The 47,251-nt window shown below is 63.3% G+C and carries 32 protein-coding genes and 2 pseudogenes; 20 read left to right on the top strand and 14 right to left on the bottom strand.

The features are described from left to right. Positions 1–46: 46 nt before the first annotated feature. Positions 47–1,109 (top strand): annotated as a pseudogene (locus tag MHX66_RS09030) (LLM class flavin-dependent oxidoreductase). Positions 1,110–1,257: 148 nt separating this feature from the next. Next, positions 1,258–2,754, top strand: a complete 1,497-nt coding sequence (locus MHX66_RS09035) for an amino acid permease (protein WP_297667879.1) — start codon at positions 1,258–1,260, stop codon at positions 2,752–2,754. A gap of 25 nt (positions 2,755–2,779) precedes the next feature. On the opposite strand, the gene MHX66_RS09040 is transcribed toward MHX66_RS09035, so the two are convergent. Together MHX66_RS09040 and dnaJ are read right to left on the bottom strand one after the other, a co-directional pair. Further along, complete coding sequence (locus MHX66_RS09040) at positions 2,780–3,202, bottom strand: heat shock protein transcriptional repressor HspR (protein WP_239202422.1); 423 nt, start codon at positions 3,200–3,202, stop codon at positions 2,780–2,782. Next, on the bottom strand, positions 3,202–4,437 hold the full coding sequence (gene dnaJ / locus MHX66_RS09045) for a molecular chaperone DnaJ (RefSeq protein WP_239202424.1): 1,236 nt from the start codon (positions 4,435–4,437) through the stop codon (positions 3,202–3,204). Before dnaJ ends, MHX66_RS09040 begins: the two co-directional genes overlap by 1 nt. Positions 4,438–4,657: 220 nt before the next feature. On the opposite strand from dnaJ, the gene MHX66_RS09050 reads away from it, so the two are divergent. Then, a complete protein-coding gene (locus tag MHX66_RS09050) occupies positions 4,658–5,839 on the top strand; it encodes a hypothetical protein (RefSeq protein WP_239202426.1) in 1,182 nt (393 codons plus the stop codon). Between the two features lie 24 nt (positions 5,840–5,863). On the opposite strand, the gene MHX66_RS09055 is transcribed toward MHX66_RS09050, so the two are convergent. From MHX66_RS09055 to dnaK, 3 genes are all read right to left on the bottom strand, one after another. Next, positions 5,864–7,129, bottom strand: coding sequence for an HNH endonuclease signature motif containing protein (locus MHX66_RS09055; RefSeq protein ID WP_239202428.1), 1,266 nt, complete (start codon positions 7,127–7,129; stop codon positions 5,864–5,866). A gap of 364 nt (positions 7,130–7,493) precedes the next feature. Next, entirely contained in the window at positions 7,494–8,111 is a 618-nt protein-coding gene (gene grpE / locus MHX66_RS09060) for a nucleotide exchange factor GrpE (RefSeq protein WP_239202430.1), read from the bottom strand. Further along, positions 8,111–9,976 (bottom strand): molecular chaperone DnaK, encoded by a 1,866-nt coding sequence (gene dnaK, locus MHX66_RS09065; protein ID WP_239202431.1) that lies wholly within the window; start codon positions 9,974–9,976, stop codon positions 8,111–8,113. Before dnaK ends, grpE begins: the two co-directional genes overlap by 1 nt. Positions 9,977–10,199: 223 nt before the next feature. Here dnaK and MHX66_RS09070 point away from each other — a divergent pair, with 223 nt between their 5' ends. The 4 genes from MHX66_RS09070 (at position 10,200) to MHX66_RS09085 (ending at position 17,077) form a co-directional block, all read left to right on the top strand. Next, a complete protein-coding gene (locus MHX66_RS09070; RefSeq protein WP_239202432.1) occupies positions 10,200–11,153 on the top strand; it encodes an alpha/beta hydrolase fold domain-containing protein in 954 nt (317 codons plus the stop codon). Between the two features lie 163 nt (positions 11,154–11,316). Then, on the top strand, positions 11,317–14,751 hold the full coding sequence (locus MHX66_RS09075) for a (Fe-S)-binding protein (protein WP_239202433.1): 3,435 nt from the start codon (positions 11,317–11,319) through the stop codon (positions 14,749–14,751). 193 nt (positions 14,752–14,944) lie between these two features. Continuing rightward, on the top strand, positions 14,945–15,739 hold the full coding sequence (locus tag MHX66_RS09080) for a hypothetical protein (protein WP_239202434.1): 795 nt from the start codon (positions 14,945–14,947) through the stop codon (positions 15,737–15,739). A 93-nt stretch (positions 15,740–15,832) separates the two neighbouring features. Then, positions 15,833–17,077, top strand: coding sequence for a pyridoxal phosphate-dependent aminotransferase (locus tag MHX66_RS09085; protein WP_297667852.1), 1,245 nt, complete (start codon positions 15,833–15,835; stop codon positions 17,075–17,077). A 34-nt stretch (positions 17,078–17,111) separates the two neighbouring features. Here the strand turns inward: MHX66_RS09085 and dcd are convergent, their stop codons facing one another. Both dcd and MHX66_RS09095 read right to left on the bottom strand, forming a co-directional pair. Beyond that, positions 17,112–17,678 carry a dCTP deaminase gene (dcd, locus tag MHX66_RS09090; protein WP_034984458.1) on the bottom strand — a complete coding sequence of 189 codons (567 nt, stop codon included), beginning with the start codon at positions 17,676–17,678 and terminating at the stop codon, positions 17,112–17,114. 50 nt (positions 17,679–17,728) lie between these two features. After that, positions 17,729–19,090, bottom strand: coding sequence for a UDP-glucose/GDP-mannose dehydrogenase family protein (locus MHX66_RS09095; protein ID WP_239202436.1), 1,362 nt, complete (start codon positions 19,088–19,090; stop codon positions 17,729–17,731). 506 nt (positions 19,091–19,596) lie between these two features. Here MHX66_RS09095 and MHX66_RS09100 point away from each other — a divergent pair. Both MHX66_RS09100 and MHX66_RS09105 read left to right on the top strand, forming a co-directional pair. Continuing rightward, entirely contained in the window at positions 19,597–19,995 is a 399-nt protein-coding gene (locus MHX66_RS09100) for a hypothetical protein (protein WP_239202438.1), read from the top strand. Between the two features lie 45 nt (positions 19,996–20,040). Then, on the top strand, positions 20,041–20,355 hold the full coding sequence (locus MHX66_RS09105) for a hypothetical protein (RefSeq protein WP_239202440.1): 315 nt from the start codon (positions 20,041–20,043) through the stop codon (positions 20,353–20,355). 297 nt (positions 20,356–20,652) lie between these two features. Here MHX66_RS09105 and MHX66_RS09110 read toward each other — a convergent pair whose 3' ends face one another. Together MHX66_RS09110 and MHX66_RS09115 are read right to left on the bottom strand one after the other, a co-directional pair. After that, positions 20,653–22,374, bottom strand: coding sequence for a VanW family protein (locus MHX66_RS09110; protein ID WP_239202442.1), 1,722 nt, complete (start codon positions 22,372–22,374; stop codon positions 20,653–20,655). A gap of 41 nt (positions 22,375–22,415) precedes the next feature. Continuing rightward, positions 22,416–23,621 (bottom strand): glycoside hydrolase family 3 N-terminal domain-containing protein, encoded by a 1,206-nt coding sequence (locus MHX66_RS09115; protein WP_239202444.1) that lies wholly within the window; start codon positions 23,619–23,621, stop codon positions 22,416–22,418. 69 nt (positions 23,622–23,690) lie between these two features. Here MHX66_RS09115 and MHX66_RS09120 point away from each other — a divergent pair, with 69 nt between their 5' ends. From MHX66_RS09120 to MHX66_RS09130, 3 genes and pseudogenes are all read left to right on the top strand, one after another. Beyond that, entirely contained in the window at positions 23,691–24,230 is a 540-nt protein-coding gene (locus MHX66_RS09120) for a universal stress protein (RefSeq protein ID WP_239202446.1), read from the top strand. A gap of 98 nt (positions 24,231–24,328) precedes the next feature. After that, the gene (locus MHX66_RS09125; RefSeq protein WP_005297166.1) at positions 24,329–24,535 is read left to right on the top strand and encodes a DUF2613 domain-containing protein; all 207 of its coding nucleotides are present in this window, start codon (positions 24,329–24,331) and stop codon (positions 24,533–24,535) included. Between the two features lie 56 nt (positions 24,536–24,591). Continuing rightward, a pseudogene (locus MHX66_RS09130) lies at positions 24,592–26,604 on the top strand (DUF3367 domain-containing protein); the annotation flags it as partial. A gap of 1,388 nt (positions 26,605–27,992) precedes the next feature. Here the strand turns inward: MHX66_RS09130 and MHX66_RS09135 are convergent. Beyond that, complete coding sequence (locus MHX66_RS09135; RefSeq protein WP_239202448.1) at positions 27,993–29,288, bottom strand: acyltransferase; 1,296 nt, start codon at positions 29,286–29,288, stop codon at positions 27,993–27,995. Between the two features lie 171 nt (positions 29,289–29,459). On the opposite strand from MHX66_RS09135, the gene MHX66_RS09140 reads away from it, so the two are divergent. Further along, a complete protein-coding gene (locus MHX66_RS09140) occupies positions 29,460–30,734 on the top strand; it encodes a DUF3068 domain-containing protein (RefSeq protein ID WP_239202450.1) in 1,275 nt (424 codons plus the stop codon). A gap of 40 nt (positions 30,735–30,774) precedes the next feature. Then, positions 30,775–32,577 (top strand): hypothetical protein, encoded by a 1,803-nt coding sequence (locus MHX66_RS09145; RefSeq protein WP_239202452.1) that lies wholly within the window; start codon positions 30,775–30,777, stop codon positions 32,575–32,577. Here the strand turns inward: MHX66_RS09145 and MHX66_RS09150 are convergent. Beyond that, entirely contained in the window at positions 32,574–33,734 is a 1,161-nt protein-coding gene (locus MHX66_RS09150; RefSeq protein WP_239202453.1) for a glycosyltransferase family 4 protein, read from the bottom strand. The two genes, MHX66_RS09145 and MHX66_RS09150, sit on opposite strands and share 4 nt — an antisense overlap. Positions 33,735–33,837: 103 nt before the next feature. On the opposite strand from MHX66_RS09150, the gene MHX66_RS09155 reads away from it, so the two are divergent. The 4 genes from MHX66_RS09155 to MHX66_RS09170 all read left to right on the top strand — a co-directional run bounded on the left by MHX66_RS09155 (position 33,838) and on the right by MHX66_RS09170 (position 39,943). Then, complete coding sequence (locus MHX66_RS09155; protein ID WP_239202454.1) at positions 33,838–34,686, top strand: bifunctional 2-polyprenyl-6-hydroxyphenol methylase/3-demethylubiquinol 3-O-methyltransferase UbiG; 849 nt, start codon at positions 33,838–33,840, stop codon at positions 34,684–34,686. A 235-nt stretch (positions 34,687–34,921) separates the two neighbouring features. Next, positions 34,922–36,151, top strand: a complete 1,230-nt coding sequence (locus MHX66_RS09160) for an acetyl-CoA C-acetyltransferase (RefSeq protein WP_239202455.1) — start codon at positions 34,922–34,924, stop codon at positions 36,149–36,151. Between the two features lie 107 nt (positions 36,152–36,258). Beyond that, complete coding sequence (locus MHX66_RS09165) at positions 36,259–38,586, top strand: 3-hydroxyacyl-CoA dehydrogenase NAD-binding domain-containing protein (RefSeq protein ID WP_239202456.1); 2,328 nt, start codon at positions 36,259–36,261, stop codon at positions 38,584–38,586. 307 nt (positions 38,587–38,893) lie between these two features. Next, entirely contained in the window at positions 38,894–39,943 is a 1,050-nt protein-coding gene (locus MHX66_RS09170; RefSeq protein ID WP_239202457.1) for an intradiol ring-cleavage dioxygenase, read from the top strand. On the opposite strand, the gene MHX66_RS09175 is transcribed toward MHX66_RS09170, so the two are convergent. From MHX66_RS09175 to MHX66_RS09185, 3 genes are all read right to left on the bottom strand, one after another. After that, on the bottom strand, positions 39,940–41,871 hold the full coding sequence (locus MHX66_RS09175) for a VWA domain-containing protein (protein ID WP_239202458.1): 1,932 nt from the start codon (positions 41,869–41,871) through the stop codon (positions 39,940–39,942). The two genes, MHX66_RS09170 and MHX66_RS09175, sit on opposite strands and share 4 nt — an antisense overlap. Positions 41,872–41,947: 76 nt before the next feature. After that, on the bottom strand, positions 41,948–42,679 hold the full coding sequence (gene budA, locus MHX66_RS09180) for an acetolactate decarboxylase (protein WP_239202459.1): 732 nt from the start codon (positions 42,677–42,679) through the stop codon (positions 41,948–41,950). Positions 42,680–42,789: 110 nt separating this feature from the next. Continuing rightward, a complete protein-coding gene (locus MHX66_RS09185) occupies positions 42,790–44,280 on the bottom strand; it encodes a YeeE/YedE thiosulfate transporter family protein (protein ID WP_239202460.1) in 1,491 nt (496 codons plus the stop codon). Between the two features lie 392 nt (positions 44,281–44,672). On the opposite strand from MHX66_RS09185, the gene ahpC reads away from it, so the two are divergent. Next, positions 44,673–45,236, top strand: a complete 564-nt coding sequence (gene ahpC, locus MHX66_RS09190; RefSeq protein ID WP_239202462.1) for an alkyl hydroperoxide reductase subunit C — start codon at positions 44,673–44,675, stop codon at positions 45,234–45,236. A 188-nt stretch (positions 45,237–45,424) separates the two neighbouring features. After that, a complete protein-coding gene (gene ahpF, locus MHX66_RS09195) occupies positions 45,425–47,005 on the top strand; it encodes an alkyl hydroperoxide reductase subunit F (RefSeq protein WP_239202464.1) in 1,581 nt (526 codons plus the stop codon). The last annotated feature ends 246 nt before the right edge of the window (positions 47,006–47,251 follow it).

Here is a 47,251-nt window from a genome sequence, read left to right on the forward strand (position 1 = left end):
CCCCCAACTAGTTGATACATCAACTATCTTGACGTACATTAGCACCATGAAAGCCTTCGGATTCCTCAGCTTCGGCCACTATTCCCTCAACCCCCAGCCCACGCATCCGCACATGCTCAGCGCGCGCGACATGCTGCACCAGTCGATCGAGCTCGCAGTAGAGGCCGACCGCCTGGGCGTGAACGGCGCCTACTTCCGCGTCCATCACTTCGCGCCCCAGCAGGCCGCCCCCCATGCCCCTGCTTTCCGCAATCGCCGCCCGCACTAAGAACATTGAGGTCGGCACCGGCGTGATCGACATGCGCTACGAAAACCCTCTTCACCTCGCCGAAGAGTCCGCTGCGCTGGACCTCATCGCCGACGGCCGCATCGCCCTCGGCGTTTCCCGCGGAGCCCCCGAGGCCGTCGAACGCGGCTGGGAAGCCTTCGGCCACACCGGCTCCACCGACCCCCGGGGCGCCGACATCGCCCGCGAGCACTTCCTGCGCTACCTTGCCGCCATCCGCGGGGTAGGCATGGCCACCGCCCCCTCGGCAGAGAAGCAATACCCGCACATGTACCAGCCCGGGGCCTCCATCCCCGTACTCCCGCACTCCCCCAACCTGGACCGCCGCGTCTGGTGGGGCGCGGGCACGCGCGAAACGGCCAAGTGGGCGGGGCAGGTGGGCGTCAACCTCATGAGCTCCACCCTCCTCACCGAGAGCAACGGCGACAGCTTCGGCGACCTGCAGGCACAGCAGCTCCAAGTCTTCAAGGAGTCCTTCGCCAGCAGCGGACACGGCTGGACCCCGCGCACCTCCGTATCCCGCAGCATCTTCCCCATCACCAGCGCCGAGGACCGGGCGATCGTCGGCACCCATGGCATGACTCGCGACCACTTCGGCGTGATCGATGGCTACCGCTCCACCTTCGGCCGAACCTATATTGGTGAACCCGACCAGCTCATCGAGGATCTTCTTAATGACGCCGCAGTGGCCGAGGCCGACACGTTAATGCTCACTATCCCGAATCAGCTGGGCGTAGAGGCCAATATTCACCTACTGAAGAACTTCGCCACCCACGTCGCGCCTGCACTGGGTTGGGAGCCGAGCACAGCCGAGAACAACTAGCGAGAGCTAACGCCACAAAACCGCAGCAGGTTGGCCTAACCAACGAGCACGTTGTACGGTACTAACCGTGAATATCTCTAATAATGGGGGTACCCCATCTACTCAGGGGGCTGCCAAGGTTTATCACCCGCAGGCCTCCACTGCTGAAGTGCTGGTCAAGGACGACCCACGCACCGTCCACATGGGCACGCTCGTCAGCCTGATCATCGGCTCCACCGTCGGCGCCGGAATTTTCGCGCTGCCGCAGAACATCGCGTCTGTCGCCTCGCCGGGTGCTGCACTGATCGGCTGGGGCATCACCGGCGTGGGCATGCTGTGCATCGCCTACGTCTTCCAGGCCCTGGCGCTACGCAAGCCGCACCTGGATTCCGGCGTGTACTCCTACGTGCGCGCCGGCCTGGGCGACTTTGTGGGCTTCGCCTCCGCGTGGGGCTACTGGCTGGGCACCATCATCGCCCAGGTGGGCTACGCAACGCTGTTCTTCAGCTCCCTGGGCTTCTTCTTCCCCATTTTCGGCAGAGATCATCCTCTGGTGCAGTCGATCTGTGTATCGGCGCTTACCTGGGGAATCTTCCTGGTGCTTTCCCGCGGCGTGCGCCAAGCGGCGATCATGAACGTCATCACCACAGTGGCGAAGATCCTGCCGATCCTGGCGTTCCTGGTGCTGGTGGCCTTCGTCGGCTTCAACACGGACGTCTTCACCTCCGACTTCTGGGGCCGCGCCGCCACCTTCGGCGAGAACCAGGATCAGGCGCTTTCCCTCGGCGACCAGGTCAAGGGCATGATGCTGTTCACCGTGTGGGCCTTCATCGGCGTGGAGGGCGCCTCCACCTACTCGAAGCGCGCACGCCGCCGCAAGGACGTCTCCCTGGCCACCTTCCTGGGGTTCGTCTCCGTGTTCTTCCTGCTCACCGCCGTGAGCTTCCTGTCCTTCGGCGTGGTCTCCCGCGAGGAGCTCGCCGCGATGGGCGATAACTCCATGGGCACCGTCCTGGAGCACGTCGTCGGCCCGTGGGGCGCTGGCCTGATCTCCGTCGGCCTGTGCATCTCCGTGCTGGGCGCCTACGTCTCCTGGCAGATGCTGTGTGCCGAGCCGATCACCCTGATGGCTCAGGACGGGCTGCTGCCGAAGGCAGTGGGACGCACCAACGACATGGGCGCCCCGTACGTCTCGCAGTTCCTCTCCGCCGTGGTTATCCAGGCGTTCATCATCGTCTTCTACCTGAACGAATCCACCTACACCACGATGGTGCAGCTGGCCACGTCCCTGTACCTGGTGCCTTACGTGTTCTCCAGCCTGTACCTGCTGTTCCTGGCCACCCGTGGCCACGGATTCAAGCACCCGGACGCCGGCTCAAAGTTCGACATTTCCGGCCCGGAGGTCAGCAAGAAGACCAACCGCGGGCACCTGCTCATCAGTGCCGTGGCTTTCGGCTACTCCCTCTGGCTGCTGTACGCCGCCGAGCTGCAGTTCGTCCTGCTCGGCACGCTGCTGATCGTGCCCGGCCTGGTGGTCTACGTCGCCACCCGCATCAAGGCCGGTGGGCGCGTATTCAACACCTTCGAGTGGATCATCAGCGCCCTCGTCGTCGCCTCCGCCATCGGTGCTTTGTACCTGATCGTCACCGGGCAGATCAGCCTCTAGTTACCGCCGCTGCAGCTAGCACAAGCTACCGCCGCTTCTGCCGGTCCCACAGGACCACAGAGGTAGAGCGCGGGACGTGCACAATCTCACCGCGGGAGCGCCCGCCCGCGCCTGCGCCCTCGCCCCGCTCCACGCGAGCCTGCATCTCCGCCAGGCGGCGGCGCAGTGCCGCGTTTTCTTCTTCCAGCTCGTCCAGCCGGTTCTGCTGGGCGATGATCGTCTTGATGCCTGCCAGGTTCACGCCCTCCTCGTGGGAGAGGCGCTGGATCTCCTGCAGCTGCTCAATGTCCTCGCGCGAGTAGCGACGGCCGCCGCCACTGGTACGTTGGGGCGTCACCAAACCCATCCGGTCGTACGTCCGCAGCGTCTGGGCGTGCATTCCGGTGATCCGCGCGGCGACGGAGATCACGAAAACCTCGCGCTCGCCGCCGTTCTTGCCGTTACTCATCAGTTACCCTCCCACCCTTCGCGGGGGTCGAATCCGGAGCGCTTCTCCTCCTCCGAGTACTTGCGCAGCGCGCTCATCGCACCCTCGTCCAGGTTCTTCGGTACGGCCACCTTCACGGTCACCAGCAGGTCGCCGCTAGCGCCATTGCGCTTGTTCACACCGTGACCACGCACGCGCAGCGTGGTGCCATCCTGCGTACCGGCGGGGATTCGCACCCGCACCTTGGAGGCCAGGGTCGGCACCGTCACCGCACCGCCAAGCACCAGCTCGGGGTAGCTCACCGGCACGGTCAGCTTCAGGTCGTCGCCGTCGCGGCTGAACACCTTGTCGGGCTTCACGTGCACCGTCACGAACAGGTCGCCAGCCGGCTTACCGCGCTGCCCCGCCGAACCCTGCCCGGCCAGGCGCACCTTCTGCCCGTCGACCACGCCCGCAGGCACGCGCACGGTAATCGTGCGGGACTGAGTAGTCCGCCCCGTGCCGGAACAATCCGGGCACTTGTCCTTAATCACCGAACCAGTGCCGGAACAATCCGCGCACGGGCGAGAGAACCCAAAGGTTCCCCTGTTCTCGCTGACCATGCCGCTGCCGCTGCAGGTGCCGCAGTTCTGCGGGGAGGTGCCCGCCTTAGCCCCGGAGCCGTGGCAGCTTTCGCACGGCTCGGGCTTGGTCAGGCGGATCGGCACGGTCACACCCTTGGTGGCTTCGCGGAATTCGAGGGTCAGCTCCGTCTCCACGTCCGCCCCGCGGCTGCGCTGGGTGCGGCGTCCAGCCCGTCCACCCCGGCCTCCGAAGCGGCCACGGGAGGCGCCAGCGGTCGGATCGTCGCCGAAGAGTCCGCTGAAGACGTCCCCGAATCCGCCACTGGTGGCGTCATTGCCAAAGAGATCAGAGACATTAAAGCCGCCACCGCTAAAGCCTGTGCCGCCGGCACCACCAAAGCCAGTACCACCTGCACCGCCAAAGCCCGAGCCGCCGAAGCTCGAGTAAGCCCCGCTAGCGAGCATCTGCTTCAGCTCGTCGTACTCCGCGCGCTTTTCCTTGTCCCCCACCACGCTGTACGCTTCGGAAGCCTTCTTGAACCGCTCCTCCGCCGCTGTGTCTCCCGGGTTCGCGTCCGGGTGATTCTCGCGGGCGATCTTGCGATAAGCTTTCTTGATCTCCTCTGCCGATGCGGTGGAGGACACGCCGAGGTCTTTGTAATAATCCTTATCGGCCCATTCACTGTGCGCCATGTGTCGCTCCTTCCTTATTGCGCTGTGTTTACTGCGCTTAGTTACTGCGCTATTCACGCGGGGTATCAATAATCAACCTTGAGTCTACCGCGCTGAACTTTCGTTATCTAATCTTCTTTAACGACGCCCCCACGTATTTATTCCCTCCCCGCTTCACTTCGGGTCTTGCAGCGTGCATTGCTGGAGACTTGCCAGCCCGAAACTAGCTAGGGTGGGGGTCATGGCACCTAAGAAGCGTAATTGGTTTGGCCGACTCTTCGGCTCGCACGACGCATCACACGACACCTCGCACAGCACCTCGCCTGCACCCAATTCGCCAGCAAGCCCCAGCGCACCGCTTGCAGAGCCCGGCCCGCAGGACCCACCGGTGCCGCTGCCCCGCCTGGATCTGCACCAATCCACGGCGCTGATTCGGCAGATCGTGCAAGCGCTCAACGAATTGGGCTACGGCGCCACCCCCACGCCCGAGGTCGTGTACTACAGCAAGCCCGAACACATTCAGAAGCCGCTGAGCTACCCGGGCCCCACGCCCGGCCCCTATGGCGGGCGGCTCCCCGCGCCGGACTATGGCGAGGGTTCGCAACTGGGGCTCGAGAACATCACTAAGCAGTGCGCCAATGCCGAGGATTTCGGTCGGGATATGCCTGTGCTGGTAGAGCATTTCGTCAATAGTCTTCTCGGGCCGGCTGCCAGCTCGGAGCAGGATTTGCTTTCACTTCCGGATGCGGAGTTCTACTCCCGTTTGCGGGCACGCCTAATGGCGATCGATCTTCTGCCGGAGCAGTCGCGGGCGGATGCGCTAGAGTTCAACCCGGATTCGCCAATTCGACCCTATTCGGATGACCTGTGCATCAACCTGGTTCTGGATACACCAAACTCCGTTATGTCGCTGAGCCCGGGTTCGCTGAACAATCGCGGCCCGGTTGAGGACTTGTTCCGGATTGGCTACCGCAACCTGTGGCAGGAGCTGATCGATTCCGGCCTGGAGGCGCAGCCCGTTCAGGCGAGCGAAGACCGCCCCAACGAGCGCTTCTGGGCTATCGAAAGCGGCTCTTACTACGCGGGGTCGGTGCCGCTGCTCATGAACGAGATCCTCGAACGCTGCCTGCCGCAGATCGACCCCAGCGAAGGACTTGTTTTTTCCACGCCGCATCGCCACATCACCCTGGTTCGAGAGATGGGCGAAGGCACCGACATGCTGGGCTCCATCAAGATGATGGCGGCCGTGACCGCCCAGGAGTTCTCGCGGCAGGCGGGCGCGCTGAGCCCACGCCTGATGTTTTCGCACATGGCTGAGATCACCACGTTCACCGACATCAAGGCGAAAGGTGACGGCAGGGCGGAAATCGACATCCAGCCCCCGGCGTACCTCATGGAGAGGATCAACCAGGGCAAGCACTAGAACGGCGGCGCTAGTGCGTCGTCGCTAGAACGGCGGCTCGTCTTCCAGGTTGCGCTTCTGCTTCCGCTGGTTGTGCTCCACCACCTTCCGCGCTCGCTTCACTGCTCGGTGCCGGAAGGTGATTCTTCCCAGCGGGCCGTTTGGCGTGGTGATCACCGTGTGGCCATCTCCGAAGCTTGTCCAGGTTTCCTCCCCGTCGGGGTTGATTGTCACGTCCCAGGCTCCCGTCGTTTTCGCGTTGTGGTGTTTGGCGCAGAGGCAGTGGAGGTTTGAGGTGTCCGTCGGTCCGCCGTCCGAGCCGCCGTCCTTGCTGCCATGCACGAAGCGTTTGACGTGGTCCAGCTGGCATTTGTGCGCTGGGGTGTCGCAGCCCGGGAAGCGGCAGGTCCCGTCCCGGCCTTCCACGCTCGCGCGAATGAGAGGCGTCGGGGTATAGCCGGCGGTGGCGGCCTTCCCCGGAGCCTGCAGGTGGGTTACCCGCTCCATCCACTCCTTCGTGGCCAGCGGGTTAAGCCAACTGCCGGCGGCCCAGATCTGCGCCTCCGGAGCGTCCACCTGGCGGTACAGGTTGAGGTTCACCTCTGCGGTCGCACTCCCCCGCACCAGGCTCAAAAGCGCCCGTATCCTGGAACAATTCTGCTCATTCCTCACGCTGTCGAGCGCCTGGATCAGCTCCAGCGCCTCCAGCTTCGGCAGGGTCAGGTAGAACTCGGTGTAGTCGGCCGACCGGTCGTCGATAGCTAGCCGCGTTGCGGCGCCGAGGACGGCCAGGTCTTCGGTACTGACGCCCTCTACATCCGAAACCGTGCCGTCTGCGCCACCTTCGCCGTCTGCACCGGCTGCGACTTCCGTGCCGTCGCCCGCGGGCGAGGTCAGTTCAGCAGGATCGATCGGGCAGGCCAAGGGCTCGTGATCCATGACGATCTTCTTCAGGCGTTGGCGGATCGTGCTCTGCCCCAGCATCGCCTGGTTAGGCCGAGTGGGCGAGAGTGCAGTGTAGACATCGGCTTCTACGGCGGAGATGTGGGCGTCACTAACAGCAACAAGGCCATGAGCGACGATCCGCCAGAGCTCGATAGAGTAAGCCCCAGTTTCCGCCAGCTCCACCAGCGACGGGAAGCGGCGGAAGGTGGTTCCTACATCGACGAGCTGGATCACTCGGAACTCCGGGAGGCCCAGGCGCGCGCCCAGGCGGGTGGTCACGTCGGTGATGCATTCGTCGTCGTGCGGTGTGCACGCCAAGGCGAGGCGCGCGTGGTTGCGGTTGATGTCGCAGATCGCTGCGCTCATCGGGTCGGTTGGGTCGGTAACTTTCCAGAACGGCCCTTGTGGTTGGTTATGCGGTGGGTCTTGCGGTGGTCTGTCGGGTGGTGCGGGCTGGTCAAACATCATTCCCCTTCAATGATGGAAGTCCCCAGTATGTCGTGGCTCTTGTGCCGTAGCTCGAATTCCGTAGCTCGTGTCCCGTGGTTTTCCGTACGCGATCAGCATAGAAAACACCCCGGACAACCCCTCCAAGAAAAACTCAATTAATCGAACACGTGTTCTAGTTTTTAGTTCCTACCTGCCCCTTCACAGATACCTCCCACAAATACACCCCACCACACGAAAAAGAGAGCCCCACAGCAAAAGCCATGGAGCTCTCTGGATCTAACTACTGCGGATCGCCAATGATGACCATCGCGTTGCGCAGCACCCGGTCGCCCAGGCGGTAGCCGCGGCGGAGGATGGTGGCCAGCACCTTGTCGTCGTCACTGCTCGTGTCCTGCACGGCCTCGTGGCAGTTCGGGTCGAACTCGTCGCCTTCCTCGCCGAACTTCTCCACCTTCATAGATGCCATCACAGACTGCAGCTTGTCCGACATGGACTTCAGCGGCCCGGTCAGGTCGCCGTGCTGTTCTGCCATCTCCAGGTCATCCAGGATCGGCAGCAGCTCGGCAGCCACCTCGGCCTTCGCGCCGGTGATCACGCTCGCGCGGTCACGCTCCACGCGACGGCGGTAGTTGGTGTACTCCGCCGTCACGCGCTGCAGGTCCTCGGTGCGTTCGGCCAGCTCGGCTTCGATGCTGTTGCTGTCTTCGGGATTGACGCCCTCAGCATCAGCCGCAGCAGCCTCAGCAACACCTTCAGCCTCAGCACCATCAGCCAGACCCTCGTCGACACCCTGCGCCTCCGCAGCTTCCGCGGCGGCAGCTTCAGCACTTTCGGCCGAGGTTGCCTCCGGGTCAGTGTTCTCCGGGGCGCCCGGATCCTGATTCAGATCTTCAGCCATTACTTCTTATCATCCTCTGCGGAAGTGTCCTCGTCGACAACCTCGGCGTCCACAACGTTCGGGTCATCGTTTGCGGCGGAGCCTGCGTCTGCACCAGCACCAGCACCTTCAGCACCGGCGGCTGCCTCGGCCTCGTAGATGGCCTTGCCCATCTCCTGAGACTCGGCGTTCAGCTTCTCCACTGCATCCTTGATGGCCTCGATGTCGTCACCCTTCAGGGCCTCGTCAACAGCCTTGGCTGCTTCCTCGACCTTGTTCTGGGTGTCCTCGTTGACCTTCTCCTTGTTGTCCTCGACGAACTTGCGGGTCTGGTATGCCATGGACTCTGCGGAGTTGCGGACTTCCTGCTCCTCGCGGCGCTTCTTGTCCTCCTCTGCGTGGGTCTCGGCGTCCTTGACCATACGGTCGATCTCCTCCTGGGACAGGCCGGAGCCTTCCTGGATCTTGATCGTGTTCTCCTTGCCGGTCGCCTTGTCCTTTGCGGAGACTGAGACGATGCCGTTGGCGTCAATATCGAAGGTGACCTCGATCTGCGGAACGCCGCGCGGTGCCGGAGCGATGCCCGCCAGCTCGAAGGAGCCGAGCAGCTTGTTGTGCGCAGCCATCTCGCGCTCGCCCTGGAAGACCTGGATCTGCACGCTGGGCTGGCTGTCCTCAGCGGTGGTGAAGGTCTCGGAACGCTTGGTCGGGATGGTGGTGTTGCGCTCGATCAGCTTGGTCATCACGCCACCCTTGGTCTCGATGCCCAGGGACAGCGGGGTGACGTCCAGCAGCAGCACGTCCTTAACCTCGCCGCGCAGCACACCGGCCTGCAGGGCAGCGCCCACGGCCACAACCTCGTCCGGGTTTACGCCCTTGTTGGGCTCCTTGCCGTTGGTCAGCTCGGTGACCAGCTCGGAGACAGCAACCATGCGGGTGGAGCCACCGACCAGCACGACGTGGTCGATCTCGTCCACGCTGATTTCCGCGTCCTTCAGCACTGCCTGGAACGGGGTCTTGGTGCGGTCCAGCAGATCCCGGGTGATCTTCTGGAACTCGGTGCGGGTCAGGGTCTCGTCCAGGAACAGCGGGTTCTTGTCCTCGTCCACCGTGATGTACGGCAGGTTGATAGAGGCCTGCTGGGAGCTGGACAGCTCGATCTTGGCCTTCTCCGCTGCCTCGCGCAGGCGCTGCAGGGCCATCTTGTCCTTGGTCAGGTCCACGCCGTGGCTTGCCTTGAACTTGTCGGCCAGCCAGTCGACGATGCGCTGATCCCAGTCGTCGCCGCCCAGCTCGTTGTCGCCGGCGGTTGCACGGACTTCAACCACGCCGTCGCCGATCTCCAGCAGGGAGACGTCGAAGGTACCGCCACCGAGGTCGAATACCAGGATGGTCTGTTCCTTGTCGCCCTTTTCCAGGCCGTAGGCCAGGGCAGCTGCGGTCGGCTCGTTGACGATGCGCAGGACGTTCAGGCCGGCGATCTGGCCGGCATCCTTGGTTGCCTGGCGCTGTGCGTCGTTGAAGTAGGCGGGGACGGTAATGACTGCGTCGGTTACGTCCTCACCCAGGTAGCTTTCCGCGTCCCTCTTCAGCTTCTGCAGGGTGCGGGCAGAGATTTCCGGAGCGGTGTACTCCTTATCGTCGATGGAAACCTTCCAGTCCGTGCCCATGTGGCGCTTAACGGAGCGGATGGTGCGATCCACGTTGGCTACCGCCTGGTTCTTAGCGGACTGGCCAACCAGCACCTCGCCGTTCTTGGCGAAAGCCACGATGGACGGGGTGGTACGGGATCCCTCGGAGTTGGCGATGACCTTTGCCTCGCCGCCTTCCAGTACAGACACCACAGAGTTGGTGGTGCCCAAGTCAATTCCTACTGCGCGTCCCATATCAGTTCCTCCTAATGTTTCTGGGGCGAATAAAATCTATCGAGCCTTAGTCGAGCGGACTCAACTTCGCCCGTCTCTGCCAACCAGTATCCGCTTTTTTCGCGTCTAGTCAAGCTGACTTGAGCTTGTCTCGCTCAACTTGCTCACACCCTTTACAACTCATCCCTGTTCAAAGTTGTTCCCACTCGGCTCAACTTTTTTAAAAAAAGCTAGAATCGTGCCCATGTCTTTCCTCAAACGCCTGGTTGGCCGTTCTTCCGGAACGGGTAATGACGCCACCTCCTCCACCCCTCCCGCCCCAGCCGAACCGCCGCATTCCCTGCGCCAACACTTTGCCGTCACCGAACGCACAGAGGGCGATTCCGGCGAGTTCACGGTCTACTCGGTGGCACCCATGGAGTTTGGGGGCACGGGCGCCACGGGAGATTACGATCCACACACCACAGCGATTAAGGAGCTCTCCCCCGCGCAGGCGGCAACAAAGTCCGTGCTGTACGTACTGCCCGGCGGGTTCGTGAACCCGATCAAGCAACGCAACTGGGACTTCGTCGCCCAGCTGGCGGACGCGGGCGTGCGGGTGGACATCCCCCTCTACGGACTACTGCCCAAACACAACCACGCGGAGGCACTGCCGCTAATCCGCCGCTGCTACGAGCAACTGGTGACGGAACATGGTGCCAAAAACATCACCATTATTGGGGATTCAGCGGGCGGCGGGCTGGCATTGTCCGCCCTCGCTACTACCCCCGAGCACACCCAACAACTAGAGCCACCGGCGCGCCTCATCTTGAATGCCCCGTGGCTGGACATGGACCTCGCCAACCCGCGCATCCCCGAGTTTGAGCCGAAAGATGCAATCCTCAACCCCGTGCAGCTGCGCCGCCAGGGCGCGCTGTGGGCGGGCGAGATCCCCACGGAGGATCCGCGGGTGAGCCCGCTGCACCTCACCGCCAACCAGCTCCGGGCAGCTTTCGGAGGTTCCGAAATCGCGCTCTACTGCGGCGACCGCGATATTTCACTGCCGGACATGGAGGAGTGGGCGTCAACAATAAAGGAACAAGGACTCACCGCTACCATCAACGTCGCGCGTGGCGAGCAACACATGTACCACCTCGGCAACACCCGCACGGGCAAGGCGGCGAGGCGCGAGCAGATCGGGATCGCCAGCCGCATTTAAGCAACACGAATGTTGCCTATTTCGGCAGGTCAACGCTAGGTCCACCCCAGGTTCGCGCCAGATCCGCCCGGAATTAGAAAAGTTCAAATAAAGCCCCACTCCCTGATAATCTGCCCCAGTAAGTAATTACTTCATACATAACTGGACTTGCGAGGAGCTTCACATGTACCTGCTGGCAGCAGGGCAGGCGACGTCATCCGATATCCCCTGGGGCATAACCGTCCCACTGGGCATAATTGGCGCACTGCTATCCCTCCCCGCCTGGGTGTTCTTCATCCGCGGCGCGGCGCAGATCTTTACCACGATCCGACTGGGCCAACCGGCACTGAAGAGGACAGATAACCCCGCCGGCCGACTGATGAACCTGATCAAGGAGATCATCGGTCACACCAAGATGGCCAAGAAGCCGGGCGTGGCAATCGCCCACTGGCTCGTCATGGTCGGCTTCCTGCTGGGAGCCATGGTGTGGTTCGAGGCCTACATTCAGATCTTCAACCCTGAAGGCGGCTGGCCCATCATCGGTGACTGGGCCGTGTACCACTTCGTGGACGAGCTGCTGGGCCTGGGCACCGTCATCGGTATTATCACGCTGATCATCATTCGCCAGAAGATCGGCGACAAGGACAAGAAGGCCCGCTTCTACGGCTCCAACTCCGGCGCGGCTTACTTCGTTGAGGCCGTCGTGCTGATCGAGGGCCTGGGCATGATGTTCGTGAAGGCATCCAAGATCGCCACTTTCGCCAGCTACGAGGGCGGCCATGCGGCCACCGACTTCTTCACCATGCAGCTGGCCAAGATCCTGCCGGAATCCCCGCTGCTGGTCTCCATCTTCGCGCTGATCAAGCTGCTGTCCGGCATGATCTGGCTGTTCATCGTCGGCATGAACATCAAGTGGGGCGTTGCCTGGCACCGCTTCATGGCGTTCTTCAACATCTTCCTGAAGCGCAACGCCGACGGCCGCAACGCACTGGGCGCAGCGAAGCCGCTGACCTCCGGTGGCCGCATGCTGACCATGGAAAACGCAGACCCGGAGGAAGACTCGATCGGCGTTGGCAAGATCGACGACTTCACCTGGAAGGGCTGGATGGACTTCACCTCGTGTACCGAGTGTGGCCGCTGCCAGGAGCAGTGCCCTGCTTGGAACACCGCGAAGCCGCTGAGCCCGAAGCTGCTGATCACCAACCTGCGCGACCACGCCATCGAGTCCGCACCGTACCTGAAGGCCGCCCGTAGGGACGAGGCTCACGCAGGTGGCATGTTCTCCGGCGAAGGCGCCACCGACACTGCCGTTCTGGACGATCCATCTGTTGACGCCCACGCGGACATGCCGTTGCTGCAGTTGGTTGCTGCGGGCGAGATGGGTGTTATCGACCCCGACGTGCTGTGGTCCTGCACCAACTGTGGTGCTTGTGTGGAACAGTGCCCGGTGGACATCGAGCACATCGACCACATTGTCGACATGCGCCGCTACCAGGTGCTGGTTGAGTCGGACTTCCCGACCGAGCTGGGTGGCCTGTTCAAGAACCTGGAGACCAAGGGCAACCCGTGGGGCCAAAACAACAACAAGCGCTCCGATTGGATCCAGAAGGCCAAGGAAGACGGCATCGAGGTGCCAGTCTTCGGCGAGGACATCGAGAACTTCGACGACACCGAGTACCTGTTCTGGGTCGGCTGTGCGGGCGTGTACGACGACAACGCTGTGAAGACCACCCGTGCTGTCGCTGACCTGCTGTACACCGCCGGCGTGAAGTTCGCCGTGCTGGGCGAGGGCGAGGGCTGCACTGGCGATTCCGCCCGCCGCGCCGGTAACGAGTTCCTCTTCCAGATGCTGGCAGAGCAGAATATCGAGATCCTGGACAACGCCTTCGAGGGTGTGCCGCCGAAGCAGCGCAAGATTGTTGTGACCTGTGCACACTGCTTCAACACCCTGCGCAACGAGTACCCAGATCTGGGCGGTAACTACCAGGTCGTCCACCACACTCAGCTGCTGAACAAGCTGATCCGCGAGGGTCGCCTGGAGCCAGTATCTGCACCGCAGAACGGCCGTCAGGTCACCTACCACGATCCGTGCTTCCTGGGTCGTCACAACAAGGTTTTCGAGGCCCCGCGTGAGCTGATCGGCGCTTCCGGCGCCAACCTGGTGGAGATGGAACGCAACCGCGATACCGGCTTCTGCTGTGGTGCTGGTGGTGCTCGCATGTGGATGGAAGAGCACCTGGGCGAGCGCATCAACCTGAACCGTACGGACGAGGCTCTGGCCACCGGCTCAGACGCCATCGCCATCGGCTGCCCGTTCTGTAAGACGATGATGACCGACGGTGTGAACAACCGTCAGTCCGAGATCGAGAACAAGGCAGACCGTACCCAGGTTCTGGATATCGCCCAGATGTTCCGCGAGTCCGTCCTGGTGGACGGCGAGCTGCCGGCACCGAAGTCTCCGGAGTTCCTGGTTGCGCCTGAGCGCGGCTGGGTAGACGAGGAGAAGCTGGCCCGCGAGGAAGCCGAGCGCAAGGCCGAGGAAGAAGCCAAGAAGAAGGCTGCCGAGGAAAAGAAGCGCAAGGCTGAAGAAGCCAAGAAGAAGAAGGAAGCTGCTGCCGCCGCTGGTGGCGCGGCTGCTGCTGGCGGCGCTGCCGCTGCGGGTGCTGCTGCGGCTGCCCCGAGTGCTCCGGCTGCCCCGAGTGCACCTAGTGCCCCGGCTGCGCCTGCTGCTCCGGGCGCTCCGAGTGCTCCGGCTGCACCTTCCGCTGGCGCCCCGGGTGCACCGGGCGCACCTGCCGCACCGGGTGCTCCTGCTGCACCAAAGTCTGAAGACACTCAGGAAGCACCGAAGGCTGGCGGCGCACCTGCAGCTCCTGGTGCTCCGGCCGCTCCGGGTGCCCCAGCAGCTCCGGGTGCTCCGGCCGCACCGGCAGCCCCTGCCGCTGAGTCCAACGAGGCTGCAGAGGCCCCGAAGGCTGAGCAGGACGCTCCGGCGGCACCGGCTGCACAGCCGGCTCAGGATGGTGGCCCGATCAAGCTGAACGCCACCGCTCCGGGCGCACCGGGCGCCCCGGGTGCTCCTGCAGCCCCGGCCGCAGCTCCGGCTGCCGCCGCTGGTGCAGGTGCCGCCGCAGCGGGCGCAGGCGCTGCTGCAGCCGCTGCCTCCGACGACTCGGACAAGGCAGAGGCACAGGAAGCCGCACCGGCCGAGGCTGAGGCCGAGTCCGCAGAAGCTGAGGCCCCGCAGGCTGCTCCAGCTGCTCCTGCTCCGTCTGCACCGGCAGAGCAGGCAGCTCCGGCGGCTCAGCCAGCACAGGACGGTGGCCCGATCAAGCTGACGGCTACCACTCCGGGAGCGCCGGGAACACCGGCTCCTGCTGCCCCTGCAGCTCCGGCAGAGGATCAGCAGGCTGAGACTCCGGCCGAGGCACCTGCTGAGGAAGAGGCTCCCGCCGAGGAGCCGCAGGCTGACACCGAGCAGGCCGAGGAGGCCCCGGCAGAAGAAGCTCCGGCTCAGCCAGCACAACCGGCACAGCCGGCCAACGATGGCGGTCCGATCAAGCTGACCAACATCGTCCCCGGCGCTCCGGGTGCTCCTGGCGCACCAGGCGCACAGTAAAAGTGACTAGCTCGCACGCTAAATAGCGGCGGCGGGTCCAGCCGAACGCTGGATCTGCCGCCGCTTTTGCATTCGCCCGCGAGTCAATCCCGGGGCTGGGAATGTACCCGTGGCGCGCAATATTCTAGAATGAAATCTCATAGAAAGAGCCCGCTCGCACAAGCCTCACGCCCACAGATAGAGGTAGGTTTCCATGACTGACGCTGATTCGAACGACAAGAACAACCCCCTCAACTCGGGGAAGTCTGTCAGCGACGCTGAAGAAACCTCCGTGATGAAGGCTGTCAGCGATTCTGACCTTAACGGCGCCGACACGAACGCTGGTGGCGCCGTTACAGGTGGCGCAGCTGCCAACCCAGAAGCCCCGACAACCCCGGATACCTCGGCCGATAATTCAGCCGACGTTGAGAAAGACGGCCAAGAGGAAGATGAAGAGCCTAAGTCCGGCCTCCGGAAGTTCTTTGGGATCATGCCTTTCTGGGCCTGGGTGCTCACCCTGGGTCTGATCGCCACCATCATCGTCGCCGTCGGCGCCTTCACCACCATGCGCTCCACGGAAACCGGCGCCCCCGGAAGCTCTAGCAACACTGAGCAGCTGAATCCCTCGTACCCCAAGCCCACCACCACCGGAAAGTACGATGACGACGAAACGCCGCCAACCCCGGATGCGGGTCCCGGCTACGGAGGCGGCAACCAGAACTACTACGCACCCCAAGAGCCCGTGCAGACGGAGGAAGAAGCCTCCACCGAATCCGAGTCCGAATCCGAGCCCTCTAGCAGCACGAAGCCCTCTCGCCCGCCACGCGATAACGAGCCCCGCCTTAGCCAGCCCAACCGAGGCACCCCTCGCCCCGGCGGCATCGGCGGAGATGCCGGCGGCAACCCCTCCCCCGGCACCGGCAACAACGGCAACGGCAATGGCCCTGGCAACGGTGCTGGCAATGGCGCCACGGAGCCCGAGGACAACCCCGCCCCGGGCAACAACTAGCCCACCCGACAGCCACACCTCGACCGGTCGAACCGCGAGGGGGCGTCGTTAAAAAACTATAAAAATAGCAGCCACAATGGCACAATGGGGAGAATGAGTACCCCCAAACGCCCAAGCGAACTGCGCACGCTGGATCAATCGACGAAGCTGCAAAACGTCCTCTACGAAATTCGCGGCCCGGTGAACACCGAGGCGGAGCGGATGGAGGCCGACGGGCACCGCATCCTGAAGCTCAACACGGGCAACCCCGCGGTGTTCGGCTTCGAGGCGCCGGATGTAATCATGCGGGACATGATCACCGCGCTGCCGACGGCGCAGGGCTACTCCACGTCGAAGGGCATCATCAGCGCCCGCCGCGCGATCGTCTCCCGCTACGAGGTCATCCCCGGCTTCCCCCAGTTCGACGTCGAGGATGTCTACCTGGGCAACGGTGTATCCGAGCTGATCACCATGACGATGCAGGCGCTGCTCAACGACGGTGACGAGGTGCTGATCCCCTCCCCGGACTACCCACTGTGGACCGCCTCCACGTCGCTATCCGGTGGCCGCCCCGTGCACTACCTGTGCGACGAGGAGAACGACTGGATGCCCTCCATCGAGGACATCAAGGCGAAGGTCACGGAGCGCACGAAGGCCATCGTGGTCATTAACCCGAATAACCCGACGGGCGCGGTGTACTCCCGCGAGATCCTGCAGCAGATCGTGGACGTGGCGCGCGAGCACTCGCTGCTGATCCTGGCCGACGAGATCTACGACAAGATCCTGTACGACGGCGCCCAGCACATCAACATTGCTTCCCTGTGCCCGGACCTGCTGTGCATCACCTATAACGGCCTGTCGAAGGCGTACCGCGTGGCGGGTTACCGTTCCGGCTGGATGGTGGTTACCGGCCCGAAGGGGCATGCAAAGGGCTTCATTGAGGGTATTAACGTGCTGGCGGGCACGCGCCTGTGCCCGAATGTGCCGGCGCAGCATGCGATCCAGGTGGCTATTTCCGGCCGCCAGTCCATCGACGATTTGGTGCTGCCGGGTGGGCGCCTGCTGGAGCAGCGCAACGCCGCCTACGAGGCTCTGAACGAGATCCCGGGCGTGAGCTGTGTGAAGCCGATGGGTGCGCTGTATGCCTTCCCGCGCCTGGATCCGAACGTGCACGAGATCCACGACGACGAGAAGTTCATGTTCGACCTTCTGCGCTCGGAGAAGATTCACCTGGTGCAGGGCACGGGCTTTAACTGGCCGACCCCGGACCACTTCCGCGTGGTCACGCTACCCTGGGCGCGGGATCTGCGTGCCGCGATCGAGCGCTTGGGGAACTTCCTGGCTAGCTACCGGCAGTAGCTGTTTTTCTTAGCGACGCCACGTCGCGCCCCAGCTAGTTCTGGAAGTTCAGGTAGGCCTTGGAGGGCGTCGGGCCGCGCTGCCCCTGGTACTTGGAGCCCAGGGCGCCGCTGCCGTAGGGGGCTTCCGCCGGGCTAGTCATGGTGAATAGTGCCAGCTGGCCGATCTTCATGCCCGGGTAGAGGGCGATGGGCAGGTTAGCGGTGTTGGAAAGCTCCAGGGTGATGTGCCCGGTGAAGCCCGGGTCGATGAACCCGGCCGTGGAGTGCGTCAGCAACCCCAGGCGTCCCAGGGAGGACTTGCCTTCTAGGCGACCCGCCAGGTGGGCGGGGATGCCGAAGCATTCCAGGGTGGCGCCCAGGACGAACTCGCCGGGGTGCAGGATGAAGGCCTCGTCGTCGGGGACTTCCACCAGGGTGGTGAGTTCCTCTTGCGGCTGCTTCGGGTCGATGTGCGTGTACTTGGAGTTATTGAACACGCGGAACAGGCCGTCGAGGCGCACGTCGATGCTGGATGGCTGGACCATCTGATCGTCGTGGGGGTCGATCGTCAGCTCGCCGGAGTTGATGGCGGCGCGGATGTCTCGGTCTGAAAGTAACACGCTCTATAGCCTAGCGGGTGTGGCGCTGTGCGCAGCCAGCTAGCCGTGTACTAGCCCCGTCCCAGCGCCAGGAAGTTCCAGCCCGCGGCCTCCCATTCCTTGCGCGGCAGGCAGTTGCGGCCGTCCAGCACGGTGGGGTTGTCCCCGGCCACCAGCTTGCGGGCGGCTACCGGGTCGAGCTCCTGGAACTGCTTCCACTCGGTTGCCACGATCACGATCTCCGCGCCTTCGAGCGCTTCCTCTACGTTCGGCGCGTAGGTCAGCGTGGGGAAGATCTTCGCGGCGTTGTCCATGCCCTGCGGGTCGTACACGGTGACGTTCGCACCGCTCAGGGACAGCGAACCGGCCACGGCCAAGGCCGGGGAATCGCGCACGTCGTCGCTGTTGGGCTTGAAGGCAGCGCCGAGGACCGTCACGTTCCGGCCGATCAGGGAGCCGCCCAGCGTCTGCCGCGCCAGCTCTACTGTCTTCTCGCGGCGGCGCATGTTGATGGCGTCCACCTCACGAAGGAACGTCAGCGCCTGGTCCGCGCCGAGCTCACCTGCGCGCGCCATGAACGCGCGAATATCCTTCGGCAGGCAACCGCCACCAAAGCCCAGGCCGGCGCCGAGGAACTTGCGCCCGATGCGGTCGTCCATGCCAATCGCGTCGGCGAGTGCGGTGACGTCCGCGCCGACGATCTCGCATAGCTCCGAGACCGCGTTGATGAAGGAAATCTTGGTGGCCAGGAAGGCGTTCGCAGAGACCTTGACCAGCTCCGCGGTCGGCAGGTCCATCACCAGGAAGGGCGTCCCCTCCTCGAGTGCGGGGGCGTAGATTTCGCGGGCGAGGTCCTCTACCCGCTGCTGCTCAGTGCGGTCGTCACTGTTGGAGCTATCGCCGCCCAGGCCCAGGACGATGCGGTCGGGGTGCAGCGTGTCTTTCACCGCGTGGCCTTCGCGAAGGAACTCGGGGTTCCACGCGATGGTGATTCGGGCATTGTTTGGGGACGCCGCCACGATCTCATCCGCCTTCTGCTGCAGCTCGTGCGCAGTGCCGACCGGGACGGTGGACTTGCCGAAGATGGTGTGGTTGCCGCTGGCCAGTGGGGCGAGCGTTTCGATGACGGCATTTACATAGGTGGTGTCCGCGGCATAGGAGCCCTTGCGCTGCGGGGTGCCCACGCCAATGAAGTGAACGTCGGCGAACTCGGCGGCTTCGGCGTAGTCGGTAGTGAAGCGCAGGCGGCCGGCTTCGATGTTGCGAGTGAGGATCTCCGGCAGGCCGGGCTCGAAGAAGGGGACGCGCCCTGCGGAGAGAGCTTGGATTTTCTCCGGGTCGACATCGACCCCGAGCACGTCGTGGCCCATTTCGGCCATACAGGCGGCGTGGGTTGCGCCAAGGTATCCGGTTCCAAACACTGTCATACGCATAGCAGGCAAATTTACAATTGCCAGATGAACAGGAAGTGACCTTCAGGTGATCTTGCGGGCAGTTTTAGGTTAACGGGGCTTAAGTGCAGGTGAACAAAAACTAAGGCGCGACTATGCACCGAATAGTCAAGCCCTACCCTAATTCCTGAGCATCTCCGGGAGGCGCGACTTCTTACACCCCCTTAATTCACCCCCGAGGCGAAAGGGGTGCAAGAGGTTCATATCGACATAGTTTTATGCGTATACCTGGGGAAATGACGTGGAATTCAGGAAGCATTCCCTAGCGCTCGACCATGAGTAACCCATATCACCGAGAAAACCTCGTCTTCGCTTAGCGGAACATTAAAACCCCTGTTAAAGTAGCTATCCGTTAGGACTTGCCAGCGTTTCTACAGCTTCACAGCCGGAATCTCTTATGAAAGAGCTAGTGGCGATCAAGGAGCCAAGAGAAGCTTAAGTGAAGTCCTTGACTTCGAACCACTCACACTTACAGAAAGGCATTTCAGATGCGTAAGTTCCGTAACGCAGCTCTGGCTGTTGCTACCGCTACCACCGTTGCCATCTCCGGCGTTTCCGTTGCTTCTGCTCAGACCGAGGGCAACCAGGGCTCCCAGCAGCAGACTCAGGGCTCCGCTAAGACTGGCGAGAAGCCGAACCTCGCTGGCTCCCTGGGCAAGCTCCGCAAGACGATCGACCCGAACGACAAGCTGGAGTGGGATAAGCCGGCGAAGGGGCAGGACATCTTCGGCTCCCAAAGCTGGAAGAACAACGAGGAGATCAAGGCACGTACCCCGATGTGGGCCAAGGTTGCCGACAGCCTGCTCATCACCACCGCCGCAATCAGCGTCTTCGGCCTGATTGTTGCTCCGATCTACAACTTCCTGCGCTACGGCATCAACCGCTAAGCAAAAGTCAACACACGTCCACTTAAGATAGGAAAAGGAACTTCCATGAAAATTCGCAAGGCTGCTCTGGCTCTGGCCACCGCTTCTTCCGTTGCTCTGACCGGCACCGCTGTTGCAGGTGCTGAGACCGCCGGCACCGACGCTCCTAAGGGCGTTACCCTCAGCTCCAAGATCGGCGACTCCCTGAGCAAGGACAAGGAGAACTCCGCTGCTGAGATCTTCGGTTCTACCAAGGGCAAGGACCTCACCGGCTGGGGCGTACTTCTGTGGGCCGGCCTGGCTGCTGGTATCGCTGGCACCATTGCAAGCGCCATCATCGGTGTTGGCAACTACTTGAAGCACGAGGGCATCATTAACTAAGACCTGTTAGAGCTTTAAGCTCCAGGCTTTGATAGCCAAAGGGGCGGGAACGAGAAATCGTTTCCGCCCCTTTTCGCATGTGTACAACACCTGTTGCGCTCGCATTCCTCGCCCCCTCCACAAGCAGCTCTCCGTACATTATGTCGGACACACTAGGTAGGCCAATGTAGCCGGTATCGGTAGTGAGCATTAGGCTGCTCGTTTCTGCAGAACCTATAGATCAAACAAAAGGGGGAGCATGCCATCATGCACACTCCCCGCCGCACAACCACAGGCCTGGGGCCAGCCGCCTAACCCCTACTTACAGCTCACGATCGGCTGCGGGTCGTAGACCGTGCGCTGGGTCTCGCGGGAAAGCTCCTTGCCCTTTAGGTCCTTCACCACGCGGGTATCGGTGATGGTGAAGCCCGGCGCGCCGGAAGACGGCGAGCAATCGTCACCGTCCAACTCCATCTTCTTCGGCGAGGTCGGGTTCGTGCGCTCACCCGGGATCGATTCCACATCCACCTGCTTCACACCGTGCAGACGCACGGTGACGGAATCGCCGCTCACCTCCGTGGTGATGCGCACGGGCGTATCAAAGGGGTTCTTGAACTTCAGGTCGATCGCGCCCTCGTACACCGTCGCCTCGCGGCCAGCCGGGTAGCGGGAAATGTAATAGGAGTGCGGGGTGTGCTCCACGTCCTCCATGCCCGCGAAGTACGAGGCGTTGTACAGCGTGGTTGCAAACTGCGAAATACCACCGCCGACTGCCTTTCCGGCGTGGCCATCGATAATAATGCCGGACTCCACAAAGCCCTGTGCAGTACCGCGTGGCCCGGTGTGACCGTTCAGAGAGAACGTCTCCCCCGGCAGCACAATCTCGCCATTCACCATCTCCGCCACACGGCGAATGTTAGTGCCCGAAGAGCCACTAAAGCCACCGGTGGTGAAGGTGCCCACCACATCGTCAAAGTGAGCCTTCTTAGCCTGCTCGGTGGTGTACTCGGCCTTCTTGTCCTCGTACACAACCTCGTGGTCGCGCTTCTTCTTATCTAGCGCCTTGCCCTGGAAGTCGCCCAGCGTTTCCTTCCACTTAATGATCACGCCATCCTTGGAAGGCACCACCGTGATGTCATCGCCGTGGAACTCGAAGCTGGCGTCGCGGTACTCCACCTCGGTGCTGGAAAGCTGCTCGCTCAGGATCTCCTGCGCCTTCTCCGTGTTCCACTCCGGCATGAACTCGCCGCCGTCCACCTTGAAAGTCAGGATCTCGTGCCAGTTCTGCGGGGTGATCACACCATCGACCTTGTCACGGCCATGGAACACCAAGTTCTTGGCCGTCGCCGGCTCCACGTACTGCTTGGCAGCCCGCTCGGCGGCGTCCTTGTCTGCATCCGCCAGAGTGATCGTGGCCTCCACATTCACTCGCCCGTCGGTATTCAGCCAGTTTTCCCGCACCTGGGTATCCAGCAGCTCGCGGTCCACGGTCTGCCCCGGCTTGTCTTCCTTAATATCCGCCTTGCCGTCAGCGCCGACGGACAGCTTGGCGTTCTCCGCGTCGCGGGTCAGCTCCCGCTCCACGCGGTTCAGGGATCGGTTCAGACCCTCGTCCGTAATCTTCGAGATAATGCCCACCTCGCGGGTCTCGAAGAAGGAACGGATGCGTGTGATCGGGTTCAGTGGCTGCTGGCCCGCCTGGTCCACCGTGGCGCCCCAGTCCACCTGCATGCCGGACTTGGCGGGCTCAATGGTGGAGCTCATGTTTCCCGCCATAACCGTCACCGGCTGGCGGGTGCGTTCGCCCAGGCCATTGCGCAAGCGCTGCTCCGCCTGGGACTTATCCACACCACTAATGTCCACACCGCCGACGGTCACGCCGCGCGGCACCTTGCCCTCACTCATGGCCAAGTCCACGCCGTAGAGCAGGCCCCCCAGGCCGATCAACCCGATGAAGAACCACGCCCACCACGGAATACCGCGGCGCTTGCGTGGCTTGACGGGCCGGCGGCTCCGGTTAGTCTGATCCTGAGAATTCACGCAGGTTAGTGTATCGCGAATCCCCCGATCAGGGAATTCTTTTACTCGGTTACACAGGTACGATTCACAGAATCGCGCACCTGATCCTCAGGGATCCGCCCGTCGTCGATCGCCACGCGGATGGCCTCCACCACATCGGGGATCTCCACTGCCCCCGCTGCGGCAAGCGCCACGTCCGCCCCGGCCGCCAGCGCCGCCACGGCTGCCTCCGGGCCGGGGTAGCGATCCGTCACGGCCTTCATGCCCGTCAGGTCGTCGGTGTAAATCACGCCGTCGAAACCTGGGGCGTCATACCTCGGGCCATAACCGCCCTCCCGCAGCAGCTTGTAGGCCGCAGGGTTCACCGAGGATGGCAAAGGCTCACCCAACCCCGGCACCTCCACATGGCCGACCATCACGGCCATGCCTTCAACGTCGATAAGTTCGCGGAAAGGCAGCAGGTCGTTGGCTTGCATTTGCTCAAGCGGCGGGGTGGTCACGGATCCCATGTGCGAGTCACCCGTGGCATGCCCGTGGCCCGGGAAGTGCTTCAGCACCGGGGTCACGCCCGCCTGCTGCAAGCCCTCCGAGTAAGCGCGTGCGTAATCCGCTGCCACCTTCGGATCGGCGCTGAAGGAACGTGAGCCGATCGCGTTGTCAGAAACCTCCTGCCCGCCGGCCAGATCCACCACCGGCGCGAAGTCCACGGTAATTCCCAGGTCGCGGACTTTCTTGCCATGCTCGGCCATGAGGTCGCGCACCTGCTCAGGGCTCATCGTCTCCGTCATCTGCTTCGCACTCGGCAGCTCACCAATGATCTCGGAAAGACGCTGCACCAGACCGCCTTCCTCGTCCACACTCACCGTCAGCGGTTCGCCCGCGTGCTCCTCGAGCGCCGCCAGGCTACGTGCGGGGTCTCCCTGACCATTCAAAATGGACTTGTCGGTCTGCGAGCCAATGAAGAGGTGGCGCACACCTTCGTCGACGGCTTGTTCTGCTGATTCGTAGGTTGTGACGCCCACAGCAAGCATCCGGCCAGCCATCTCCCTAGGTGTCTTACCCTCCACCCGGGCACAGACCTGCCGGTTCTCCGCTGGGGGTACGCTGGATTCGGCGGCACCGGAGCTTTCGGAGCTGGGCGCGGCGGAAGTGGCCGAGGATGCGGAGGTATCGGCTGGCTGGTCAGTGGGCGTCGATAAGGAACAAGCGCTAGAGGCAAAGACAAGAGCGAAACCTAAAGCGCCAGCGGCTACGTGTCTACGGGGCATAGTATTAACGTAGTAACAAACGCAACGAGCAGTGCACCAATCGTGCAGCGCCACCGAGGAGCGATAAACATGACCGAGCAGGCAGAACAAGCCCAGCAAGCACACCAGCCGGCTTTCGACGCGAGCGGCGATACCGTCCTGATCGCCTACGACGGCTCCGCCGAGGCCCGCGGCGCCGTGGAGCACGCCGGGCGCTTCCTGTCCGCGAAGAACGCCTACATCCTGACCGTGTGGGAGCCGATCCACCGCCAGGCTGCGCGCGCGGCGGGCATGAGCGGCATGATGCAGCACGACTGGTCCAACGAAACCGGCGAGCAGCCGGAGGACGACGATCCGGCGTACGCAGAGGCCGTGAACATCTGCAACGAGGGCGTGGATCTGGCCAACTCCCATGGTTTTGTTACCGAACCCTTTCTGGTAGAGTCCGGAACAGCTATTTGGAGCGCCATTGTCGACGCTGCCGATGAGCTGGACGTGGATCTGATCGTCACGGGCACCCGTGCCCTGTCGGGTTGGAAATCCTTCCTACAGTCCAGTGTGTCGGAGAGCATCATCAAGAACGCCGGTCGTCCCGTGCTCATCGTCCCGCCGATCGAAGATGAGGACTAGTTTTCCCAAACGAAGGTCTGTTGGCGTTTGATTGGGTACGATCTACAAGAAGCTAGTACGCTAAAACCACAACAATCCCACTAGGAACAGGAATTAACATGGCTAACGAAACCGCCTCTAACCGTCGTGGCCTGGGCGCACTGGTCGCCTCCGCAGTTGCAGGCCTGGTCCTGGGCGGCGCCGCAACTTTCGGCGCTGGCGCAATGGCCGATACCACTGAACTGCCCACCGACGAACAGATCGCCGTCAACCAGGACAACGCATTCCTGGGCGCCGTCCAGTACGGCGGCCGCATTTCCGAATAAAGGCGCACCATCACGTGCCAACCACGGCGCATCGCCCCCTTTCTCGCCGCGCTTGGGTGTATAGCACCCTCGCGTGGTTTCTTTTCGCATTCCTACAATCCCCCGGGCTGACCTCGGCCGACACGAAGCTGGACCTAACGGCCAACCCCTGGGGATTCCTCCGCCAGGCGTCGTACCCCTGGACGGATACTTTTCCGCTCGGGCAGCTGCAGAACCAGGCCTACGGGTACCTGTTCCCGCACGGCCTGTTCTTCGCCGTGTTTTCCTTCCTGCCCGCTTGGGTCACCCAGCGCCTGTGGTGGGGGCTACTGCTGGCGCTCGCGTTCGCCGGCACGGTTCTGCTGCTGCAGCGGCTAGGCATCGGCAGCCGCGGCTCGCGGGTGATCGCGGGCATCCTCTTTGCGCTCTCCCCGCGGATCCTCACCACGCTTGGGGCTATTAGCTCCGAGGCGTGGGTGTGCGCGCTGGTGCCGTGGGCGCTGCTACCCGTAGCGAGCGCGGCTATGCTGGGGCGGGATGCCCAGCTAGACCGCCGCACACGCTCCTACCTGGCTAAATACGCCCTGCTGAGCGCCCTGGTCGTGCTGTGTCTGGGCGCGGTGAACGCCGTGGCCACCGCGGTGGCCATCCTGCCCGCCGTGATCTTCTGGCTGGGCATGTGCATCCGCCGCCCGCGCGTGGGCCTGTACTTCGCGCTGTGGTGGGTGCCCGCAGGCCTGCTGGCCACCTTCTGGTGGATCGGCCCGCTGCTCCTGTTGGGCAAGTACTCCCCGCCATTCACGGATTACATCGAGTCCGCATCCCTAACCACCAACTGGATGAACCTCGCGGAGATCCTGCGCGGTACCACCAGCTGGACCCCCTTCCTCTCCGCCGAGCGCCAGGGCGGCTACGAGTTGGTCGGCGAGCCCGTCTTCGTCGCCGGAACCCTGCTGGTGGCGTTCCTGGGCTTATGGGGGCTCACCCGCCCGCAGCTGCCTTTCGCCCGCCGCTGGCTGGCGATCCTGCTGCTGGGCGTGGTTGCAATGGTCTTCGCCACCGCCCCGATCTCCCCGCTAGCCTCCTGGGGCCGGGTATTCCTGGACGGCGCGGGCGCCCCGCTGCGCAACCTGCACAAGTTCGACCCCCTGGTGCGGTTGGCGCTGGTTGTCGGCATCGCCCACGGCCTGGCGCGCCTGCCCTGGCCAGGCCTTAGCCGCGAACGCTGGGCGCGGTGGCTCCACCCGGAGAAGCACGCGGAGGTCCCCCGCGCCATCGCCATTTGCCTGCTAGTCGTCGTGGTCACCGCCACTGGTTGGTCGGGGCGCATCGCCGCCGCAGACGCCTACCGGAGCGTGCCCGACTATTGGACCGAGGCAGCGGACTGGCTGAACTCGGAAGTCACCAAGGAAGCCGGGGAGACCCACGCCCCCGCCCGAACCATGATCCTCCCCAAGGCGCGCTTTACCCGTCAGACTTGGGGAAACACCCGCGACGAACCTGCTCAGCCTCTGTTGGACGTGCCGTGGGTCGTGCGCGACTCCGTTCCGCTCGTACAACCCGAGGCCATCCGCGGCCTCGACGGCATACAACGGGAGCTGGAAGCCGGCACCGCCATCCCCTCCCTCGCCGCCGCACTGTGGCAGCAAGGCGTGGGGTACCTGGCACTGCGCTACGACCTGACCACCGCCGCCGACACCCCCGGCGCCAAGCGGATCGAGCGCACCCTCGAGCGCTCCGGAGGTTTCAGCAAGGCCGCCACCTTCGGTGACGACGAGGAGGTGCGGATCTATCGGGTGGATCCTGTTACTCCCGACACTGGGGGCACTGCGGGTGACCTGCGGATTATTGACGCCGAACGCCTCGACGTCTCCCATTCCAGCGCCGAATCCCTCCCCCGCCTGGCAGCGGCGGACGCGGCCCTGGGTAGGCAGGGTGCGGCTAGGGCGCGCGTGGAGGCGTCACAAGGCAAAGGACTAGAGCTACCCGCACAGACGGTGACGGACACGCCCGCGCTGCGCGACCACAACTACGGCAACGTGGTGGGCGCGGACAGCGAGATCCGCAGCGAAGACGACCCGGTGCAGGTGCTGAACCCGGTGCGCGACTACCCCGTGCGCGATGCGGACGGGCAGGAGGTCGCGCCGGAGCAGATGACGCGCGTAGAAGGCCGCGGCGAGGTGCGGGTCTCCTCTACTGCCGCAGATCCGACGAGCTTCGGCGGGGCGGAGACGTACTCTTCCGCAACCTCCGCGGTGGATGGTTCGCAGAGAACCGCGTGGCGGCCGACGGTCGGCAACGTGGCCGGGCAGTACATCGAGTTCCGCATGGACGAGGCATACAACAGGCTGGGCCTGCACCTAGACGTTCAAGGGCGCCCGGCGCGCGTGCAGGTGACGACGTACCTGCAGGGCAGAATCGTGTCGGGCACGTCAGCAACCCTGAAGACCGGCGAGACCAACAAGGTGAAGGTTCCAGCCGGGCGGGCCGATGCGATCCGCGTGACGATCGTGGGTTCCTTCGGCGACTTCGGCATATCCGAGGCGAAGGTGCTGGCCGATGGGGAGAAGGACGTCACGCCGCGGCGCGTGCCGACGGTGCCCCCGGTGGATGGCAGCGACGACTCACAGGGCAACGCGGAGGCAACAGGGGCAACACTGAACCGGTGGGTATTCGGCCAGGAAATCAACGAATCCGTCATGCTGCGCGGCTTCGAGGTACCGGAAGCAGTTGGCAACGGCGCGGGCGAGCTGCCGGTCGTTGTGCACACCTCCGAATGCGCCCGCGAGAACCCAGCACCCGTGACCATCGACGGCAAGGACTACACCTGCGGCGACACCTTGAACCTACCCGCGGGCAAGCACGTGCTGTCCACCACGGCGCGCTGGGTGGCGCTCTCCGTCGCCGAGCCGCTGTACGGCGCGGCGGTGCGGGAGACCCCGGCGGCACAGCCGGTGGAGCAGGCCAACCCGCGGGAGCAGCTGGCGCCCGGCGAGCAATCCACCCGCCTGGAGGCCTCGGATAAGAAGCGCGTGCTGTTCAGCCCCTCGCAGGCGAACCCCGGACGCATCGCCACGCTGGAAGATGGCGGCGAAACCACACAGCTCACGCCGATCACGGTGAATGGCTGGCAGCAGGGGTGGATCGTCCCGGAGGGCAAGTCCGGGCTGGTCAAGATCCACTTCGAGGGCACGAAACTATACCGCGCATGGCTGGCCATCGGCCTGGTGACGGCGCTGGTGCTGGTGGGGCTGTGCATCTTCGTGGTGCAGCGAACCCGCCGGATGCCGGCGCTGCCGGAGAGGACGGCGGCAGTGGCAGCTGCGCAAGCGGCGGCAAGCAAGACCCAGCCCACGGAGCGCACCCCGCGTAGCCAGCGCTTCCGCCGCGCCATCCTGGCGGGCAAGGCCATCACCGGGGCGGCCGCATTCCTGGCGCTACTGCTCTGCATCCGCGGCGCTTGGGGCAGCGGAAACTACTACGCGGACGGGTTCGTGGTGAACGGCGCGCTCGCCGTCGTGCTGCTGGCCGCGGTGGTCTCTGCCTTGGCATCTGCAGCAACTGCAGCGCGTGCCTCGCGCTTGGCATCCCGCACCGAGCGCCACCAGGAATTAATGGACCGGCGCGCGGGCTCTTCCACCAAGGAGTAGCTCAGCGCGGCCACCGGCACGCTCAGCACGAACGTTGCCACCAGCACCAGGGCGGTGTGCCCGCTGAACAGTGGCACGCCCAGCAGCGGAAACACCAGCGATAGCAGCGACATGTGCCACAGGAAGATCGCATACGACCAGCGGCCCAGCGCCTGCATCGGTGCCGACTCCAGGAACTTCGACCGCGGCGCCAGCGTATAAGGAACGATCAGCGCGGCAGCGAACACCAGGCCATATAGCGTCCGGCGGGCGAACTCCGCCGGCGCCGCGTGCGTCAGCCCCTCCGGCCCGTCCGAGGCCGCGACCGCCAGCGCACCGATGGCCAGCAACCAGAACACCCAGCGAAACTTCGCTACGAATCGCACCTCCGGCAGCTGGTACCGGGCGTCAAGACCCTCGGCCCCATCCTTACCCGTGCGCGCGTAGGCACGATCCTGCACGATAGACTCCAGCTCCGCACCGAGCAGCCCTACCCCGAACCATGCAATAAACGCAGGTGGCATGATGTGCGGGTTCAATCCACCCGGCGCCGGCGGCTCGGCGAACGCGGGGATGAAGGCCCAGCCGAAGCTCACCGCGGCCACCACGACGATCCACACGATCCGCCATTTTCTTTCTCGACGCCCCCACGCCACCGCGATCACAGGCAGCACCAGGTAGAAAGCCATCTCTACACACAAGCTCCACAGGTGGGTCAGCCCGCCGATCAGCCCACCGTCGACGTAGATCTGCACCATGATGACGTTCGAGATCATCTGCCACGCCGTCGGCGAGCCCGCAACCGGGAAGAACAGCAGCACAACCGCGACGGTGACCAGGTAGGCCGGGAAGATGCGACCCAGGCGCTTCACGTAGTAACCCGCCAAGGTCAGCAGATTGTCCTGCGAGGTAGATACCGCAAAGTCCGCACGGTGGCGGCGCCACAGCAGAAACCCGGAAAGAGCGAAGAACACGGGCACAAAGAAATCCGTGCGCGCCATCATGCGGTTCAGCAGGTTCCCCGTATCCGCGCCGGTTTGGAACGCGACATGGGTGATGATGATGCCGGAGCAGGCAATCGCGCGGAGACCTTCCAGCGCAGGTAGGAAGGGCGCGGGGCGGGCGGAGGGAATCTTCGTGCTCATCGGGATCAGCTTAACCGACCGGCACGCGAAAACACCCCCGAAGACTTTTCTAGAGAAATATTTTAAATCTGCGAAGTATCTAGTTTTGATTGGCTAAAGTATTGGAAGCTTTACAGGCTAACTACAGTCACCGGATAGATATAGACAGATAGAGTCAGGAAACCCCATCCTATGAAGAGAATCCTCTCCTCCGTAGCGATCGTGCTCGGTGTAGCCATGCTGGTCTTTGCCATCGCACTGCCCACCTATGTCGTCCCGAAGGGCAAGGTGCTGCCGCTGGACCTCGTATCCACCACCATCACCCCGAAGACACCCGGCAACCTGCTGGACTCTGGGGCGCTTGCGGCCGGCAAGCCGGTGGGCAACAACAAGGACAAGCCCGAGTGCAAGGGCGACAACCCGCAGGTGAGCTGCTTCATCAACAAGGACTTGGAGATGCAGTCCCAGCGATTCACCACCGCACAGGAACCTTCGGACGATGATGTCGTGACCCTCGAGTCCGGCCAGACCCTGTTCCGCACGGACCGGGAAGAGCCGAAGAACCTGATCAGCGCGTCGATCGACCACATCACCCTGGATCGCAAGACCCAGATGCCCGTGCCGGAGCCGACGTCCTCGATCGAGCTGAACGCACCGGCCCTGGATGCAGCTGCCAACGAGGGTAAGGACGAAGAGGTTGAGGCCTCTGTCGCTCCGTTCACCCGCCCCGGCATCACCTACCAGTTCCCGATGGGCACGGACCGCAAGTCCTACGACTACTTCGACATGCAGATCCTGAAGACCCAGCCGATCGACTACGTCGGTGAGGAAGAGCAGGACGGCGAGAAGGTCTACCGCTTCGAGCAGACTGTTCCCCCGACCGAGCTGTACCCGGCTCTGCGCGAGCGCCTGGAGGCCGACGGCGAGCTGTCCAAGGGCGACAAGGGCACCCTGGCCGCGCTGCGTCTGAAGTTCCCGGCGAAGGTCTGGGGCATCGACCCGGACGACATCAAGAACAAGGACGGCGAGCAGGCCGAGAAGAAGGATGAGAAGGCCAACGAGAAGAAGGAGGGCGAGGACGGCGAGAAGGAAGAGGACCTCGGCCCCGAGGTTGAGCTGTCCCGCTACTACACCGTCCACCGCGTGCTGCGCGTGCAGCCGGATACCGGCGTGATCGTCAACGGTTCCGAGGAAGTCTTCCAGTACTACGCGCAGGATGACGAAGAGGCGCAGGAGATCTTCGAGAACAAGGAAGAGGAGATCAACAACCCGACCCGTACCGCCGTGTACTTCCCGGGCGCGTGGGATGACGAGTCCCGCGACGGCCAGATGAAGAAGGCCACCGATGGCCTGCAGAAGATCAAGCTGATGGGCACCATCCTGCCGTGGATCCTGGGCGTGGTTGGCCTGATCCTGCTGGTAGTCGGCTGGATCGCTCACCGCTCCGCGCGCCTGGCGGCCAAGTAATTCCCGCAATTATTTCCGCTGAGCCACTAGACTATTGGCTGTGAAGCCGCAGCCGCCGAAGACCACCGCCAAGCGCGATCGCCGGATCGTGCTGGGGTGGTCTTTCCTCGTCTCTATCGTCACTTTGTGGCCGTTCTGGCTGGGTCTGCGCCCGGATTCCTCGAAGGCGTTTCTGCTGCGGGATATGTTGGTGCCGCATTCCCTGCCGGAAAATTCCAATAATCTGGGCATCAACGACGGCGCTCCGCGCGCCCTGCCGCAGGATGCGGTGTTGACGCTCTTCTCCCCCACCTTCCCCTCCACGTTCCTTGCCAGTGCGCTCGTTCTTTTTTCCTGCCTAATGGGTTGCTATTTCGCATCCGCGATGGTGCGGGACATGGCTGGCGGGCGGCTTTCCTCGCAGCTGGTTGCAGCTTTGTTTGTGGTGTGGAATCCGTTCGTCATCGAGCGTTTTCTGCAGGGCCAGTGGACCGTTGCGACCGCGGGAATGCTGCTGCCTGCGGTCGCTTTCCTGGCCGCCGCGCGTTCCCACGGTCTGTTGTATGTGGCGATCTGTTTGTGTGGCTTTGTGCCGACCGGTCTGATCCTGGCGCTGATCACGGCGCTGGTGTTCGCACCTTCGCACGGGGAGCGTCTGCGCAGCCTCGTTGCCAGCATCATCGCCGCGTTGCCGTGGTTGCTGCCGGCGATCTGGGTTTCTAACCCTTCGCAGACCCGCTCCGATGCCCTGTCCGCGGCTTTGTTTTCCGCCCGCGGCGAGACCTTCTTAGGCCCGCTTGCCTCCACGATGGGGCTTTCGGGGATTTGGAATGCGGAGGCCATCCCGCCGTCGCGCAACCTGTTTTCGGTGCTCGTGAGCGTGGCCCTGTGCGTGGTGCTGATGCTCGGCTTCAAGGAGCTGTGGCGTGTCTATCGCGGCGTTGCGGTGCTGACTGTTCTTGCCTTAGTGACGCCCCCTCTGCTGGCCACCAGCTGGGGCGTGGATCTTATGGGCTTTGCAATTAGCCACGTGCCCGGCGCGGGCATGTTCCGCGATACCTCGAAGTTCGTGTGCCTGGCGATTCCGGGGTTTGTGCTGCTGATTGCCGTGGCGGTGGAGCGGATGGACCCGCGCCGCCGCGCTGGGGACGTCCGAAAGGCCCCGGCTAAGGAGGACAGTCCCAGCCGTTCGCGGTGGGCGCCGCGTGCCGCGGCGGCCGGCCTGGCTGTGGCGTGCGTGCTGACCGTCCCCGCATATCCGGCGGATATGGCGCCATTGAAGCGGGTGCAGATCTCGGAGACGTGGAGCCAGATGTTCACCATCATCTCCGGCGCTCCGAACGGCAAGATTGTGCTGCTCCCGCCGGGCAACTACCGCACCCGCGGCGACCGGCCGCACGTGGATCCGGGGCTGAAGTTGCTGCCGGGGTCGCCGATGGATCCTGGGTTCCTGATCGTCGATGGCCAGGTGGTGGATGGCAACCCGGCCAGCATGAGGATCCTGTCGGATCTTATGAACGGCAAGAATACCCTCAAGCGCAATGGCGTGAGCTGGGTGCTGGTGGACTGGTATTCCATCACCGACGGCGTCGCGATGACCAAGGCGCTGCAGGTATTGAACTCCAAGGGCATTCGGCGCGTCCTCAGCGCCGATAACTACGACCTCTACCGGGTGCAGAGCCCCACCCTGCCGCGCTCGCCGGTCCAAGATCGCGCGCCGCTGTTCGTGGGCATGACGTTCTACTGGATGCTCATGATGTGGGGCATGTGCGTGTGGCTGTGGCGTGTGACCCGCCAGCTGCAGATGAACGGCCGCAGCCGGCCGCTGCCGGTCAAGACAGGCAAGGCCGACAGCGCTGACTAGCGCCCGCGCGCGACTTCCTGGCGCAGCAGCTTCTCCCATGCCGCGCCGGTGGCGTCCCAGGAGAACTCCTCGGCCCGGCGCTTCGCGGCCCGGCCCATTTCCCTGCGCTTCTCCGGGTTATCCAGCAGGTATTCGACCGCGTTCATTAGCCCACCGGGGGAAGAACACAGCAGGCCGGTCTCCCCGTCGATGACGGAATCCCGCAGCCCGGCGGAGGACTCATAGCCGACCGTCGGCACCCCGTGCTGCCCCGCCTCGATCACGGCCAGGCCCCACCCCTCCTTGCGCGAGGGCATCACGTGCACAGAGGCACGGTTGAGGATGCGGTGCTTCAGCTCCTCGGACACGAAGCCGTGGAACACCACCAGCGGCTCAATCCCCAGCTCGCGGGCGTAATCCCGCAGGCGATCGGCCCACCATCCGTCGCCGATCACATCCAGGCGCACGTTCGGGTGGGTGCGCGCCACGGCGGCCAGCGCGTCCAGCGCATGCTCGATCTGCTTGTGGGGGACCAGCCGGGACAGCGCCACCAGGTGAATCGTCTGCTCCTCGCTGGCATTGTCGGAGTTGGGGCTGGGGGCGTCCGGAATCAAAGAAGGAGCAACAGGATCGATGCCGTTACGAATGATCTCGATGTTGCCGCGCAGCACGCCAAGCTCCACCAGCTCCTCGGCGGAGGGGGCAGAGACGGTGACCCAGCGGCGGCGCCGGTGGATCCACGGCGAGATGGTGGACTCGATCAGCCAGCCGATGCGGGAGAGGATCGGCCCTGCGACGGACCACTGCTCGCGATGGCAGTGGTGGGTCAAGACGACGGTGGGCGCGCCGCTGACCAGGGAGGCGAAGAAGGGTACGCCGTTTTGGGTATCCACCACAACGTCCGGGCGGCCAATGTCCGCTAGGGCCCCACGCCCCCGGCGGGCGGCCAGGATCGCGGCCAGCGCGCGCGGGTAAACCGTAAGGTTGCCGCCGCCACGAGAGAAACGGAAATTGCGGCCGACCTGCTGTGATCGTGTGGAGCCGGGATAGTAGGCAGTGCGGAACACCACCTGGTGGCCCTGGTTGGCCAGGTACTCCCCCACGCGCTCCAAGTAACGTTCGCTGCCGCCACCTTCGGGGTGGTTTGTGTCGCGCCAGCAGAGAAGCAGTACTTTCATGATGGACACTATGTTAGTCGCCACCGCCTGCGACTTTGCAGGGTTTGGTGAATCTGCGTAAAGACTGCAGAAAGTCAGCACAACCTGAAAAGATAGACACTCGATGAGCCCGAACAACCACCCCGCCCGCCAGCGCCAGACGCTGAGCGTTTTCCGCCGCCGCGCTACCCTGCGCCGCTCCTTCGGTCTGCTCAACGACTTCAAGTACGAGCAGACCCGCCCCGACATCTTCTACGGCCACCTGGCCGAGGACACCGTCGAGCTGATCCGCGACATTTACGCGGGCGTGCGCGGTGTTGGGCAGGGTTCAGGGCAGAGTTCGGGGCAGGGGCCAGACCAGAGCGAGCCCCTACGCAACACGAAGATCCTGGACGTCGGCGGCGGGCCGGGTTACTTCGGAGTGGCCTTCGACAAGGCCGGCGCGGACTACTACACCTGCGAACCAGACGTCGGTGAGATGGCCGCCGCGGGCATCAAGCTGCAGACCTCGGTTCGGGGTTCGGGGCTGGACCTACCTTTTCTTGGTGACGCCTTCGACATCACCTACTCTTCCAATGTCGCCGAACACGTACCGGATCCGTGGCGGATGGCCGACGAGATGCTGCGGGTGACGAAGCCAGGCGGAGTGATGATCTACAGCTATACGGTGTGGCTGGGTCCATTCGGCGGGCACGAAACCGGGCTGTGGCAGCACTACGTGGGCGGGGAATTTGCCGCCCGGCGCTATGAGAAGAAGATGGGCAAGCCGCCGAAGAACCGCTGGGGTGAGAGCCTGTTCAACGTCTCCGCCGCCGAAGGTCTGAAATACGCGCGCAAGGTGCATGGCGAAAGCGCCAAGCTGGTGGCCGCGTTCCCGCGCTATCACCCCTGGTGGGCGTGGTGGATGGTGCGAGTGCCGGGGCTCCGCGAGTTCGCGGTATCCAACTTGGTGCTGGTGTTTCAGAAGCGCTAGGACTACCCCCAATTCAGCGGGGGCACCTTCTAGGGGCAGAAAAAGACATAAGACTACAACTATTTCCCCGAAGAACGGGTAATGTGGCGTGAGACACAAGTCTAGTGTTGCGACCTGCTAGGTCACTGGATTCATGAGCCGCTGGATTCATGAACCACAGGATTCATGGGCCACTGCCCTAGCCGATCGTTGCACTAAAGGATCACTGTCGAGAACGATAGGAAATAGGACTGACATGACCAGTAACACTGGCGCCCCTGAGGCATTCATTTACGACGCCGTCCGCACCCCCCGTGGAAAGGGCAAGCCGGGCGGTTCCCTGCACACCGTAAAGCCCGTTGACCTGCTCTCCGGCCTGATCGAATCGATCATCGAGCGCAACCCGGGCATCGACCCCAACCGCATCAGCGACGTCATCGCTGGCTGTGTCACCCCCGTCGGCGACCAGGGCATGGATATCGCCCGCACCGCCGCGCTGAACGCCGGCCTGCCGTACACCGCCACCGGCTTCCAGGTGAACCGCTACTGCGCCTCCGGCCTGACCGCCGTGAACCTGGGCGCACAGAAGATCCGCTCCGGCTGGGACGACCTGGTCTTCGTCGGTGGCGTGGAGTCTATGTCCCGTGTCCCGATGGGCTCCGACGGCGGCGCCCTGGCAATGGACCCGGCATCCAACTTCTACAACGACTTCATCCCGCAGGGCATCTCCGCTGACATCATCGCCAGCCTGGACGGCCTGTCCCGCGAGGACCTCGACGCTTTCGCTGCCCGCTCCCACGAGCGCGCATCCAAGGCCTGGGAAGAGGGTCGCTTCGACCGCACCGTCGTTCCGGTGAAGGACCAGAACGGCATCACCCTGCTGGACCGCGACGAGACCATCCGCCCTGGCACCACCGTCGAGGGCCTGTCCGGCCTGAAGCCCGCCTTCGCCATGATCGGTGACCAGGGTGGCTTCGACGCTGTCGCGCAGACCAAGTACCCGCAGCTGGAGCGCATCAACCACCTGCACCACGCCGGTAACTCCTCCGGCATCGTCGACGGCGCAGCCCTGCTGGCCATCGGTTCCGAGCAGGCCGGTAAGGACTTCGACCTGACCCCGCGCGCCCGCGTTGTCTCCGTCGCCACCTCCGGTGTGGAGCCGACCATCATGCTGACCGCCCCGGCACCGGCCTCCCGCGCAGCTCTGGCCAAGGCTGGCCTGAAGCCCGAGGACATCGACATCTGGGAGATCAACGAGGCATTCTCCTCCGTCGTTCTGCGTGCACAACGCGAGCTGGACATCCCGGACGAGAAGCTGAACGTCTCCGGTGGCGCCATCGCTATGGGTCACCCGCTGGGCGCAACCGGCGCGATCATCACCGGCACCGCCGTCGACGAGCTGCACCGCACCGGCGGCCGCTACGCCCTGATCACCCTCTGTGTCGCAGCCGGCATGGGTGTGGCCACGATCATCGAGCGCGTCTAACCGACCTTCCCGCAGACCAAAACACAAGAAACACTCAATTTTCCTCTGACAACCTCCCGCGAACGCGAGCGTGAGGGCGTTAATAAATAAAACAAGGAGCATCACACATGAGCATGTTCAAGTGGGACCAGGATGGCGACGGCATCGTAACCATCACCATGGACGACCCGAACCAGCCGGTCAACACCATGAACGACACCTTCCAGGGCGAGCTGCCTGAGCTGGTGGAGAAGCTGCAGGGCGCAGTGGAATCCGGCGAGGCCAAGGGCGTGGTCATCACCTCCGCGAAGAAGACCTTCTTCGCCGGCGGCGACATCAAGTCGATGATCAAGTCCACCCCGGAAGACGCAGAAGCAATCACGAAACAGATCAACGGTATGAAGGCCGGCCTGCGCGCAATCGAGACCCTCGGCGTGCCGGTCGTCGCCGCCATCAACGGTGCGGCGCTCGGCGGTGGCCTGGAGATCGCTCTGGCCACGCACCACCGCATTGCTTCGGACGCCAAGGGCCTGAAGGTTGGCCTGCCAGAGGTCACCCTGGGTCTGCTGCCGGGTGGCGGCGGCGTAACCCGCGTGGTCCGCATGCTGGGCATCCAGGACGCACTGATGAAGGTCCTGACCACCGGCCGCCAGTTCCGTGCAGAGGACGCACTGAAGACCGGCCTGATCGACAAGGTCGTCCCGGCAGACCAGCTGATCGACGCTGCCAAGAAGTGGATCAAGGAGAACCCGGAAGCATCCCAGCCGTGGGACCAGAAGGGCTTCAAGATCCCGGGCGGCACCCCGACCAGCCCGCAGCTGGCACAGTTCCTGCCCTCCTTCCCGGCTAACGTGACCAAGCAGATCAAGGGCGCGCCGATGCCGGCTCCGAAGGCCATCCTGAAGGCCGCCGTTGAGGGCGCACAGCTGAAGAACATCGAAGAGGCCCTGGCCGTGGAGACCCGCTACTTCGTGGAGCTGGTCACCGGCACGACCTCCAAGAACATGATGCAGGCATTCTTCTTCGACCTGCAGTACTGCAACGGTGGCGGCTCCCGCCCGAAGGACGTTGAGAAGAAGCAGTTCAAGAAGCTGGGCATGGTTGGTGCCGGCATGATGGGCGCAGCGATCGCCTACGTGGCAGCGAAGGCCGGCATGGAGGTCGTGCTGAAGGACATCAAGATGGAGGCTGCCGAGAAGGGCAAGTCCTACTCCGAGGGTCTGGAGGCCAAGGCACTGAAGCGCGGCAAGACAACCGAGGAGAAGTCCAAGGCTCTGCTGGACCGCATCAAGCCTTCCGTCGACTACTCCGACCTGTCCGACTGTGACATCGTGATCGAGGCCGTGTTTGAGAACACCGAGCTGAAGCACAAGGTCTGGGCAGAGATCGAGGCAGCCGTGCCGGAGGATTGCGTGCTGGGCTCCAACACCTCCACCCTGCCGATCACCGAGCTGGCTACCGGCGTGAAGCGCCCGAAGGACTTCATCGGTATCCACTTCTTCTCCCCGGTAGACAAGATGCCGCTGGTGGAGATCATCAAGGGCGAGGAGACCTCCGACGAGACCCTGGCTGCGGCCCTGGACTTCACCGGCCAGATCCGCAAGACCCCGATCGTCGTGAACGACTCCCGCGGCTTCTACACCTCCCGCGTCATCGGCTTCTTCCTGAACGAGGCTATGCGCATGCTGGCTGAGGGCATCGATCCGGCCGTCATCGAGGCCGCTGGTCGCCAGGCTGGCTACCCGGCACCGCCGCTGCAGCTGCAGGACGAGCTGAACCTGAAGCTGGCCCGCAAGATCGGCGCCGAGACCAAGGCAGCTCAGGAGGCCGCTGGCCTGACCGTCGACGACGGTGGCGTGACCGAGATCGTGGACAAGATGTTGGACGAGTACGACCGTCCGGGCAAGCTCGAGGGCAAGGGCTTCTACGAGTACAACGAGGAAGGCCGCCGCACCGGCCTGTGGCGCGGCCTGTGGGACGAGCTGGGCGCCGGCAAGGTGAAGGTCGCCGACGGCGAGTCCACCGTTGCAGGCACCGGCCTGGATACCGCCGCTGCCGGCGCAGCCCAGAAGGCTGCTGCTGACCCGAGCGGCGTGGCTGCTGGCTCCAACGTTCCGGCTGACGCTCCGGCCTTCATCGACCTGGTGGAGCGCCCGCTGTTCGCCGAGGCTCTGGAGACCCAGAAGTGCATCGACGAGGGCGTGCTGACCTCCGATGCGGATGCCAACATCGGCTCCATCATGGGCATCGGCTTCCCGGCCTGGACCGGCGGTACCCGCCAGTACATCAAGAACTACGACCGCCCGACCGCCGCTACCCTGCCAGAGGGCAAGGTCGCGGACCGCGACGGTGGCGACTACCCGACCCGCGGTGTTGCAGGCTTCGTTGCCCGCGCTGAGGAGCTGGCCGCTAAGTACGGCGAGCGCTTCACCCCGCTGGAGTCCCTGAAGGGCTAGTTCTCAACTGGTTTCGCCTCCTTTAGTTAGCTGGCAGTCTGCCTGATCACCCCAAGCGGGGTTTTCAGGTAGCTGCCAGCTTTTCTTTTTATTTCTGTGACCATTCTGCGGGTAGTTGATAGGTCATTCACCACGCGTTTCCCACTTCCCTACCGAGAGACCAGTATCTACTCGCGACTCAAACCGCAGCGGCACCTCACGTCCATACAAGATTCACCCCCTAACTTTGGTTCACAAATCAGCAAAAGGCCTCGACAGACGAAGACAGACGAACTTTAGAGGTCACAAGGAAGGGAAGGAAACCACCATGGGCTTACACATCCGCACCTACGAAGGGCGTGTCCTCGACCGCCAAAACGAGGACCTGGAGGACCAAGGACTGCACTTCGACATCGGCACGATCCGCAACCGTGTTTCTCGCCGCAAGTTCTTCGGACTACTTGGGGTTGGCGCCGGGACAGCAGCTATCGCAGCTTGCTCGCCTGGATCTGATCCTTCAGCCGCATCAAGTGCAACATCGAGCTCTGCAGGCACCACCAGCGGTGCAGCTGCCAGCACCGCGAACTCGGACGTTGACCTGACAGAAATGAACACTGAAACCGCAGGCCCTTATCCCGGCGATGGATCAAATGGGCCTGACGCATTGGAAAAGGTGGGCGTCAAAAGATCCGACATCCGATCCAGCATCGGCGGCGGGGCAACAGCTTCCGGTGTGCCGATGAAGCTCAAGCTGAACATCATCGACATGGTCAACAGCAACTCCGCAATGACTGGCGCGGCCGTATACGTCTGGCACTGCGATGCAGAGGGCGGCTACTCCATGTACGGCGACGGGCTGGAGAATGAAACCTATCTGCGCGGAGTGCAAGTCACCAGCGACGATGGCACCGTCGAATTCACAACCATCGTTCCGGGTTGCTACTCCGGGCGATACCCGCACATTCACTTCGAGGTTTTCCCGGATAAGGATTCTATTTCGGACGCCACGAATGCGATCCTCACATCTCAAATCGCAATCCCCGGCGACGTCTGCGAGGCGGTTTACGAGACCGATAACTACGAAGCCTCAATCAAGAATTACAAGAACACGTCGCTCGACAAAGACGGCATATTCAGCGACGGCTGGGATGCGCAGATGCCGGATTTCACCGGCGATGTGAAGTCCGGCTACACGCTGACTTTGGACGTTCCGATTGATACCACCACCGAGAATAAGATGAGCGGCCCCGTAGGCGGTCAAGGTGGGCCGGGCGGTCCGGGTGGTCAAGGTGGTCAGGGTGGCCCAGGGGGTCAGCCGCCGGCGGGCGAGCCACCGGCGGGGCAGCCTGGGGCAGAGAGCGGCTCCTCGAACGCTTAGCGCTTGCGGCTGTAGGCGAGGGCCACACCGCCCAGGGCTACCAGCACGCCCACGACGACGCTGTACCAGATCAGGTTGTTGCTCGAGCCGGACTCTTCGCTGTCCTTTTCCTCGGATTCGTCGGCCCGCTTGGAGTTGTCTTCACTTTCCTCGTCCTGCGGATGCGAAGCCTCCGAGAACTTCGGGCCGGGAATCTTCTCCCCCGTGAGCTCTGTGGTGAGCTCATAGGTGGCGGCCTCGTTCTTCACCTCTGAAACGTCCCGGTGTTCGCCGCCACCCCAGCTGTTGTTGAAGAAAACCACGATGTACTGGTCCCCATCCAGCCAAGATTTCCGCGCCGCAACATCGCTCGGTTGTTCCTCACCATCGCCCACCATGTTGCGATAGTTCAGCCTGGCGGCGTGGCCGAAGGCAACGGACTGGCCCTCGGTGTGCGGGTTGACGGATTGGCTTTCCTGCGAAGAAGCTGCTTGCCGCACAGAGTTTAGGGTTCGTACCTGCAATTGAGAGATGCGCGCCAGCTCCTTGTCAGGAGCCGCGACCAGCTTCATCCCACCCCGCAGCTTCTGCCCATACTCAGCCTTGATCTTGTACACGTGAGTTTCGCCCGGCACGATGTCGGCCTTCACCGTAGACTTGCCGTCCGCCTTGAGCTCCGTGGCGTCGTGGAACCACGCCCCCGGCTTCACCGTCTCCACGTCTTCGGCAGCTTGCGGGGAATCCTCATGGGAGAAGCTCTCCTCCTCGAAAGGCTCCGGCACGCCATTGAGGTCTTCGTTCGCGAAGCGCTTGATGGTGACCTCCGCGGGGATCTCCTGCCCCTCGTACGGGCCACTCTTGCGCACTACCTTGAACTTGAAGTCACCTGCTGGGCAGTCTTCGCCTGCTCGCTTCGTTGTGTAGGAGGAGAAGAACGGTCCGTTGGAATCGATGATCCCGGTATCTCCACTGTTGTCCAGGTAGCAATCTAGCTCCTCTGCGTCCAACTTGAGCGCGAAGTTGGATCTCCCCAGCCCATCGCCCTGGGAGGGCGGAGGCATCGTGGCCACGCTGAGCGCCAGGCGCTCGCCTTCGGCGATGGGGGTGCTGAAGTACTCGGCGCCGTCCTCGTCCTCCCGGTCGCCATCGGACTTTTCACGCAGCTTCGTGGAGAAAGTCTCCACATCGGCCGGCACCTTAGCCGCCGATGAGTAATCATCGCCTCCACTGATCTCCTCCGCTTCAGTCTCAGTGGTCTGGGCCGTGCGAGTGGTCAGCCGCTTCATGGAATCAGCCAAACTCACGGTGTCCTTGGCATCCATGTACTCGCCGCCGCCTGCCTCGGCGATGCACTCCAGCTCCTTGCGGGCCTTGGCGTCCACCAAAAAGCCGACGGTGTTGATGGTGAGGTCAATGCCTTCCTTCTTCAGGTCCTTGGCGACCTCGCACACAGGCGGTGGGGCGCAGGTGTCCTCGCCGTCGGATACCAGCACGATCGAGCGCTCGCCATCCTTGGGCAGTTCCTTGGCGGCTTGCCTCAGGGCCGGCCCCATCGGCGTGTGACCGGAAGCCTCCACCTTGCCGACTTCTTCAGGAATCTTGGTCACGTTTCCCTTTTCCACTGGCAGCAGGGTTTTAACGTCCTTGCAGCCAGCCTCGCGCTCTTCCGGCGAGTTGCCGACCTCCGTGCCGTAGACCATGAATCCCAACTCCGCGTCGCTGGGCACGGCCACAGAAAACATCTGCGCCGCGTCCTTTGCAGCGGCCAGGCGCGTCTGCCCGTCGGCGTCCGGGGTCTTCATCGACCCGGAGGCGTCCAGAATCAGCATCGTCGGCGGGATGTTCTTACCTTCATCCTCCGCCTGGGCTTCCTGTGCCGGTGGTACGACGATTGTCACCAGTGCTGCGATCAGCGCAATTGCGAACAGCAGCGAGCTTCTTCTAGCCATTGATTAACACCCTTCAGTTATCGCTGTGGATCACCTTATATCGAAGGGAAAACCATGGCAGGCTTTTTCAGGTTAGCTAGTCCTTGACTTCCGTCTTGTGCAGCTGCGCGTCCAGGTCCTCCGGGTCCAGGTTCGCCTCAGAGAACGCACTGGTCAGCGGCAGGCGCAGCTCCAGGTCGGTGCCGGGACACAGCTCGATCTTGCCTTCTTCCAGGGTGAAGTCCAGCACGTGCCCGCCGACGGTGCGCGAATCGTCGATGAAGTGCACGTGGCAGCCGGGGACGGAAATCCCCTTCTCGTAGACAGGCGTGCGGAAGCCCGCGATAATTCCCGTCACGTCGGTGAAACGCTGCTCGGCGTCATCATCCGTCGCCTCAACCATCGGCCGATACGGCGGCTTCTGCTTCACGACCGTGCGGGTGACCACGCTGCTGAAGTGCCCGGTAATGCGGACGGCGTACATGTAGTTCGAGGAGGGCGTCATGCCGTCGATGAACTTCGACAGCTCCGCGCGTCGAATGTTCTGCGGGGCGCGGCGGCGGATGCGCGGCACGAAGTTGGTGGCCACGGCATAGGGGCTGCGGGTTTCCAGATCGGCGCGGGTGGCGCTGCCATCGTGGCGCAGCTGGTAGCAAACGCCGTCGATGATGACCATCTCGCCGTCCAGCGCGTCGAACGTCCCCAGCCCGAAGTTGCCCTTGCCCAGCAGCTCGCCGACGGTCATCTCGCCGTCGTAAATGCCGTCCAGCAGGGCGGTCATCAGGGAGTTCTGGAAGATTGTGTGCCTAGTTACCGGTGAGTCGCTCATGTGCCCCATTGTTGCCGTGCTCGCCCATTGCTCGCTTTTCTTAGTGACGCCCCTCTCGCCCCAACCACCCCCAATGCGGGGCGGTGGGGGCCGAATAGGCTGCTGGCAGCCTAGCTGCCCTTCTTAACGGTGATGGTCCAACCAGCGTCGGCGGTCTGCTCGAAGTTCGTGACTTCGTGGCCATCGGTGGCAGCCCACCGCGGGATGGCATCGGTAGCTTGGGTGCAGTCAAAGTCGATCTGCAGCGAATCCCCGACGGAAAGGTCAGCCATCGCCGCCTTGGCGTCGATCAGAGGGAACGGGCATACCGCGCCGAGAGTGTCGAGCTTATAAGTCCGGTCGCCGACCAATTTGAGGTCGCTATCTCCGCTGGCTCCACTCGATTCAACGCTCTCCGCAGCCGTGGCCTTGCGATCCAGCAGCAGGGTGCCTGTGGTTTGGAAGCCCAGCTGGGCAGCCATGGCCTTCTGCTCTGCAGCGGACTGTACGGACTGTGCAGGCTGTGCGGACTGTGCGGCGCGCGGGGAGGACTGCGTCTGGCTTGGCTGGTTGGCCGTCGGGTTGGATGCCTGGCCCGGCACCGCATCGGTGGGCTTGAGCCACAGCTTTGCGGCAACGCCGATTCCGATGGCGATGAACAGCAGTGCAACCCAACCCTGGTAGCTGAACAGGGAGGTCTGCACCATGCCGTTACCCACGGTGCAGCCGCCGGCAGCGGAGGCGCCCACACCCATCAGCACGCCACCGATGACGGAGCGAACAGCCTGCTCAGCGGAGGGAACGCGCAGACGGAATTCGCCGGACGCCTTGGCAGCGAAGAAGGCGCCCACCAGCAGGCCGAGCACCAGCATGACTCCCCAGTCAACTGTGTCTTCGCCACTGATGAGGAACTTAGAGAGGTTGGACGATGGGCTGGTGATGCCGAGTCCGTCGTTGCGACCCGTCGCCGCCGACAGCGGCCATGCGAGTACGCCCAGCGCACCGATGATGGCCGCGGTCGGGTAAAAGTGCCAGGGCTTTTCCGCCAGCAGGTGTGCGAGGCCGGTCTTCTTCGGCTTCAGGGTCGCCATCTTCGGCGCTTGAGCTTCCTGCGCCAGGAAGCGACGGGTCAGGAAGGCAACTCCCAGCGCAAATGGGATGACAAGCCACCACACGGAGATCCCCAGAGACCCGTGGATGGTGGTGATGGGCAGCGTCCAGCTGCGCAGTCCCTCGTTGAGGGCGTTCAGCGAGCCACCCTTCATAGCGGCGGCACTGCCTGCGTAGAAGACCAGCGCCAGCCACGAACCGATAAGCCCCTCGGCAGAGCGGTACCACGTGCCGGATGCGCAGCCACCCGCCAGCACGATGCCCATGCCGAAAAGCAGACCACCCAGCACGACGGCGAGCGGTGCGAACTGCTTGTACTCGGGCGTAATCACTCCCGCAGTCGTCAGGGCGGCAAGGCCGACCGCGTGCACTGCGATGACGATAAGCAAGGCGGTGAAGCCCCGCCAGGTCTTGTTCAAGAAAATATCGCGGATCATGCCGGTTACGCAGAACCTGCCGCGTTGCATAACCCAGCCAAGGACAGCACCTAATGCCAATCCGGTGACAATCATGAGTTCCCCTACTCCAAACTAAAAATGAACCGATCTGTCTGTCTGTTTGAATGCGTCATACTAGCCCCCAGTCAACTCTCCCTCAAGCCCTAAGAGAGGTTCATCACATACGAAGCCTCGCAAACCACACGCAAGGTCCCATAAATCAGCATTGATAGCGACCTCCGATTTAAACCCATAACCCGCCACCAATGTAAACCTATCAATCCTTGACTTTTACAAAGTCATCGCTATAATGGGTGGTGGATCGCAATCAAGCAGCCCACATTGCCGCCCCCGATGATCCACTTCAACTTCAAAACAAGACTGAAGAAAATCGGTAGGCTTTGTAGCGACAGTTGCGTATAACTGCCAACTAAGAACCTGAAACCAAGCCCCCAAGGAGGCACAGCATGTCCCTCATCAACACCGAGATTCTGGATTTCAAGAACCCCGCTTTCTTCAACGGTGAGTTCACCGAGGTATCCAAGGACGACGTCCTGGGCAAGTGGTCCATCTTCTTCTTCTACCCCGGCGACTTCACCTTCGTCTGCCCCACCGAGCTGGGCGACCTGGCTGACCACTACGAAGAGCTGAAGGGCATGGACGTAGAGGTTTACGCCGTATCCACTGACTCCCACTTCGTGCACAAGGCATGGCACGCAGAGTCCGATCAGGTCGGCAAGGTTAACTACTACATGCTGGGCGACTCCACCGGTCAGCTGACCAACAACTTCCAGAACATGCGCCCGGGCGCCGGCCAGGCAGACCGCGCAACCTTCCTGGTAGACCCGGAGGGCAAGATCCAGTACATCGAGCAGACCGCCGAGGGCATCGGTCGCGACGCTTCCGAGCTGGTTCGCAAGGTCAAGGCCGCTCAGTACGTCGCAGCTCACCCGGGCGAGGTTTGCCCCGCCAAGTGGGAAGAGGGCGAAGAGACCCTGACCCCGGGCATCGACCTGGTTGGCAAGATCTAACTTCCCCTTCCACTCCCCCCGCCGCACCCAGGCGGGAAACCCACGGCGGGCCGGGCTTTCCACTTACGGATCCTGCCCGCCGTTTTTAGTGCCTTTAATCCACCAATAAATCCCCATCCCCCGAAGAATCCATGTGTGGCGCGCATCCCCTCAGGGTGGCGTCAATAAACGAAGAAAGAGAGCACCCAATGGCTAAGCAATTACTGGACGACAACCTGCGCAAGCAGCTCAGCCAGCTCGTCCCCCGCATCACCAAGGACATCGAGCTGGTGTACAGCCTGGACGACCGTTCGGCTTCCGAGGACCTGGAGAAGCTGCTGCAGGACATCGCCGGGCTGTCCGACAAGATCACTGCCCGCCGCGACGACGACGCGCACGAGCGCAAGCCCTCCTTCAGCATCGTCCGCACTGGTAGCGACATTTCCGTGGCCTTCGCGGGCATCCCGATGGGCCACGAGTTCAGCTCCCTGGTGCTGGCGCTGCTGCAGGTCGGCGGCAACCCGATCAAGGAAGACAAGGACCTGATCGAGCAGGTAGAAAACCTGGACGGCGACTACGAGTTCGTCACCTACATGTCTCTGACCTGCCAGAACTGCCCGACCGTCGTGCAGGCGCTGAACACCATGGCAGTGCTGAATCCGCGCATCAAGCACACCGCGGTGGAGGGCTCGCTGTTCCAGGACGAGGTCAACGAGAACAACGTTCTGGCCGTGCCAACCATCTACCTGAACGGCGAGGAGTTCGGCCAGGGCCGCACCACCATCGAAGACTTCGTGCGCAAGCTGGACAGCGGTTCCGCCGCGCGCGAGGCAAAGAAGCTGAATGAGAAGAAGCCCTACGAGGTGCTGGTGGTTGGCCAGGGTCCGGCGGGTGCAGCGGCCTCCATCTACGTTGCCCGCAAGGGCCTGAGCGTAGGCCTGATTGGCGAGCGCTTCGGCGGCCAGGTGCTGGACACGAACTCCATCGAGAACTTCATCTCCGTGCCCGCCACCGAGGGTCCGAAGCTGGCGGCGGAGTTCGAAGAGCACGTCGGCCAGTACGACATTGACGTGGTGAAGGCCCAGGCCGCGACGGGTCTGACCCCTGCCACCGAGGAGGGTGGCCTACACACGGTGCACTTTGGGGATGACGCCACCCTGCGCGCCCGTGCCCTCGTTATCGCCACGGGCGCACAGTGGCGAACCCTGGGCGTTCCAGGCGAGGAGGAGTACCGCAACAAGGGCGTGACCTTCTGCCCGCACTGCGACGGCCCGCTGTTCAAGGGGAAGTCCGTGGCCGTGATCGGCGGCGGAAACTCGGGCATCGAGGCTGCGCTGGACCTGGCAGGCGTGGTGAAGCACGTGACGGTTCTGGAGTTCGGCGAGGCCTGCCGCGCGGATGACATCCTGATGCAGCGCGTGGAGGAAACCGCGAACATCGACGTGATTACGTCGGCAGCTACGACGGAGATCGTGGGCGACGGCAAGAACGTCACCGGCCTGAACTACACGGACCGCACTAACGACAAGTCGAAGTCTCTGGACGTCGCGGGCGTGTTCATCCAGATCGGCCTGGTGCCGAACACCCAGTGGCTGGGCGAATCCGGCGTGGAGCTGAACAAGATGGGCGAAATTGTGGTGGACGAGCACAATGCCACCAACATCCCGGGCGTGTACGCCGCCGGCGACTGCACTGCAGTGCCGTTCAAGCAGATAGTGATTGCCCAGGGCGCCGGCGCAAACGCTGCGCTGGGCGCGTGGCAGTACACGGTGACTGCGCCGAAGGCCTAGGGACTAACTGGTTTGGCAGCCTGGCCGCGCTGGCTGAGCGGTAGCCGTCATGCGGTAACCACCGTACGCACCACACCAGCCCCACCAGCCCCACTGGGCTATCTGCACCCCTCTAATAATGGAAAGGTCAAGTCCACGCGAGTGGTGTATCTGCCCTTTCGATAAAATAGGCAGCATGACGATCTCAGGGACCGGCACGAGCCCGGTGTTGCGACTGGCTCATGCGACCTCCTGAGTGGCTTCGCC

The sequence above is a fragment of the Corynebacterium sp. ACRPH genome, assembly GCF_022347285.1.
In the GTDB taxonomy this organism is placed as follows: Bacteria; Actinomycetota; Actinomycetes; order Mycobacteriales; family Mycobacteriaceae; genus Corynebacterium.

What these genes read in the sequence shown, in the direction of transcription:
- MHX66_RS09040 (WP_239202422.1), bottom strand. Translation starts at nt 3,202, where the DNA reads ATGAGTAACGGCAAGAACGGCGGCGAGCGCGAGGTTTTCGTGATCTCC.
- dnaJ (WP_239202424.1), bottom strand. Translation starts at nt 4,437, where the DNA reads ATGGCGCACAGTGAATGGGCCGATAAGGATTATTACAAAGACCTCGGC.
- MHX66_RS09050 (WP_239202426.1), top strand. Translation starts at nt 4,658, where the DNA reads ATGGCACCTAAGAAGCGTAATTGGTTTGGCCGACTCTTCGGCTCGCAC.
- MHX66_RS09055 (WP_239202428.1), bottom strand. Translation starts at nt 7,129, where the DNA reads ATGAGCGCAGCGATCTGCGACATCAACCGCAACCACGCGCGCCTCGCC.
- grpE (WP_239202430.1), bottom strand. Translation starts at nt 8,111, where the DNA reads ATGGCTGAAGATCTGAATCAGGATCCGGGCGCCCCGGAGAACACTGAC.
- dnaK (WP_239202431.1), bottom strand. Translation starts at nt 9,976, where the DNA reads ATGGGACGCGCAGTAGGAATTGACTTGGGCACCACCAACTCTGTGGTG.
- MHX66_RS09070 (WP_239202432.1), top strand. Translation starts at nt 10,200, where the DNA reads ATGTCTTTCCTCAAACGCCTGGTTGGCCGTTCTTCCGGAACGGGTAAT.
- MHX66_RS09075 (WP_239202433.1), top strand. Translation starts at nt 11,317, where the DNA reads ATGTACCTGCTGGCAGCAGGGCAGGCGACGTCATCCGATATCCCCTGG.
- MHX66_RS09080 (WP_239202434.1), top strand. Translation starts at nt 14,945, where the DNA reads ATGACTGACGCTGATTCGAACGACAAGAACAACCCCCTCAACTCGGGG.
- MHX66_RS09085 (WP_297667852.1), top strand. Translation starts at nt 15,833, where the DNA reads ATGAGTACCCCCAAACGCCCAAGCGAACTGCGCACGCTGGATCAATCG.
- MHX66_RS09095 (WP_239202436.1), bottom strand. Translation starts at nt 19,090, where the DNA reads ATGCGTATGACAGTGTTTGGAACCGGATACCTTGGCGCAACCCACGCC.
- MHX66_RS09100 (WP_239202438.1), top strand. Translation starts at nt 19,597, where the DNA reads ATGCGTAAGTTCCGTAACGCAGCTCTGGCTGTTGCTACCGCTACCACC.
- MHX66_RS09105 (WP_239202440.1), top strand. Translation starts at nt 20,041, where the DNA reads ATGAAAATTCGCAAGGCTGCTCTGGCTCTGGCCACCGCTTCTTCCGTT.
- MHX66_RS09115 (WP_239202444.1), bottom strand. Translation starts at nt 23,621, where the DNA reads ATGCCCCGTAGACACGTAGCCGCTGGCGCTTTAGGTTTCGCTCTTGTC.
- MHX66_RS09120 (WP_239202446.1), top strand. Translation starts at nt 23,691, where the DNA reads ATGACCGAGCAGGCAGAACAAGCCCAGCAAGCACACCAGCCGGCTTTC.
- MHX66_RS09125 (WP_005297166.1), top strand. Translation starts at nt 24,329, where the DNA reads ATGGCTAACGAAACCGCCTCTAACCGTCGTGGCCTGGGCGCACTGGTC.
- MHX66_RS09135 (WP_239202448.1), bottom strand. Translation starts at nt 29,288, where the DNA reads ATGAGCACGAAGATTCCCTCCGCCCGCCCCGCGCCCTTCCTACCTGCG.
- MHX66_RS09140 (WP_239202450.1), top strand. Translation starts at nt 29,460, where the DNA reads ATGAAGAGAATCCTCTCCTCCGTAGCGATCGTGCTCGGTGTAGCCATG.
- MHX66_RS09150 (WP_239202453.1), bottom strand. Translation starts at nt 33,734, where the DNA reads ATGAAAGTACTGCTTCTCTGCTGGCGCGACACAAACCACCCCGAAGGT.
- MHX66_RS09155 (WP_239202454.1), top strand. Translation starts at nt 33,838, where the DNA reads ATGAGCCCGAACAACCACCCCGCCCGCCAGCGCCAGACGCTGAGCGTT.
- MHX66_RS09160 (WP_239202455.1), top strand. Translation starts at nt 34,922, where the DNA reads ATGACCAGTAACACTGGCGCCCCTGAGGCATTCATTTACGACGCCGTC.
- MHX66_RS09165 (WP_239202456.1), top strand. Translation starts at nt 36,259, where the DNA reads ATGAGCATGTTCAAGTGGGACCAGGATGGCGACGGCATCGTAACCATC.
- MHX66_RS09170 (WP_239202457.1), top strand. Translation starts at nt 38,894, where the DNA reads ATGGGCTTACACATCCGCACCTACGAAGGGCGTGTCCTCGACCGCCAA.
- MHX66_RS09175 (WP_239202458.1), bottom strand. Translation starts at nt 41,871, where the DNA reads ATGGCTAGAAGAAGCTCGCTGCTGTTCGCAATTGCGCTGATCGCAGCA.
- budA (WP_239202459.1), bottom strand. Translation starts at nt 42,679, where the DNA reads ATGAGCGACTCACCGGTAACTAGGCACACAATCTTCCAGAACTCCCTG.
- MHX66_RS09185 (WP_239202460.1), bottom strand. Translation starts at nt 44,280, where the DNA reads ATGATTGTCACCGGATTGGCATTAGGTGCTGTCCTTGGCTGGGTTATG.
- ahpC (WP_239202462.1), top strand. Translation starts at nt 44,673, where the DNA reads ATGTCCCTCATCAACACCGAGATTCTGGATTTCAAGAACCCCGCTTTC.
- ahpF (WP_239202464.1), top strand. Translation starts at nt 45,425, where the DNA reads ATGGCTAAGCAATTACTGGACGACAACCTGCGCAAGCAGCTCAGCCAG.